We start from the raw sequence: 56,443 nt of genomic DNA, 5'->3' as shown, positions 1-56,443 counted from the left end.
CAACAAGGATCCGTTCGGCGGCGAGCCGATGGCCAGGCTCGCGATCCGCGCTCCCACTGCCACGGACGAGAAGCCGGCCGCGTCCGGCCACGGCGCGGAGAGCAAGCCGGACGCCAAGCACGAGACCAAGGAAGCGCCGAAGCAGGCCGCGCCCGGCGAGCAGAAGACCATCACCATGATCGACGGCTCCACCGGCGCCCGCCACGACGTGGTGATCGGCGCAGGCGATGCTGCCGACAAGGGCGAGGCGGCATCCGGCCCGCCGCCCGTCATGGCCGGGATCAATCCGAAGCTGCTGGAGAAATCACGCTACGGCATGATCCCGGTGGTGGCCGACGGGCTGAGGCCGTTCACCGTCTATGCGGCCGATGCCGACCGTGCCAAGGCTGCCAAGATGCCTGTGGTCGCGATCGTGATCGGCGGCCTCGGCGTCGGCGCCGCAAAAACCACCGATGCCATCATGAAGCTGCCGCCGGCGGTGACGCTGGCCTTCACGCCCTACGGATCCGATCCCGGCAAGCTCGCCGAGCGGGCGCGGACGCAGCGCCACGAGATCTTCCTCCAGATCCCGATGGAGCCCTACGACTTCCCGGACAACGATCCGGGGCCGCAGACGCTGCTGACCTCGCTCAGCCCCGACCAGAACATGGACCGCCTGTACTGGCACCTCAGCCGGATGCAGGGCTATGCCGGCCTCACCAATTTCATGGGCGCCCGCTTCATCGCGACCGAGCCGGCGATGCAGCCGATCATCCGCGAGGCGGCCAAGCGCGGCCTCGGCTTCTTCGACGACGGCTCCTCGCCCCGCAGCATCGCGCCCCAGGCGGCGGCCAACCAGGCCGTGCCGTTCGGCAAGGGCGATATCGCCATCGATGCGGTGCCGACGGCGACCGAGATCGACCGCGCCCTCAACAAGCTGGAATCGACGGCGCGCGAGCGCGGCATCGCCGTCGGCACGGCCTCCGCCCTGCCCGTCTCGATCGAGCGCATCAGCGCCTGGACCAAGACCTTGGGCGACCGAGGTATCCTTTTGGTGCCATTGACAACCGCGATGCTGAAATCAAAATCCAGCTAAATCAACGAATTGGTTCGGCACGGGTCTCGCGGGGCCGGCATGCCTTCCAAAAATGCAGGCAAGAGGTCTGGCGGAATGGCGCGTTACGAGGATCTGCCCTACCGGACCTGTGTCGGTGTGATGCTGATCAATCCAAAGGGACTGGTGTTCATCGGCCGCCGCGCCGGCGGCATCGAGCATGTCGACGACACCCATGTCTGGCAGATGCCGCAAGGCGGGGTCGATCCCGGCGAGGACACCTGGGAGGCGGCCAAGCGCGAGCTCTACGAGGAGACCAGCGTGCGCTCGGTCGAGCGGCTCGGCGAAGTCCCGGACTGGCTCACTTACGACATCCCGCGCACGGTCGCCGGGCGCGCCTGGAAAGGCCGCTACCGCGGCCAGCGCCAGAAATGGTACGCGGTGCGCTTCACCGGCAAGGACAGCGAGATCAATGTCGCGAATCCCGGCGGCGGCGGCCACAAGGCGGAATTCGTGAGCTGGCGCTGGGAGTCGATGAAGAATCTCCCTGAGCTGATCATCCCGTTCAAGCGCCCGGTCTATGAGCGCGTGGTGCAGGAATTTTCTGCGCTGGCGGAGGGGTAGCGAGCTTCATCCCAGCACTCCGCTCACCCCCGCGAAGAAGGGGGTCCAAACTCTCAGGCAGAAGTTGTGCGGAGGGTAGCGGCCACGGCCTTTCATCCGTCCGCTGCCTGTGGTTATGGATTCCGGGCTCGCGCTCCGCGCGCCCCGGAATGACAAGATGAACAATGAAAAACCCTACCGCCCGAACGTCGGCATCGCGCTGTTCAATCCGGACGGCCATGTGCTGATCGGCCATCGCTTCAAGGGCGACGGGCCCGAGATCATCCTGCCGGGGCTCGACTGGCAGATGCCGCAGGGCGGTGTCGACGAGGGCGAGAATTTGCGCGATGCGGCGCTGCGCGAGCTCTGGGAGGAGACCAACGTCGTCAGCGCCGACTATCTCGGCGAGACCGACTGGTTCACCTATGAATTCCCGCCTTACGATGGACCGCAAACGCATCGCCTCGCAAAGTTTCGCGGCCAGCGCCAGAAATGGTTCGCGCTGCGCTTCACCGGCCGCGACGACGAGATCGATCCGCTGACGCCGCGCAACGGACAGCCTGCCGAGTTCGATGCCTGGCGCTGGGAGCGCCTCGACCGTGTCGCCGACCTCGTGGTGCCGTTCCGCCGCGAGGTCTACCGCGCCGTGGCGCGAGAGTTTGCGCACCTCGCGAGCTGAACTTTCGAAAACAACCCCATGCACAGTAGAGATGGAGTTGAAATCGTTAGGTTATTTTGCCGGCTTGGACGCATAAAGGGGCGCCTCTGCCAGCGCACCAGCCGGGGCCTCATCGCTAATTGATCGGGCCGACCGTGAATGGGCCGATGGCGATGACGTGGCAGTCGCTGTCGCGCTTGGCGCAGTCGGCGAGCGCGGAATTGACGGCGGTCTGCTCGTCGGCGGCTTTGAGGCCGAGGCCGGCGCGGCCGGACGTGCCGACGGCGACGGCGTTCCAGCCCGTGGCGTCACCGAGCTTGCGGACGACCTCGCCGCGCGCTTCGGCCACGATCGAGGAATTGGAGGCGGCGTTGAAGAAGCCGGTGATCCTGAACAGGGTCGGGATCGGCACGACGAAATTATCGTCAACCGCAACGACCATGCAGGGCACGCCGGCGATTGCGCCGCACGATTCCAGCGAGCGCTTCGCCGCGTCGTCGGCTGATGATGCGCCCAGCACCATGAAATATTGCCCGCCCGGACTGAGTGCCACCGAGCGGGACTTCGCCGCCGGCACGAACATGTTCTCGAGCCGGACTTTTTGCGGCTCGCGTACGATCGGAAAATCCTTCGAGGCGAACGGCCGCTCGATCATCGCATCATGCCTGACATAGGGCGGGGGCGGCATCGGCGGCTTGCCGTGCGTGTAAACGATCGTGTTGCCGACGGCGTAGAGCTCGCAGCGCCGGGGCGATTGCGCGGCATCGGCGCGCTTCTGGCACTGTTCGAGTGCCATGTTGCGCGCGGCTTCCTCGCTTGCCTGGTTCAGCGCTGAGCCGGTGAAGCCGCCGACATTGAGCGCGAAGGCCTTGTAGTCGCCGGAGCTCGCATAATCGCCAGCGAGGAAGCTGCGCACGCGCTCGTTGATGAAGGGTACGCTGTCGGCAGCAAGCTTGCCTGTCATCGGCGATGCCGATGGTGACGGCGCAGGCATCGGCGCCATCGCGGCGCCGGCGTTAGACGGAGCCATCGGAGCCATCGGCGCCTTTGCCATTTGGGTCGGCATCGGGCTCGGCGTTGCCGCCGCCGCAGCCGGCGTTGGGCTCGGCGCCGCATTGGCCGTCACGGCCGGCGCCGCGGCACTCGCAGTCTGCTTGAGCTTGGTGTTGTAGAGAAAGCCGGTGACGACGATGGCGACGATCGAGACGACGGCGACCACCAGCGGCCACATCCACACCGGGGCCGCGGCCACCTTGGAAGCCGCCGTCTTCAGCTGCGGCTTGGCATAGCTGCCGTCCTCGCGCCGCATCGCCACCAGATAGGCGTGCACCGGCGTCGGGATGTTCTTGACCTCCTGCGCGCCGATATCGGCGAACTGCACCGACAGCTTGTTGGCGACCTGCTCATGCACCGCGCGGGAGACGCAGATGCCGCCGACCTCGGCGAGGCCCTCCAGGCGCGCGGCGATGTTGACGCCGTCGCCCAACAGATCGCCGTCGCGTTCGACGACGTCGCCGATGGTGATGCCGATGCGGAACGACATCTGCCGGCTCGGCGGATAGGCCATGTTGCGGGTTCGCAAGCTTTCCTGGATGTCGATCGCACAGCGCACCGCATCCACCGCGCTCGGAAACTCCGCGAGCACGGCATCGCCCGCCGTGTTGAAGATGCGTCCGCCGGCCTTGGCGATGAAATCGTCGACGACCTCGCGATAGGAGGCGAGACGCCGCAGCGTTTCCTCTTCGTCTTCCGCGACCAGCCTCGAATACCCGGCAATATCGGCTGCGAAAATCGCTGCGATCTTGCGTTTCATCTGCCACCGGCCCCCGGAACAAATCCGCGGGGCGCAGAATGCCGCCATCTCCGGCGCGGTGCAACAAAGTTTCAGCGCCCGCCACGGTCGTGACGAGCGCTGAACTTGTTCAGGAATTCCTTTGCAGGAATGTCTTACCCGAGCCCCGGAGCGGTGCCCCGGGGCTTAGTGCATAGCCGTGGAGTTGAGCTGGTGCTGGATGCTCTTGAAGTGATCCAGTCGCTCGATGGCCTGATCGAGCTCGCCGCCTTCATGCTCCTTCAGATTCTCTTCCATCTCCGCGATCGTCTCGGCGAACTGGGCGCGGTCCAGCTCGTCCAGCGAGGTCGCGACGTCGGCGAGCACGGTCAGGCCCCTCTCGGACACCTCGGCGAGGCCGCCGAGCACGATGACCTTCTCGTGCCTGCCACCGCTGGTGATGGTGAGGATGCCGGGCCGGATCGCAGCCACGACCGGCGCATGCCCTGCCAGCACGCCGAAGTCACCCTCGACGCCGGGAATGTCGACCTGATCGACCTCGCCCGAGAAGGCGAGCTTTTCCGGAGAGACGAGATCGAAATGGAAGGTGGCCATGAGAAACCTGCGAGTAGCGAGTGGCGAATAGCGAGTGGCGGTCGGGAGCAGCTTGTATTCGCTACTCCCTTCGCCGTTCGCCTCTTAGGCAGCTTCCGCCGCCAGCTTCTTGCCCTTCTCGACGGCTTCTTCGATGGTGCCGACCATGTAGAAGGCCGCTTCCGGCAGGTGGTCGTACTTGCCGTCCACCAGGCCCTTGAAGCCCTTGATGGTGTCGGCGAGGTCGACGAACTTGCCGGGCGAACCCGTGAAGATTTCGGCGACGTGGAACGGCTGCGACAGGAAGCGCTCGATCTTGCGGGCGCGGGCCACCGTCAGCTTGTCCTCTTCCGAAAGCTCGTCCATGCCGAGAATGGCGATGATGTCCTGGAGCGACTTGTAGCGCTGCAGCACCTGCTGGACCTGACGGGCGACGGCGTAGTGCTCCTCGCCGACGACGAGCGGGGAGAGCATGCGCGAGGTCGAGTCGAGCGGGTCCACCGCCGGATAGATGCCCTTTTCCGAGATCGCGCGCGACAGCACCGTGGTGGCGTCCAAGTGCGCGAACGAGGTCGCGGGCGCCGGGTCGGTCAAGTCGTCGGCCGGCACGTAGATCGCCTGCACCGAGGTGATCGAACCCTTCTGCGTCGTGGTGATGCGCTCCTGCAGCGCGCCCATGTCGGTGGCGAGCGTCGGCTGATAACCCACCGCCGAGGGAATGCGGCCGAGCAGCGCCGACACTTCCGACCCCGCTTGCGTGAAGCGGAAGATGTTGTCGACGAAGAACAGCACGTCCTGGCCCTGGTCGCGGAAGTGCTCGGCGACAGTCAGGCCGGTCAGGCCGACGCGGGCGCGGGCGCCCGGCGGCTCGTTCATCTGACCGAACACGAGAGCGCACTTCGACTTCACGCTCGGATCCGGATTGTGCGGATCGGCGTTGACCTTGGACTCGATGAACTCGTGATAGAGGTCGTTGCCCTCGCGGGTACGCTCGCCGACGCCGGCGAACACGGAGTAACCACCGTGCGCCTTCGCGACGTTGTTGATCAGCTCCTGAATCAGCACGGTCTTGCCGACGCCGGCGCCGCCGAACAGGCCGATCTTGCCGCCCTTCGCATACGGAGCGAGCAGATCGACGACCTTGATGCCGGTGACGAGAATTTCGGCTTCGGTCGACTGGTCGGTATAGGTCGGCGCTTCCTGGTGGATGGCGCGGATGCCTTCCGACTTGATCGGGCCGGCCTCGTCGATCGGCTCGCCGATGACGTTCATGATGCGGCCGAGCGTACCGTCACCCACGGGAACCGAGATCGGCTGACCGGTGTCGGTCACTTCCTGGCCGCGCACCAGACCTTCGGTGGCGTCCATCGCGATGGTGCGGACGGTCGATTCGCCGAGATGCTGCGCGACTTCCAGCACCAGGCGGTTGTTGCCGTTCTTGGTCTCCAGCGAGTTGAGAATGGCCGGCAGGTGGCCTTCGAACTGCACGTCGACGACGGCGCCCATGACCTGGGTAACGCGACCGATCTGTGTGGCTGCTGTAGCCATTTACTGTCTCCTTCGATCCGAATTTCGTGTCCGGTCAGACTGCTTCTGCGCCGGAGATGATTTCGATGAGTTCCTTGGTGATCTGAGCCTGACGCGTGCGGTTGTAGACCAGCGTCTGCTTGCGGATCATTTCGCCGGCGTTGCGGGTGGCGTTGTCCATCGCCGACATCTGCGCGCCGTAGAACGAAGCGTTGTTCTCGAGCAGGGCGCGGAAGATCTGCACCGCGAGATTGCGCGGCAACAGGCGCGTGAGGATCTCGTCCTCCTCCGGCTCATATTCGTAGGAGGTCGCGCTGGCGTTCGCACCGCCTTCCTCGACGACCAGCGGGATGATCTGCTGGGCGGTCGGGACCTGTGCGATCACCGACTTGAACTGCGAGTAGAACAGCGTGCAGACGTCGAACTCGCCGTTGTCGAACCGCGCCAGCACCTTCTTGGCGATGTCCTCGGCGTTGACGAAGCCGAGCTGACGCACGCTGCGCAGGTCGAGATGCTCGACGATCTGCTTGTCGAACAGGCGGCGGAGCTGCTCGTAGCCCTTACGGCCGACGCAGAAGAATTTCACTTCCTTGCCCTGCGCAGCCAGCGCCAGAGCGCGTTCGCGGGCGAGACGCACGATAGAGGAGTTGAAAGCGCCGGACAGGCCGCGCTCGCCGGTGCAGACCAACAGCAGGTGAACCTGATCGCGGCCGGTGCCGGCCAGCAGCGCCGGCGCGCCGGGCGAGCCCGCCGCGGCGCTGGCGATGTTGGAGATCACCGCGCTCATCTTTTCGGCATAGGGACGCGCGGCTTCCGCCGCGGTCTGCGCGCGGCGCAGCTTGGAGGCCGCGACCATCTGCATCGCCTTGGTGATCTTTTGCGTCGCCTTGGTGGAGGCGATGCGGACGCGCATGTCTTTAAGTGACGCCATTCTTCGTTCACCCCGGCGGTTCGACTGAAGCGTCGGACCGCTAGCCTGTCCCTACCGCAATGCCCGGCCGGGCGCCGGGCATGCTTCTTATTGATTTGCCTCTCGCGAAGCGGTCATGGCCGGACGATCCGGCCATACTTGCTGTTAAGCGAAGCTCTTCGCAAAGCCTTCGACCACCGACTTCAGCTTGCCGGCGGTGTCGTCGGAGAGGTCGCGGCTGTCGCGGATCGAGTTGAGGATGTCGGCGTGCTTGCCGCGCAGCAGCGAGAGCAGGCCGTCCTCGAACGCGCGCACCTTGTTGAGCGGGAGCGGATCGAGATAGCCGTTGGTGCCGGCCCAGATCACGCAGACCTGCTCTTCCATCTTCAGCGGCGAGAACTGCGGCTGCTTCAGGAGCTCGGTGAGGCGCGAACCGCGGTTGAGCAGGCGCTGGGTCGAGGCGTCGAGGTCGGAGCCGAACTGCGCGAACGCCGCCATTTCGCGGTACTGCGCGAGCTCACCCTTGATCTTGCCGGCGACCTTCTTGGTGGCCTTGGTCTGCGCGGACGAACCCACGCGCGACACCGACAGACCGACGTTCACGGCAGGACGGATGCCCTGGAAGAACAGGTCGGTTTCCAGGAAGATCTGGCCGTCGGTGATCGAGATGACGTTGGTCGGGATGTAGGCCGACACGTCGTTGGCCTGGGTTTCGATGACCGGCAGCGCCGTCAGCGAGCCCGAGCCCTGGTCCTTGTTCAGCTTCGCCGCGCGCTCGAGCAGGCGGGAGTGCAGATAGAACACGTCGCCCGGATAGGCTTCGCGGCCCGGCGGGCGGCGCAGCAGCAGCGACATCTGGCGGTAGGCGACGGCCTGCTTGGACAGGTCGTCATAGATGATGACCGCGTGCATGCCGTTGTCGCGGAAGTACTCGCCCATGGTGCAGCCGGTGAAGGGCGCGATGTACTGCATCGGCGCCGGATCCGAGGCGGTGGCGGCGACGACGATCGAATATTCGAGCGCGCCCTGCTCTTCCAGCACCTTCACGAACTGCGCGACGGTCGAACGCTTCTGACCGACCGCGACGTAGACGCAGTACAGCTTGATGTTCTCGTCCGGCTGCGCGTTGAGCGGCTTCTGGTTCAGGATGGTGTCGAGCGCGATCGCGGTCTTGCCGGTCTGACGGTCGCCGATGATCAGCTCGCGCTGGCCGCGGCCGATCGGGATCAGGGCGTCGATCGCCTTGAGGCCGGTCGCCATCGGCTCGTTCACCGACTTGCGCGGAATGATGCCGGGCGCCTTGACGTCGACGCGCATGCGCTTGTCGGCCTGGATCGGGCCCTTGCCGTCGATCGGATTGCCGAGCGCGTCGACGACGCGGCCGAGCAGACCCTTGCCGACCGGCGCGTCCACGATGGCGCGGGTGCGCTTGACGGTCTGGCCTTCCTTGATTTCGCGGTCGGCACCGAAAATAACGACACCGACGTTGTCGGTCTCGAGGTTCAGCGCCATGCCGCGGGTGCCGTTCTCGAACTCGACCATTTCGCCGGCCTGGACGTTGTCCAGACCGTAGACGCGGGCGATACCGTCGCCGACGGACAGCACCTGTCCGACTTCGGAGACTTCAGCTTCCTGGCCGAAATTCTTGATCTGGTCCTTGAGGATCGCGGAAATTTCCGCGGCGCGGATGTCCATCAGCCTGCCTCTTTCATCGCGTGCTTGATCGAATTGAGTTTGGTGCGAAGCGAACCATCCACCATGCGGCTGCCCAGCTTGACGACGAGGCCACCGATGATCGAGGGATCAATCTTCACGTTCAGCGCGACATCCTTGCCGGTCACCGATTTCAGGGCGACCTTGAGGGCATCGAGATTCTTGTCCGAGAGCGCTTCCGCCACGGTGACGTCGGCCGTCGTCTCGCCCTTGAACTTGGCGACGAGCGCGCGGTAGGCGCGGATGACGTCGGCCACCGCGAACAGGCGGCGGTTGGCCGTCAGCACTTTCAGGAAGTTGGCGGCGATGCCGGCGATGCCCGCCTTGTCCAGCACGGCCGAGAGGGCCCTGGACTGGGCATCGGCCGCGAACACCGGGCTACGGACGAGGCGCTTCAGATCGGCGCTCTCGTTCAGCAGGGCCTCGAATTTGTCGAGATCGGCTTTGACCGCGTCGACCAAATTCTGGTCGCGGGCCAGTTCAAACAAGGCCGTTGCATAACGGCCGGACACACCGGAAACGGACGTATCTTCTGCAGCCACAGACGCGCTCTTTTTGCTGTCAAACTCGCAAGGGAAAAACCGTCGCCACGAAGCGGCGCCTAGCGATCCAAGCCCTTGGAATTCAAGCGGGACTTCGATTTTCGACCAGCACGGGAGGTGCCGGGCTCGTTAAAATCGCGGCTTTGCTAACATAGCAGGCGCGCAGGTGCAACATGACGCCAAATTAAAGGCATGAGGTTCTGTCGCCAGTTCGTCGCAGCCGCGCGACACATCGCGCGCCGAGGGGCGGCCGAGGCGGCGGCGTCCCAGCTCACGGAAATTGGCGCCGGCTTTGCCGCCGCGCCCTCCATTGGTTCCTGCCCCTAGCGCATAGCCGCCATGAACACGGATCGCTGAGGCGTGAATCCGCCCTAGCGAGTTCCACGCGCCGAATACTTATCGAATTCTAAACGCTGGCGGCGATGACTTCGCTCTACAGTATTTGTAAGTAATCGGCAGGTTAATAAATCGTTAAAGCCGAAGATTTCGGAACATCGGCCGAATATCGCGCGACGGTAACAAGATATTTCATGACGACACATACCGGAATTACTGCCCAATTCACGCCTCATTAGGAATCGAAACGCCAACCCGCTCACAAACTGATGGGGGCTCCACTTGCCACAAATGTGGCAATACTAGCTTAGGGACCATTAAATGCTGTCTTTGAAGACGCTGGGCTTTGTGACCCGGCCGCGCACGGCGATTGCTTTCGTCGCCGCAACTCTGATCGTCGGTGGAACTGCCACCGAAGCTTCCGCCAAATCCCGGCATCACCGGCATCACCACCGCCACCACGCCCAGACCGAGGCCAATGCGACCTCCGATTGGCGCAATGCCAATGCGTCGATGACGCCGACCTCCGGCACCGGCCACAGCTTCTCCGGCGTGGCCTCCTATTACGGCAACGAGTCCGGCAGCCGGACCGCCTCGGGCCAGCGCTTCAACCAGAACGCCATGACCGCGGCGCACCGTTCGCTGCCGTTCGGCACCAAGCTGCGCGTCACCCACCGCGGCCAGAGCGTGATCGTCACCATCAACGACCGCGGCCCGTTCATTCGCGGCCGTGTCCTCGACCTCTCCACGGGTGCAGCCCGCGCCATCGGCCTCACCGGTGCCGGCGTCGGCCGCGTCACCGCGGAGGTCGTCTCCTAAAGGCGCGACGAGCCGCCTACCCGCGCACTTTTCATCAGTTTGATGCGCGCATGAAAACAAGCCCGCGGTCTTGGGGGACCGCGGGCTTTTTTACGTCCCGTCATTGCCAGCGCAGCGAAGCAATCCAGAATCTTCCCGCGGAAAGACTCTGGATTGCTTCGTCGCAAGGGCTCCTCGCAATGACGTGGAGAGAGTGGGGAATAGCCACTACAAAAAGCTCTGCGGATCGACGTCCACTTCGAGCTTCAGATTGCCTGTCGGCTTCGGGCAGACCGCGAGCCAGCTGCGCAAATAGTCCGACAGGTCGAAACCGCGCGCCGATTTCACCAGGATGCGGAAGCGGTAGCGGCCCTTGATGACGGCGAGCGGCGCTTCGGCGGGGCCGAGCACGACGACGCGCTCGTCGCGCGGCGCGAGCGCGACGAGCTTGTGGCCAAAGCCTTTGGCGCCCGGGCGGTCGCCGGCGGAGATGATCAGGCTGGCGAGCCGGCCGAACGGCGGATAGAGCGTCTTCTCGCGCAGCTCGATCTCGCTGTCGTAGAAGGCCTCGCGGTCGCAGGCGATCAAGGCCCGCATCACGGGATGATCGGGCTGGTGGGTCTGCAGATAGCCGACGCCGCGGCCCTGCTCGCGGCCGGCGCGGCCGATCACCTGGTTGAGCAATTGCCAGGTCCGCTCCGCCGCGCGCGGATCGCCGTTGGAGAGGCCAAGATCGGCATCGACCACGCCGACCAGATTGAGCCGCGGGAAGTTGTGCCCCTTGGCGACGAGCTGCGTGCCGATGATGATGTCGACGCGGCCCTCTGCGATCTCGGCAAGCTCGCTTCGCATCGTCTCGATCGAGGTGATGAGATCGCTCGACAGCACCATGGTGCGCGCGTCCGGGAACAGCGCGGCCGCCTCCTCCTGCAGGCGCTCGACGCCGGGGCCGACCGCAACCAGCGATTCCTCGGCCGAGCAGTTCGGGCAGATATGCGGGCGCGGCATCGAGAAGCCGCAATGGTGGCAGACCAGGCGCTGGCGAAAGCGGTGATCGACCAGCCAGGCGTCGCAGATGGTGCAGGCGAAGCGATGGCCGCAGGCGCGGCACAAGGTCAGCGGCGCATAACCGCGGCGATTGAGGAAGAGCAGCGCCTGCTCGCGCCGTTCGATCGCGGTTCGGATCTCGCCGGCAAGTCGCGGCGAGATGAAGCGACCACGCGCGGGCGGCTCGCGGCGCAGGTCGATGGCCTCGATATGCGGCATGTGCTGGCCGCCGAAGCGCGAGGGCAGCGCGATGCGCTGATAGCGGTTCTTGCGCGCATTGACCTCGGATTCCACCGACGGCGTGGCGGAGGCCAGCACGACCGGAATTTTCGCGATATGCCCGCGCACCACCGCCATGTCGCGGGCATGGTAATGCACGCCGTCGTCCTGCTTGTAGGCCTGGTCGTGCTCCTCATCGACGACGATGAGGCCGAGATTGGCGTAAGGGAGAAACAGCGCCGAGCGCGCCCCGACCACGACCGGCGCCGAGCCTTCGGAGATCGCGGCCCAATTGCGCGCGCGGGTGCGCGGCGTCAGCTCCGAATGCCATTCGATCGGCCGCACGCCAAAGCGCTGCGCGAAACGGTCGAGGAACTGGCCGGTGAGCGCGATCTCCGGCATCAGGATCAGCGCCTGCTTGCCGCGGCGGACCACCTCGGCGACGGCTTCGAAATAGACCTCGGTCTTGCCTGAGCCGGTGACGCCGTCGAGCAGCGCGACATGGAAGGTGCCGTTGGCCGCAAGCGCGCGCATCGCATCCACACCGGCACGCTGGAGCGGCGAGAAGTCCGGCCGGCCGAATTCCGGATCGGGCGCCGGCGGCGGAGGCGGCGGCGGCATCGGCTCCACCGTGAGCGTACCTTCATCGACGAGGCCGTCGATCACGCCCGAGGAGACACCGGCCTCCCTGGCCGCCTCGGACTTGCCGTGCAGCAGCCGGTCCGACAGCACCGCGATGACGCGCGCCCGCGCCGGCGTCAGACGCTTCGGCGGATCGCCGGTCAGGCGCACGCCGGCGCGCACCCGCTCCGGGCCGAGATTTTCGCCCATGCGCAGGCACATGCGCAGCACCATGCCGCGCGGGCTCAGCGTGTAATTGGCGACCCAGTCCACCACCGAGCGCAGCTCCGGCTTGAGCGGCGGGACGTCGAGTTTCTCGCTGACCTCCTTGAGGCGGTTGTGCAGGCGCGGATCGGGATTGGCATTCTCGCCCCAGACCACGGCCAGCACCTCGCGCGGACCGAGCGGCACACCGACGAGATCGCCCGCCTTCAGCTCCATGCCGCGCGGCACCTTGTAGGAATAGGTCTGGTCGAGCGCGACCGGCACCAGCACGTCGACCATGCGGGTGGCGGGGGCGGTGTTGCTGCGCGACGATTGGTCCATGAGCTGAGAATCGGAACCTTGAGGCCTTGAGGCTAGCGCCGCGCGGCGGCCTTAGCGAACAGTAAACTGGTGTGATGCGATATACTGTGCGGAATCACCACGTCCAGAGCGCATGAGCAAAGCGGCCGCCCCACACATCGAGCTCGCCAGCGCCGATCCCTCGATCGCGCAGGAGATGGCGCGCTGGCTTTCGCATCTCGGCGCCGAGCGGCGGCTGTCGCCGAAGACGCTGGAGGCCTATGGCCGCGATCTGCGGCAGTGCCTGGATTTCCTCAGCAATCATTGGGGCGAGCGCGTCACGCTCAAGCGCTTCGCCGCGCTGGAGGCGACCGACCTGCGCGCCTTCATGGCGATGCGCCGGGCCGACGACATTGCCGGCCGCAGCCTGATGCGTGCGCTGGCGGGCCTGCGCTCGTTCGGACGTTTCCTGGAGCGCGAGGGCAAGGGCAAGGTCGGCGCATTGTCGGCGATCCGCGCGCCGAAGGTGGCGAAGAGCTTGCCAAAACCCCTGCCGATGGCATCCGCCAAGCGTCTTGCCGATGCCGACGAGCGTGCCGGCGAGGAACGGGAGACCTGGATCCTGGCGCGCGATGCCGCGGTGATGGCGCTCTTGTACGGATCGGGGCTGCGCATCTCCGAAGCGCTCTCCCTGAAGCGCCGCGAGGTGCCGCGTCCCGGCGAGGGCGACGTGCTGGTCGTGACCGGCAAGGGCAACAAGACTCGCATGGTGCCGGTGCTGCAAAACGTGCTGGAGCTGGTGCAGGAATACGTTTCGATGTGCCCCTATCCGCTGCCGGCGGAAGGGCCGATCTTCGTCGGCGCACGCGGCGGTCCCTTGAGCCCGCGCATCATCCAGCTCGCGATGGAGCGGCTGCGCGGTGCGCTCGGGCTGCCGGACAGCGCCACGCCGCACGCGCTGCGTCATTCCTTCGCCACGCACCTGCTCTCGCGCGGCGGGGACTTGCGCGCCATCCAGGAATTGCTCGGGCATTCCTCGCTGTCGACGACGCAGGTCTATACTGGCATCGATTCCGAGCGGCTGCTGGAGGTCTATGCCAGCGCGCATCCGCGGCGCTGAGGCACGGCCGTGCGCACCGCACCGCAACGGCAGACAGGCCGTCGACGACCGGTGGAATAGAGCGGATTTCGGTTTACGCGCGTAGGTGGATGGTGCAAAAGACCAATAGGCGGCATGTGCGACCCGCGACTATCGTCTACGGCGTGTGGAAAATGAACAAGACCTCTCCGGGAATGACTGTGGCGGTGCTGGCCGGAATCGCCGTGCTGATGCCGACCAGCGCCTATGCCTATCTGGATCCGGGGAGCGGCGCCTTCGCCGTACAGGCGCTGCTTGCCGGCATTGCCGGCGGCCTGATCGCCATTCGAGCGTACGGAAAGCGGGTGATGGATTTCTTCCGGCGCTCGAAATCGTCGCCGGACGTCGCCACCAGCAGATCCATACTGGACCGCGATGCGTGATCCCGGATCGTTCCGCGATCCCTCAGGCTACGTCTTCACCCATGCTGGCCGAGTTTTTCGCGCGGTCGACGACGAAGCATATCGCAACTTCCTGCTGCTGAAATCGTCGGGCGCCTACGACGCGCTGATGGAAAGAGGATGGATCGTCGCCGCGGAGGAGGCAAGCTCCGACGAGGCGACGCAGACTCTGATCCATGCCGAATCGGATCGACTGAAAGTTCTGGAGCATCCGCGCGTCCCGTTCATCTCCTATCCATATGAATGGCCGTTCGAGTTGCTCAAGCGCGCCGCCCTGCTCCACCTCGATGTCCATCTGCTCGCGCTCGATTTCGGACTGACGCTGTCGGATGCGACCGCGTACAATATTCAGTTCATCGGAATCCGGCCGGTCTTCATCGACATTTCCTCATTCGTGCCGTACCGGGACGGCGACTATTGGGACGGCCACCGGCAGTTCGTCGAGCAGTTCGCGAACCCCTTGCTGATGCGCGCGCTGCTCGGCGTCGCCCACAACGCCTGGTACCGGGGCGCGCTGGAAGGCATTCCGACCGCCGACATGGCCGCGCTGATCGGATGGCCCAAACGGTGGCTCTCCCCGGACGTCCTGACCAACATCACGCTTCCGGACCGTTTTCAGCGACGGGCACGCCGCGAGCCGGATCAGCCCTCACGTCAGCCAAAGCCGCTGCCCAAAGCCGCGCTTCAGATGATGTTGCGCCGGTTGCGGCGCTGGATCTCCAATCTCGCGCCGAAAGACGTCGGACCGACCGAATGGCAGCAATATGAGCGCGGCAATCTTTCGTATTCCGACACCGAGGAAAGCAGGAAGGAGAAATTCGTCAGTTGCTTCGCGCAGAACAATACGCTGGCCTGCGCGTGGGACATCGGTTGCAACACCGGTCGGTATTCGCAAGCGCTTTTGCAAAACCGGGTCCGGTCCGTGATCGGGTTCGACGCCGATCTCAACGCGCTCGACGTTGCGGTGGCGCGTGCAACCGCGGACAATCTGGACTTTCTCCCGCTGTTCAGCGATGCCGCAAATCCAAGCCCCGGTCAGGGCTGGGCGGAAACCGAGCGTTCGGGGCTGCATTCGCGCAGCCGCGCGGACGCCGTCATCGCGCTCGCGATCGTGCACCATCTCGCGATCGGCCGGAACATTCCGCTGCCGTCGGTGCTGGATTGGCTCGTCGGACTGGCACCCCGCGGCGTGATCGAGTTCGTTCCGAAGTCCGACCCGATGATCCAGCGCATGCTGCGATTGAGGCGCGACATCTTCGATGGCTATGACGGCGAGCAATTCGAGCGCGCCTTGACCCGCCATGCAGCGATCGTGCGGCGGCTCGAGCTCACCCCGGGCGGCCGCACGCTGTACGAATTCGCAAGACAGGCCGGTGGAGACTGAAATGCCGCTACGATCCGATGACAGATTCGTCCTGCTCCGCGCGGTCGCGACGGCTGTGCTTCTGTCCACGATGGCCCTCCTCAATTTTTACGCAGCGAACATGAGCGCGCTGGCTGGTCCGTCGCGCGTGTTGCAATACGCGGCCGGCATCATGGCGATCGCGGCGGTTCTCTCGGTGTGTCTCGCCTTGCTGCTGCGCAAGGTCCCGCCATGGCGCATCGTTCTGGCGGTCGGGCTGACGGTCTTCGTCTTCTTCGCTTATCGCGTCGAGTTGGTCGAGTACGAGATGAAGGGCCGCTTCGGCGACTGGGCCGCGATCGCCTGGACCGTGATGGCCATCGCCACCGGCATCGGTGCCCTGATTGTCATCCGCCGACCTGCGCTCGTGACAATCGCACTGGTGGCGTCGTTGGCGTTTGCCGCCCTGCCCGTCACCCGCATCGCGACCGCGCTTGTGAAGGAGCAGCGCGCGCCGCGCCCGGTCCCGGGCGCCGGTGAGCCGGCGATGAAGCTCACGATGTCTCCCAACATCTATTGGATCGTGCTCGATGCCTATCCGAGGCAGGACGTCCTCAAGGAAGATTTTTCATTCGACAACAGCGGCTTCCTCGCCTCGCTCGGCGCGAAGGACTTTACGGTATTTCGCAATGCCCGCTCGAATTTTCCGGCGACGGCCAATTCGATATCGAGCACGGCCAACGCCGACTACACCGTCGAGGGCGAAGGCAAGGACCTCAAGGCTTTCCCGCTGGAGCGGCTATATCCGCTCGTTCGAGGCAAGAACCGGACGGTGGCCCGGCTCACCTCGGCCGGATACAGCTATGTCCATTTTGAAAACGGCTATGACAACCTGACCAAATGCGCGTTCGACGGGCCGCGTTGCCTGCGCGGGAATGTCGGGCTGGACGAGATGGACGTCGCCATTCTCTCCAACACACCGATCATCGACTTGATCATCGGTCGGCGGCAGTCGCCGTTTGCGTGGGGCGGCGTCGATGACCTGACCCGTCTGTTGAATGAGGTCCAGGCGACTCCATCGCCGTTCTTCCTGTACGCACACATCCTGGTCCCGCATATCCCGTTCCGCTTCACGGCGGACTGCGGTTTCCGCTCGGCCGCCCCGGACCTGCAGCGCTGGGACCCGGCGAGCCGCCCGGCCTTCCTCGACCAGCTCCGCTGCACCAACTCTCAGACGCTGACGCTCGTCGACAAGATTGTCACGTCAGATCCCAAGGCGCTGATCATCCTGCAGTCGGATCATGGCACGGACTTCCGCGGCCAGACCAAGCGCTCGCCATCTACCTGGTCGGACGCCGATCTCCACGAGCGCTTCGGCGTTCTGAACGCAATTCGGCTGCCGAAGCAATGCCGCGCGGCCGCTCCAGACGACATCACCTTGATCGACACCTTTCCGCTGGTCTTTGCCTGCCTGACCGGCGGCGCGTTTGAACCGCGTCAACCGCGCTTCTTTGTCACCCCGTATGACGACATGCCCGACTTCGGGGATGCGGTCGAGTTTCCGGCTGAGCGGGTACGGTGAACGACCGATGTGTCGCGGCGCGGCCTGCCCCACGGGCGCAGCCGGCAGACTGACACACTCTCGTCATAGCGCGCGTGCCTCTTGCGCAGGCCGCGCGGTTCGGTCAATCGTTGCGGAACCGACCAAGAGGGGAATCATGAGCGCACATGAAAGCATGGAGCATGCCGAGCACGCCGAACACGCGTCCGGCTCGAACAAGAAGATCGCCCTTCTGATCGCCGTGCTGGCGCTTTTCCTTGCGATCTCGGAGACGCTCGGCAAGGGGGCCCAGACCGAATCGATCAGCAAGAACGTCGAGGCGGCCAATCTCTGGGCGTTCTTCCAGGCCAAGAGCATCCGCCGCACCGTGGTGGTGACCGCGGCCGAGCAGGGCAAGCTGACGCTGGCCGCCGCGGACGAGGCGCAGAAGCCCGCCGTGCAGAAGCAGATCGAGGATTGGACCAAGACCGCGCAGCGCTACCGCTCCGAGCCCGAGACCGGCGAAGGCACCGAGCAGCTTGCGGAGAAGGCCAAGCACGCCGAGCACGACCGCGACGAGGCGACCGCGAAATACCACCATTTCGAGCTGGCCTCGGCCGCCTTCCAGATCGGCATCGTGCTGGCCTCGGCCACCATCATCACCGGCATGTTCGCGCTCGCCTATGTCGGCGGCGTGCTGACGATCGCCGGCCTGATCATGACCGCACTCGGCCTGTGGTGGCCGCATCTGCTGCATTTGCATTGAGGGGAGCGTGTGGCGCGCGCCCGAAACCACACAGACAGTGTCATGCCCCGGCTTGACCGGGGCATCCAGTACGCCGCGGCTTCTCGGTTCAATCACTGACGTCTCTGGAATACTGGATCGCCCGGTCAAGCCGGGCGATGACAGCGAGCGTGTGGTGAACAGCTAGCGCGCCTGGTGCACGCTCTTCCTGAAACGCTGGATCATACGCAACGTGCGGGACGACCAGCCCTCGCCGTCGCCGGCGATCAATTCGCGGATGCGGCGCTTGATCGGGTCGACCAGCGCGGCGGCCTTGGCGCGGATCTTCAGCACCAGCCCGTAGATCCGCTCGAACCAGCGCATCTCCAGAAGCTTGGCGCGCGTGACGTCGAACACGAAGGCGGTGACGCCGACGCCGATGAGCTTCGCGAACACGATCGTGAAGACGGCGCTGGTCCAGTATTCGTGCGCGAGCAGCCACAGGCCGACCAGCTTGAGCGGAAACAGCGGGACGATTGGCACCGCGAACACGATCAGCGTCATGGCCGGCGACAGCGCATCGACGCGATCGGTCAGCCATTGCTTGAAGCGCGCAAGCGGGATGGCTGCGACGACCTTGGCAACGATCGGCTCGAGATGGTCCCACAGCCAGGCTTCGATCAGGAAGACGATCGCAAGCAGGACCCAGACCGGTTGAAGAAGGCGGCGCAGCATGTGTTTCCCGCCCGATTTGGCGCTGGGCGCTTCGCTACATATGGATGGCGCGCTTGCCGACCGCAAGCGCGGCTTCCTTGACGGCCTCCGAGCGGGTCGGATGGGCATGGCAGGTGCGCGCGAGATCTTCCGCACTGCCGCCAAATTCCATGAGAACACACGCTTCATGGATCATTTCGCCGGCTTCGCGGCCGATAATGTGCACGCCGAGCACGCGATCGGTCTTCGCATCTGCGAGAATCTTCACAAAGCCGTCGGTGGTCTGGTTGACCTTGGAGCGGCCGTTGGCGGTAAACGGAAACTTCCCGACCGTATAAGCCGTGCCCGCCTGCTTCAGTTCCTCCTCGGTCTTGCCGACGGAGGACACTTCCGGCGTGGTATACACGACGCCCGGGATCACGTCGTAATTCACGTGGCCGGCCTGGCCGGCGATGATCTCGGCGACCGCGACGCCCTCGTCCTCGGCCTTGTGCGCGAGCATGGGGCCTGCGACGACGTCGCCGATGGCATAGACGCCCTTCAGGCTGGTGGCGAAATGCGGATCGATCTGCACTCGGCCGCGCGCGTCCAGCGCGACGCCGGCTTCCTTGAGGCCGAGACCGTCGGTGTAGGGCACGCGGCCGATGCAGACCAGCACGACGTCGGCTTCGATGGTCTCGGCGGCACCGCCGGAAGCCGGTTCGATTTTCGCGAGCAATGCCTTGCTGTTCACCTCGACGCCGGTCACCTTCGAGCCCAGCTTGAATGCAAATCCCTGCTTTTCAAGGATGCGCTGGAATTGCTTGGCGATCTCACCGTCCATGCCGGGCAGGATGCGGTCGAGAAATTCGACCACCATGACTTCGGATCCGAGCCGGCGCCACACGGAGCCGAGTTCGAGCCCGATCACGCCGGCGCCAATGACCAGCAATCGGCCTGGCACCTTCTCCAGCGACAGCGCGCCGGTCGAGGACACGATGCGCTTCTCGTCGATCTCGATGCCCTTCAGGCGCGCGATGTCGGAGCCGGTGGCGATCACGATGTTCTTGGTCTCGACCACCTGCGACTTGCCGTCGGCGGAGACCTCGACCTTGCCGGTGCCCAGGATCTTGCCGGTGCCCTTGAGCACGTCGATCTTGTTCTTCTTCATCAGGAACTCGACGCCCTTGACGTTGCCGTCGATGCCCTGCTGCTTGAAGTTCATCATCGACGGCAGATCGAGCTTCGGCGCGGAAACGCTCACGCCCATCTTGGCGAAGGAATGCCCGGCTTCCTCGAACATCTCGGAGGCGTGCAGCAGCGCCTTCGACGGCATGCAGCCGACGTTGAGGCAGGTGCCGCCGAGGGTTGCGTTCTTTTCGACCACGGCGACTTTCATGCCGAGCTGGGCCGCGCGCACCGCGCAGACATAACCGCCCGGTCCGGTGCCGATGACGACGAGATCGTAGGTAGCCATGAGAGAAAGTCCCGTAAGGTTAGGCGTGATGAGGATGAGTCCGCGCGGCGCCTCAGCGTCCGCCGGACACATCGAGAATGGCTGAGGTGACGTAGGAGGCCTCGTCCGAGATCAGCCAGACGATGGCATTGGCGATTTCGTCGGCGGTGCCGACGCGCTTCATCGGCACCAGATGGGCCAGACGATGGGCGCGGTCGGGCTCGCCACCGGCGGCGTGGATTTCGGTGTCGATCAGGCCGGGACGGATCGCAGCGACGCGAATGCCCTCGCCCGCGACCTCATAACCGAGGCCGACGGTGAAGGAATCGACCGCGCCCTTGGACGCGGCGTAGTCGACATAGGTGTTGGGTGCGCCGAGACGGGCCGCGACCGAGGACAGGTTGACGATGACGCCGCCCTTGCCGCCGTGCTTGGTCGACATCCGCTTCACCGCCTCGCGCGCGCAGAGGATGGAGCCGGTGACGTTGACGGCCATCACGCGCTGGATGCGCTCGGCCGACATCTCGTCGACGCGCACGCCGCTCTTGCCGACGATGCCGCCATTGTTGACGAGCGCGCCGAGCGTGCCGAACTTGTCGGCCTCCTTGAACAAATTGAGGATGTCGCTTTCCTCGGCGACGTCGCACTTCACAGCGATGGCCTTGCCATTGCTGGCCGCGATCTGCGCGACCACCTCGTCGGCCGCATTCTTGTTGCTGGCATAGCCGACCACGACGCGGAAGCCGCGCGCGGCCGCCGCAAGCGCGGTCGCACGACCGATGCCGCGGCTGCCGCCGGTGATGACAACGACTTTATCCGTCACGCGCGCCTCCATGGTTCGACACGCGCCGTCGCATCAGTCGCGACGGCGCTCGCAACGCATCAGCGATCAGAGATCGAGCACCAGGCGCGCCGGATCTTCCAGGCTCTCCTTGACGCGAACCAGGAAGGTGACGGCTTCCTTGCCGTCGATCACGCGGTGATCGTAGGACAGCGCCAGATACATCATCGGGCGCACCTCGATCTTGCCGCCGACGACCATCGGCCGCTCCTGGATCTTGTGCATGCCGAGAATGCCCGACTGCGGCGCGTTCAGGATCGGGGTCGACATCAGCGAGCCGTAGATGCCGCCGTTGGTGATGGTGAAGGTGCCGCCCTGCATTTCGTCGATCTTGAGCTGGCCGTCACGGGCGCGGCGGCCGAAATCGGCGATGCCCTTCTCGATGTCGGAGATCGACTTGTGGTCGCAGTCGCGCACGACGGGCACGACCAGGCCCTTGTCGGTGCCGACGGCGACGCCGATGTGATAGTAGTTCTTGTAGATCAGGTCGCTGCCGTCGATCTCGGCGTTGACCGCCGGGATGTCCTTCAGCGCCTGCACGACGGCCTTGGTGAAGAAGCCCATGAAGCCGAGCTTGGCGCCGTGCTTCTTCTCGAACGCGTCCTTGTAGTGCGCGCGCAGCGCCATGACGTTGGTCATGTCGACCTCGTTGAAGGTCGTGAGCATGGCCGCGGTGTTCTGCACGTCCTTGAGGCGGCGCGCGATGGTCTGGCGCAGGCGGGTCATCTTGACGCGCTCTTCGCGGGCGGCGTCATCGGCCGGCGACGGGCTGCGGACCTGAACGGCGGCGGCGGGCTGGTTGACCGGGGTCGGCGCCGAGGCGGCACGCTCGATCGCGGCCAGCATGTCGCCCTTGGTGACGCGGCCGTCCTTGCCGGAGCCGGGAACGGTCGAGGCGTCGATGCCGGTCTCGGCAGAGAGCTTACGCACGGACGGCGCGAGCGGCGCGTCGGCCGGCGGTGCCTTCGCGGCAGCGGGCGCCGGCGCGGGAGCAGCGGCGGCAGCCGCGGGCGCAGCAGCCTTGGCCGGCGCGGCGGCGGGCTTGGCCGCGCCGGCACCGTCGGTGATCTGACCGAGCAGCGCGCCCACGGCAACGGTTGCACCATCGGCAGCGATGATCTCGCTCAGCGTGCCGGCGGACGGCGCGGGGACTTCGATGGTGACCTTGTCGGTCTCGAGCTCCACCAAGGGCTCGTCAACGGCGACGGGGTCGCCGGCCTTCTTGAACCAGCGGCCGATGGTGGCCTCGGTGACGGATTCGCCGAGCGTCGGCACACGAATTTCAGTCATGGTCTCTTCCTTAAGGGATCGCCGGTAGCGGTCATGAATTTTACAGGTGTCATCGCCCGCGAAGGCGGGCGATCCAGTACGCCGTGACGACCGTAATGACCACAGGCGGCGCGGAGTACTGGATGCCCCGCCTTCGCGGGGCATGACGACGTGTTAAAACCTTCTCAGCTCAGTGCTTCGTCCAGGAACGCCTTCAGCTGAGCCTGATGCTTGGACATCAAACCCGTTGCGGTCGCGGCGGAGGCAGCGCGGCCGACATAACGCGGACGCCGGCTCACGCCGTTCACCTGGTTCAGCACCCATTCCAGATAGGGCTCGATGAAGTGCCAGGCACCCATGTTGCGGGGCTCTTCCTGGCACCACACCATCTCGGCCTTCTTGAAGCGCGACAGCTCGGCCACCAGCGCCTTCAGCGGCACCGGATAGAGCTGCTCGACGCGCATCAAATAGATGTCGTCGATGCCGCGCTTCTCGCGCTCCTCGTAGAGGTCGTAATAGACCTTGCCGGAGCACAGCACGATGCGGCGGATCTTCTCGTCGGGGACGAGCTTGATCGCCTCGTTCGGCAGCATCTGGGCGTCATCATAGAGGATGCGGTGGAAGGTCGTGCCCTTCGCCAGCTCTTCGAGACGCGACACCGCCCGCTTGTGACGCAGCAGCGACTTCGGCGTCATCATGATCAGCGGCTTGCGGATCTCGCGATGCAGCTGCCGGCGCAGCACGTGGAAGTAGTTCGCCGGCGTGGTCGGGTAGACCACCTGCATGTTGTCTTCCGCGCACATCTGCAAGTACCGCTCGAGGCGCGCCGAGGAGTGCTCCGGACCCTGGCCCTCATAGCCGTGCGGCAAGAGGCAGACGAGGCCGGACATGCGCAGCCATTTGCGCTCGCCCGAGGAGATGAACTGGTCGAACACGACCTGCGCGCCGTTGGCGAAGTCGCCGAACTGGGCTTCCCACAGCGTCAGCGTGTTCGGCTCGGCGAGCGAATAGCCGTATTCGAAGCCGAGCACGGCTTCTTCCGACAGCAGCGAGTTAATGACCTCGTAGTGGCCCTGCTCGTGACCGAGATGGTTGAACGGCGTGTAACGGCTTTCGTCTTCCTGGTCGATCAGGACCGAATGGCGCTGCGAGAAGGTGCCGCGCTCCGAATCCTGTCCGGACAGACGGACGTGATGGTTTTCGTTGAGCAGCGAGCAGAACGCCAGCGCCTCGCCGGTCGCCCAGTCGATGCCGGCGCCGGTGTCGATGGCCTTCGAGCGGTTGTCGAGGAAACGCTGGATGGTGCGGTGAACGCGGAAGCCGTCCGGGACCTTGGTGATCTTGCGGCCGATATCCTTCAGCGTGGCGATGTCGACGCCGGTGACGCCGCGCCGCGCATCCTCTTCCTGGTCGGCGATCTTGAAGCCGGACCACTTGCCGTCGAGCCAGTCGGCCTTGTTCGGCTTGTAGGAGGTGCCGGCCTCGAACTCGGCGTCGAGCCGGGCGCGCCAGTCCGCCTTCAGCTTGTCGACCTCGCCCTCGGTGACGACGCCTTCTGCGATCAGGCGCTTGGAGTAGAGCGTGAGCGTCGAGGGATGGGCCGCGATCCGCTTGTACATCACCGGCTGGGTGAAGGCCGGCTCATCGCCCTCATTGTGGCCGTAGCGGCGGTAGCACCACATGTCGATGACGACGGGCTTGTGGAACTTCTGCCGGAATTCGGTCGCGACCTTGGCTGCGAACACGACGGCTTCCGGATCGTCGCCGTTCACGTGGAAGATCGGCGCGTCGATCATCTTCGCCACATCAGACGGATAGGGCGAGGAGCGCGAGTAGCGCGGATAGGTGGTGAAGCCGATCTGGTTGTTGACGATGAAGTGCACGGAGCCGCCGGTGCGGTAGCCCTTCAGGTCGGACAGGCCGAAGCACTCCGCGACCACACCCTGGCCGGCGAACGCGGCGTCGCCGTGCATCAGAAGCGGCATCACGGAGATGCGCATGTCCGGGGGATCACCGTGCTGGTCCTGCTTGGCGCGGACCTTGCCGAGCACCACGGGATCGACGATCTCGAGATGCGAGGGGTTGGCGGTCAGCGACAGATGGATGCGGTTGCCGTCGAACTCGCGGTCCGAGGAGGCGCCGAGGTGGTACTTGACGTCGCCCGAGCCTTCGACCGCGTCGGGGTTGGCCGACCCGCCCTTGAACTCGTGGAACAGTGCGCGATGGGCCTTGCCCAACACCTGCGTCAGCACGTTGAGGCGGCCGCGATGCGGCATGCCGAGCACGATTTCCTTCACGCCGAGATTGCCGCCGCGCTTGATGATCTGCTCGAGCGCGGGGATCAGGGCTTCGCCGCCGTCGAGGCCGAAGCGCTTGGTGCCGGTGAACTTGGTGTCGCAGAACTTTTCGAAGCCTTCGGCTTCGATCAGCTTCTGCAGGATGGCCCTGCGGCCTTCACGCGTGAACGAGATCTCCTTGTCGGGTCCCTCGATGCGCTCCTGAATCCAAGCCTTCTGCGCGGCGTTGCTGATATGCATGAACTCGACGCCGAGCGTCTGGCAGTAGGTGCGCTCGCAGATCGCGGTGATCTCGCGCAACGTGCCGTATTCGAGACCGAGCACGTGATCGAGGAAGATCTTGCGGTCGAAATCGGCCTCGGTGAAGCCGTAGGTGCGCGGATCGAGCTCTTCGCGGTTGCGCTGGGCTTCGATCCCGAGCGGATCGAGCTTGGCGTGGAAGTGGCCGCGCATGCGGTAGGAGCGGATCAGCATCAGGGCGCGGACGGAGTCGCGCGTGGCCTGAAGCACGTCAGCGGAGGAGATGTCGGCGCCCTTGGTCTGCGCCTTGGCGGCGATCTTGGCACCGACCGCCTTCTCGACTTCGGCCCAGTTGCCGTCGAGGGCGGAGGTCAGGTCATCCTTCGGGGTCAGCGGCCAGTTGTCGCGCTCCCAGGACGGGCCTTCCGCGTTCTTGCTGATGTCAGCAGGCGCGTCGTTCAGGCTCTTGAAGAACTCCTGCCACTCGGCGTCGACCGAGGACGGGTCATTCTGGTAGCGGGCGTAGATTTCGTCGATGTAGGTGGCGTTGGTGCCCTGCAAAAAGGATGACAGGGCAAAGGCTGCGTTCGCGTCCTGGCGAGACATACTTGAGTTCCTGGCGATTTCGGTTCGCGCATAACAAACGGCGCTGGCGCCGAGCTCCCCGACAGGGCTCGACGCGACAGGCACCCTTTACCCTATTTGCTGCGAAACTTCGCCCGGAAAAGCACGAAGAAGTGAATTAGCCTTTCAACTTTTCGGCAAGCGTGTGGCCGAGGCGGGCGGGCGACGGAGACACTGTAATCCCTGCGGATTTCATCGCCTCGGTCTTGGAACCGGCATCGCCCTTGCCGCCCGAGATGATGGCGCCGGCATGGCCCATGCGGCGGCCGGGAGGGGCGGTGACGCCGGCGATGAAGCCGACCATCGGCTTCTTGCGGCCGCGCTTGGCCTCGTCCTTGAGGAACTGGGCGGCGTCCTCCTCGGCGGAACCGCCGATCTCGCCGATCATGATGATCGATTCCGTCTTGGGATCGGCCAGCAGCATCTCCAGCACGTCGATGAACTCGGTGCCCTTGACCGGATCGCCGCCGATGCCGACCGCGGTGGTCTGGCCGAGGCCTTCCTGGGAGGTCTGGAACACGGCTTCATAGGTCAGCGTGCCCGAGCGGGAGACGATGCCGACCGAGCCGGTCTTGAAGATGTTGGCGGGCATGATGCCGATCTTGCACTCGCCGGCGGTCATGACGCCCGGGCAGTTCGGCCCGATCAGGCGCGACTTGGAGCCGAGCAGCGAGCGCTTGACGCGCACCATGTCCACGACCGGAATGCCCTCGGTGATGCAGACGATCAGCGGGACCTCGGCGTCGATCGCTTCGCAGATCGCGTCCGCCGCGCCCGGCGGCGGCACGTAGATCACCGACGCGTCGGCGCCGGTCTTCTCGCGCGCCTCGCGCACGGTGTCGAACACCGGCAGGCCCAGATGCGTCGAGCCGCCTTTGCCCGGCGAGGTGCCGCCGACCATCTTGGTGCCATAGGCGATCGCGGCCTCGGAATGGAAGGTGCCGTTCTTGCCGGTGAAGCCCTGGCAGATGACCTTGGTGTTCTTGTCGATCAGGATGGACATGAGGTCTGCTTTCGCGAAACTAACAGAGTGAGAGGGTCAGTGGATGCGGCGGTAGACGCCGGTGAGGACGTCGGACCAGCCTTCCGCGTCCGGCGAGAACTGAATCTTCAACGAGTAGGAATCCTCATTGATGATCTCGTAGACGTGGCGCGCATTGCCGCGGAGCGAGCCGCGCACCAGCGTCAGGGTCTTGCCGACCCACCCGCCTGAGGCGGGCGAAGGCGGCGTGTAGCCGAGCGAGTCGTACCAGAACAATTTGTAGGTCCGGTCGTCGCGGTCGAAGGTGAAGATGCCGTGGGTGGCGAAGATCTGCTTGCCGTCGCGCATCTGGACCGAGTCCTGGATCAGATAAAATCCGTTGAGGTCCATGCGCGCGACGACGTGAGAGGTGGCCGGCCCGCCCGCGTTCCAGCGCGACGGGAAGACCATCTCCTCACCATCCCATTCGCCGGCGAACGCGGCGAGGCGCGTGTGCTCGGGGAGCGGAGATGATGCGGCGAGATGGTCCTGGGTCATGGCGTTAGCCTCCCTTGACGGCCTTCACGATCTTCTGCGCGGCGTCGTCGAGATTGTCGGCGGGCACCACGTTCAGTCCGGATTCACGGATGATCTTCTTGCCAAGCTCGACGTTGGTGCCTTCGAGGCGGACCACGAGCGGCACGCTGAGGCCGACCTCACGAACCGCAGCGGTGACGCCCTCAGCGATCACGTCGCACTTCATGATGCCGCCGAAGATGTTGACCAGAATGCCCTTCACGTTGGGATCGGCAGTGATGATCTTGAAGGCGGCCGCGACCTTCTCCTTGCTGGCGCTGCCGCCGACGTCGAGGAAGTTCGCCGGCGCCATGCCGTAGAGCTTGATGATGTCCATCGTCGCCATGGCGAGGCCGGCGCCGTTGACCATGCAGCCGATGTTGCCGTCGAGCGTGACGTAGTTGAGGTCGTACTTGGACGCCTCGATTTCCTTGGCGTCTTCCTCGGTCTCGTCGCGCAGCGCGAGCACCTCGGGATGACGGAACAGCGCGTTGTCGTCGAACGACACCTTGGCGTCGAGCACGCGGAGCTGGCCCTGCTTGGTCACGACCAGCGGGTTGATCTCCAGCATCGACATGTCCTTGGCGACGAAGGCGGCGTAGAGCTGCGCGGTGAGCTTCTCGGCCTGCTTGGCGAGATCGCCGGAGAGGTTCAGCGCCTTGGCAACCGTGCGGCCGTGGTGGCCCATGATGCCGGTGGCGGGATCGACCGAGAAGGTGACGATCTTCTCAGGCGTGTTGTGCGCGACGTCCTCGATGTTGACGCCGCCCTCGGTCGAGACGACGAAGGAGACGCGCGAGGTCTCGCGGTCGACCAGGATCGAGAGGTAGAATTCCTTGTCGATGTCCGAGCCGTCCTCGATGTAGAGGCGGTTGACCTGCTTGCCGGCAGGGCCGGTCTGCACGGTCACCAGGGTTGCGCCCAGCATCTGCTTGGCGAACTCGGAGACTTCAGCGGCCGACTTGGCGATGCGGACGCCGCCCTTGTCGCCGGCGCTAGCTTCCTTGAACTTGCCCTTGCCGCGGCCGCCGGCATGGATCTGGCTCTTCACCACCCAGACCGGGCCGGGCAGCGCCTTGGCCGCAGCTTCGGCGTCGCTCGCTTTAAGGACCGGGACGCCCTTGGAGATCGGCACGCCGAACTCGTTCAGCAGCGCTTTGGCCTGATATTCATGGATATTCATATGGTCGCTCCCTGAACCCGCGGGCGGTGACCTCATGGGCCCACCTCAGTCTTGTGGCTGGCATACCATATACCACAGGAACTGCAACCCGGATTCTTTGACTTCGAGATCTCTGGACTAGGGAACCCGCCCCGGCAGTGGGTCCCGGAAGTGAAACCGCCGAAGACCGGGTTTCGATCTTCGGCGGGATGTCGTTTGCGCCTTAGCGGCCGAGAAGATCGGGTGCGATCTTCTTGCAGGCATCCACCAAGCCCTGCACGGCGCCGACCGACTTGTCGAAGGCTTCGCGGTCCTTGCCGGCGAGCTCGATCTCCACCACGCGTTCGACGCCCTTGGAGCCGATCACGACGGGCACGCCGACATACATGTCCTTCACGCTGTACTCGCCGTTGAGATAGGCGGCGCAGGGCAGCACGCGCTTCTTGTCCTTCAGATAGCTCTCGGCCATCGCGATCGCGGAGGCCGCCGGCGCGTAGAAGGCCGAGCCGGTCTTCAGCAAATTGACGATCTCGGCGCCGCCGTTGCGGGTGCGGTCGACGATCTCGTCGAGGCGCGCCTGCGAGGTCCAGCCCATCTTGACGAGGTCGGGCAGCGGGATGCCGGCGACGGTGGAGTACTTCACCAGCGGCACCATGGTGTCGCCGTGGCCGCCGAGCACGAAGGCGGTGACGTCCTCGACCGAGACGTTGAACTCGTCGGCAAGGAAGTAGCGGAAGCGCGCCGAATCCAGCACGCCGGCCATGCCGACGACCTTCTTGTGCGGCAGGCCGGAAGCCTTCTGCAGCGCCCAGACCATGGCGTCGAGCGGGTTGGTGATGCAGATGACGAAGGCATCGGGGGCGTACTTCTTGATGCCGGCACCGACCTGCTCCATGACCTTGAGGTTGATGGAGAGGAGGTCGTCGCGGCTCATGCCGGGCTTGCGCGGCACGCCGGCGGTGACGATGCAGACCTTGGCGTTGTCGAGCGCTTCATAGGAGTTCGCGCCGGTGTAGTGGGCGTCGAAGCCGTCGACCGGCGAGGACTGCGCGATGTCGAGCGCCTTGCCCTGCGGCACGCCTTCGGCGATGTCGAACATCACGACGTCGCCCAGTTCTTTCAGGCCGATGAGGTGAGCCAGCGTTCCGCCGATCTGACCGGAGCCAATCAAAGCAATCTTGTCGCGCGCCATGTGAACCTGTCCTTTAGACACGTAAGGAGGGGAAAACTGAGACGGGTGGTTATCCCTTTCGCCTCCCCCGTTCAAGTCGCCCAATGCCCAATTGTCGGGCTTGCCGCGATTCCGGCCAACACACCGAAGCCGTCATTCCGGGGCGCGACGAAGTCGCGAGCCCGGAATCCATCGGTGGGGCGGAGCGCGCTGAGAAATGGATTCCGGGCTCGCGCTCCGCGCGCCCCGGAATGACGGCGGGAATAGGACTTAAGTCTCCACCAGGCCCTTGGTCGAGCCGCTGGCGGTGGAATCCTTGCGGCCGTGAGGCAGCGCCAGATAGGATTCCGAGCTCATTTCGATCAGGCGCGAGGCGGTCCGCTTGAACTCCATGGCCTCAACACCCTCGGTAGCGAGGTAAAGCGAGATCGGGTTGGCGTCGGCCGAGGCCATCAGCTTCACGGCGTTGTCATAGAGCGTATCGATCAGCGTGATGAAGCGCTTGGCGGCGTTGCGCTGGGAGGAGTCCATCACTGGAATATGGTCGACCAGGATGGTGTGATAGTCGTGCGCCAGCCTGAGGTAGTCGGATGCACCTAACGGCTGCTCGCAGAGGTCTGCGAAGGAGAACCGCGCCACGCCATGCGCCGAGCATGGCACGTGCAGGATGCGCCCCTTGATCGAAATGTCGCGCGGCTTGCATTTGGCATTGCCGGTCATCTTCACCCAGGCGCGGTTGAGCGCGGCGTCGGCATCGCCGTCGGCCGGCGTCAGCCACATCCGCACGCCCTGAAGTTTTTCGAGCCGGAAGTCGGTGCGCGCATCGAGCCGCGCGACGTCCATGTGGTCGGTGATCTGCTTGATGAAGGGCAGGAACAGCGAGCGGTTGAGGCCGCCCTTGTAGAGATCGTCGGGCGCGACGTTGGAGGTCGCAACCACGACGGTGCCGAGCTCGAACAGTTTCGCGAACAGGCGGCCCAGGATCATCGCGTCCGCGATGTCGGTGACGTGGAATTCGTCGAAGCAGAGCAGCCAGCTCTCCTCAAAGATCGCATTGGCGGTCAGCGCGATGACGTCGCCATCGGCGATCTCGCCGCGCGCGATGCTCTGGCGGTAGTCGTAGATGCGCTCGTGCACGTCCGCCATGAACTCGTGGAAATGCGCGCGGCGCTTGTGCTCGACCGATGAGTGCTGGAAGAACAGGTCCATCAGCATGGTCTTGCCGCGGCCGACCTCGCCATGGATGTAGAGCCCGCGCGGTGCCTCGTCCTTGTCACCAGAGCTGAACAGGCGGCTGAGCAGGCCTTGCTTGCGGGCGGGCTTGTAGGTCGAAAGCCGCAGGTCCAGCGCCGCATAGGCCTCGGCGACCTCGGCCTGCGCGGCATCGGGCTCGATCGCGCCGGACGCGATCTCGGCCTGGTAGGCCTCGCGGAATGAGGAGTTTTCGGTGGAGAGCATGGCCCTTTACGGCCAGAGACCGGCGGAAATTGCAAGCCGTGAATTGGTGGACGGGCTATGCGGTTTCGTGTCCCGGACGCGCTGCAGCGTGCAACGCTGCTGCGCAGAGCCGGGACCCACTGTCTCGTTCATCACCACATTTACGTTCATCGCGGAGCACTGGGCCCCGGCTCTGCGGCCGGGGCACGAGAGCGGTGCTATTCACACAGCTCATAGGCGTCCTCGACCACATACGGGCCACCGCCGGTGGAGGCGCGCGAGGAGAACAGCACGAAGCGTTCCGCCATGAACGCCTTGCTCGGGAAGTAGCCGCGGATCGAGAGATAGTCGGCGACGTCGCGGTCGGAAGCGTCGTGCAGCCGCGCGAGCGTGACGTGGGGGATGAACTTGCGTCCCTCGGGGTCGAGGCCGATCCGCTGCATCATGCGCTCGAGCTCGGCCTGCAATTCCATCAGCGGCTTGCTCGGCGCGATGGTGGCGACCACTGCGCGCGGCTTGCGGCCGCCGAAGCTGGTGAGGCCCTGCACCTTCACCTCGAACGGCTTGCGGTCGACGCGAAACAGCATCGATGCGATCTCGTTGGCGGAAGCGCCGTCGATGTCGCCGATGAAGCGCAGGGTGACGTGATAATTTTCGGGATCGATCCAGCGGGCGCCGGGGAGGCCGCCCCTCAAGTTGGAAAGCGACTGGCCGATCTCGGCCGGAATTTCCAGACCCGTGAACAAACGCGGCATCGTTTCGCACTCCCGATGCTTGGGTACAGTTCTCGAAGCGCGAGAACCATATCCAAATAAGAGCCGGCGACGAATCACCGGTACCCTGATTCCTATCGCAGTTGTGTGACTCTGCGAAGCATTGCGCGCCTCACCCCGGTAAAACCCTGGGAATTAGGGTTAGCGTTGCCTGGTTTTCAACGCCGTTGCTCAGCGATCGTGCCAATGAATGCCTCCACCGTGGGCATGATCCTGCCGACGATGATGTCGACGCCCTCAGCGGTCGGATGAATGCCGTCGGCCTGGTTGAGCTTGGCGTCGGCCGCGACGCCCTCGAGGAAGATCGGATAGAGCGGCACGTCGAATGTCTTCGCCAGATCCGGATAAATCGAATTGAAGCGCGCGGCGTATTCGGCGCCGTAATTCGGCGGCGCCAGCATGCCGCAGAGCATGACTGAAATCTTTCGCGCCTTGAGCCGCTGGACGATGTCGGTCAGCGCCGCGCGCGCCACGTCGGGATCGATGCCGCGCAGCGCGTCATTGGCGCCGAGCTCGACGATGACGCCGTCAGTTCCATCGGGCACCGACCAGTCGAGCCGGTCGCGGCCGCCCGAGGTGGTGTCGCCGGACACCCCGGCATTGGTCATGTCGATCTCTATGCCTTTGGCCTGTAAGGCTTTTTGAAGCTTTTGGGGGAACGCCTCCTGGGCCGGAAGGCCGAAGCCGGCGCTCAGGGAATCGCCGAGGACGACAAGCTTGACCGGTTTTGTCGCGCCTGCCCAAGCCGGGTTCGCCATCGTCATGAAGGCGAGCATCAACACGGCTATGTGCATGAACAATCCGTAACGCCTCTCGACCCCGCGTGCGGAGTTGCCATATGACCGGACCATGGACACTCGCATCGACCTCTCTTCGCTCGCCGCTACTGCCGCGGACACCATCGCCATCTCCAACGTCAATCTGTCATTGGGCACGGGCGCGGCACGCGTTCACATCCTCAAGGATATCAGCCTGCGCGTCGCCTCGGGCGAGACGATCGGCCTGATCGGCCCGTCAGGCTCGGGCAAATCCACGCTGCTGATGGTGATGGCGGGGCTGGAGCGTCCTGACAGCGGAGAGGTGGTGGTGAATGGCACGCCTTTCAATGCCCTCGACGAGGACGCGCTGGCGCGCTTCCGCGGCCGCCAGGTCGGCATCGTCTTCCAGTCCTTCCACCTGATCCCGACCATGACGGCGCTGGAGAACGTCGCGGTGCCGCTCGAGCTCGCCGGCAATCCCGACGCCGCCAAGCGCGCGGCAGAGGAGCTGCAATCGGTCGGGCTCGGCGACCGCCTGCATCATTATCCGACGCAGCTCTCCGGCGGCGAGCAGCAGCGCGTCGCGCTTGCCCGCGCGCTGGCACCCGATCCCGCGATCCTCGTCGCTGACGAGCCGACCGGCAATCTCGACGAAGCGACCGGAAAGCAGATCGTCGATCTGCTGTTCACCAAACATGCCGAGCGCGGCATGACCTTGGTGCTGGTGACGCACGATTCCTCGCTCGCACACCGCTGCGACCGCGTCATCCGCCTGCGCTCCGGGCGCATCGACACGCAGTCTGCGCCGGCATGAGCGCCGTGGCCGAACCGTTCGCGAAGCCGAACGCCGTCGCGCTGTCGCTGCGCTACGCCTTGCGCGAATTGCGCGGTGGCCTGCGCGGCTTCTACGTCTTCATCGCCTGCATCGCGCTCGGCGTGATGGCGATTGCCGGCGTCGGCTCGGTGTCCGCCAGCCTGAGCGATGGTCTCGCGCGCGAGGGCCGCACGCTGCTCGGCGGCGACGTCTCGTTCGTGCTGTTCCAGCGCGAGGCCAAGCCGGAAGAGGTCGCGTTCCTGCGCTCGCGCGGCACGCTGTCGACCGCCGCGACCCTGCGCGGCATGGCGCGTTCGGCTGACGGCAAGCTGGCGCTGGTCGAGATGAAGGCGGTCGATAGCACCTATCCGATGCTGGGACAGCTGACGCTGGCGCCGCCCCTGCCGATGGCCGATCTGCTCGCCGAGCGCGACGGCGCGTTCGGCGCCGCCGCCGATCCGACGCTGCTGGCGCGACTTTCTCTCAAGACCGGCGACCGCGTCACCATCGGCGCGGCGACCTTCCAGATCCGCTCGACGGTCGAGGCCGAGCCCGACAAGCTCGCGGGCGGCATCGGCTTCGGGCCGCGCTTTTTGATCAGCGAGGCGGCCTTGCGCGCCACCGGCCTGATCCAGCCCGGCAGCCTGGTGCGCTGGGTCTACCGGGTCAAGCTGCCAGAGGCTGCGAACAACGAGCGCGCCACCGAAGCCTTCATCGCGGATGCGCGCAGCGCCGCGCCGCAAGCCGGCTGGGAGATCCGCAGCCGGTCCAATGCCTCGCCGCAGCTCGAACGCAATATCAGCCGCTTCACGCAGTTCCTGACCCTGGTCGGCCTTGCCGCGCTGCTGGTCGGCGGCGTCGGGGTCGCCAATGCCGTCAAGAGCCACATCGACCGCAAGCTCGAGGTGATCGCCGCCTTCAAGGCCGTCGGCGCCACCGGCCGGGACGTGTTCGGCATCTATTTGGCGCAAGTGGTCCTGCTGGCGGCGATCGGATCCGTGATCGGCCTTGCGCTCGGCGCCGCGATGCCCTTTGCCATCGTCGGCCTGTTCGGCAAGCTGCTGCCGCTGCCGGTGGTGCCGGCCGTGCATGCCGACGAGCTCGCGCTGTCCTTCGTCTACGGCCTCCTCACTGCGCTTGCCTTCGGCCTGTGGCCGCTCGGGCGCGTGCACGACGTGCCGGTGGCCGCGCTGTTCCGCGACACCATCAGCTCCGAATGGCACCGGCCGCGTGCGGGCTATCTCGTGTTCATGGGGGTCGTGATCGCACTGCTCGTCGCGGTCGTGATCGGCCTGTCGTTCGACAAGCGCATCGCCGCGGTGTTCGTGGCCTCCTCCGTCGTCGTGTTCGCCTTGCTGCGCGGCATCGCCGCCCTGCTGATGACGATCGCACGACGCCTGCCGCGGACGCGGCTGCCGATGCTGCGGCTGGCGATCGCCAACATCCACCGGCCGGGCGCGCTGACGCCTTCAGTCGTGCTGTCGCTGGGACTCGGGCTCGCCGTGCTCGTCACCATCACCCAGATCGACGGCAATCTGCGCCGGCAGTTCCTGGCCGCGCTCCCCGACCAGGCACCGTCGTTCTTCTTCATCGACATTCCGAGCGCGCAGGCCGAGCAGTTCGACGCCTATCTGCACCGGATCGCCCCCGGCGCCCGGATCGAGGACGTGCCGATGCTGCGCGGGCGCATCGTCGCCGCGCGCGGGGTGCGCGCCGAGGAGCTCAAGCCCACAACCGATTCCGAATGGGTGCTGCAGAGCGACCGCGGGCTGACCTACACCGCCGAGCTGCCCAAGGGCTCCAAGGTGGTCGAGGGCGAGTGGTGGCGCGCCGATTATTCCGGCCCGCCGCTGGTCTCGATGGAGAAGAAGATCGCCGACGGGCTCGGCCTCAAGCTCGGCGACGAGGTGGTGGTCAACGTGCTCGGCCGCGACATCCCGGCAAAGATCAGCAATTTGCGCACGATCGACTGGCAGGGGCTCGGCATCAATTTCGTCCTGGTGTTCTCGCCCAACGCCTTCAAGGGCGCGCCGCACACCCACATCGCGACGCTGACGGAAGCGGGCGGAAATGCGGCGGGCGACGGCAAGATCATCAAGGAGATCGCCGACGCCTATCCGATGGTGACGAGCGTGCGCGTGCGCGAGGTGATGGAGACGGTCGGCTCGGTCGTGACCAATCTGGCCCTGGCGATCCGCGGCGCCAGCGCCGTGACCCTGATCTCGGCGATCCTGGTGCTGGGCGGGGCGCTCGCCGCCGGCCACCGCCACCGGGTCTATGATGCGGTGATCCTGAAGACCCTGGGCGCGACGCGGCTGCGGCTGCTCGGCGCCTATGCTCTCGAATACCTCCTGATCGGCCTTGCCACCGCGGTATTCGGGGTGATCGCCGGCAGCATCGCGGCGTGGATGATCGTCACGCGGCTGATGACGCTGAGCTTCGTCTGGCAGGCCGGCAGCGCCGCCGGCGTGGTCGCGGCCGCGCTGGTCGTCACCGTCGGGCTCGGCCTTGCCGGCACGCTGCTGGCATTGAACAAAAAGCCCGCGACGGTGTTGCGAAATTTGTGACAAATTGAAGCGGCGGATCGAGCCGGAATCGCCCCGGTTTCCGCGATTAACCACGCTGCTCGTCAGCTCCACGTCAGGATTACCGCCAAGGGCGACATTCGGCCGCGCGTGGAAGGTTGCAGCGAATGTGTTAGTTTCCCACATATCGAATGGGTTCGGGGCCCCGATTGTGAGCCAAAATTTAGTCGGCTGGCAGCGGTCTCCGAGATAGAATTTGACGAACCGGCGGCATGGCGACCCTCATGCCGGACCGGACCAACCAACGGGAATTCGACCATGTCGGACCTAGACCGTAACTACGCTTCTCCTTTCGGCAGGGCCGCCGGGCGTGTCGACGCCGCGACGGTCGATGCCGGCCTGCGCGCCTATATGCTGCGCATCTACAACTACATGAGCATTGGCCTGGCCATCACCGGCCTTGCCGCGCTCGGCGTCTACATGGCCGCCGTGACCGACGTCCCGACGGCGGACGCCGTCCGCGTCGGCAAGCTGTTCCTGACGCCGTTCGGCTACGCCATGTTCGTCAGCCCCCTGAAGTGGCTGTTCATGCTCGCGCCGCTCGCGATGGTGTTCGTGATCTCGGCGGGCATCAACCGCCTGGCCCCCTCGACCGCCCAGATCCTGTTCTGGGTGTTCTCGGCGCTGATGGGCATCTCGCTGTCGTCGATCTTCCTGGTGTTCACCCACACCTCGATCGTGCGGGTGTTCTTCATCACCGCGGCCACCTTCGGTGCGCTGAGCCTCTACGGCTACACCACCAAGCGTGACCTGACCGGGATGGGCTCGTTCCTGTTCATGGGCCTGATCGGCATCATCATCGCCAGCCTGGTGAACCTGTTCCTGGCCAGCTCGATGCTGCAGTTCATCGTCTCGGTGGTCGGCGTGCTGGTGTTCTCGGGCCTCACCGCGTGGGACACCCAGCGGCTCAAGAACGATTACATCTACGGCTATGCCTCGGCCGGCGGTGACATCGCAGAGCGTGCGGCCATCACCGGCGCACTGTCGCTGTACCTGAACTTCATCAACCTGTTCACGCTGCTGCTGCAGCTCCTCGGCCAGCGCGAGTAAACTCCGAGGCGAGAGAACGGACACGAACCCCGGCCGAGAGGCCGGGGTTTTTGTTTGGGGGGTCGCGGGGGCGGCCACAAACACCGTCATTGCGAGCGCAGCGAAGCAATCCAGAGTCCCTCCGCGGATGCATTTCTGGATTGCTTCGCTGCGCTCGCAATGACGCTGCGGAGGCGGCGTAGCCCCCTTCCAGCAGTCGGACGAAGGCTCTATCCTTCCCGCCATGTCCGCACCCGATATCAGGCCCACCACCGAGGCCGACCTTCCCGCCATCACCGCCATCTACCAGCAGGCCGTCCGCGAGGGCACGGCGACGTTCGAGCTGGAGCCGCCTGACCTTACGGAGATGACGCGCCGCTATCGCGCGCTGATCGACGGCGGCTATCCCTACTTCGTCGCCATGCTGGACGGACGCGTGGCCGGCTATGCCTATGCCGGCGCTTACCGGCCGCGGCCGGCCTACCGCTTCACGGTGGAGAACTCGATCTATCTGGATCCCTCCTTCCACCGCCGCGGCGTCGGCTCGCTGTTGCTGGAACGGCTGATCGCCGAATGCGAGACGCGCGGCTTCCGCCAGATGATCGCGGTGATCGGCGATTCCGCCAATGCCGGATCGATCGGCGTGCACACAAGGTGCGGCTTCAAGATGATCGGTACGCATCCCAGCGTCGGGCTGAAATTCGGCCGCTGGCTGGACACGGTGATGATGCAGCGCGACCTCGGCGAGGGCGCGCGCACGGTGCCGGGGAATTAAGCTCGGTTTCGTTAGGGTGGGCAAAGCGCAAGCGTGCCCACCGTTCGCGGCGATCGAGATAGAACGTGGGCACGGCGCGGTGCGCCTTTGCCCACCCTACGGCAGCGTTCGTGCCGCTACACCACCGCCAGCTTGCGATCGATCACCAGCAGCACGCGCTCGAGCTCGTGGCCGCGGCGCAGGATCAGGCCGGTCGCCGAGATCACGCTGTACATGCCTTGCTTGCGCGCGAGGCGCGGGTCCTTCTCGATGCGGTAGATCGGCACTTCCGAGGCACGGCGATAGACCGAGAACACGGCGCGGTCCTTCAGGAAGTCGATGGCATAGTCGCGCCACTCGCCGTCGGCGACCATGCGACCGTAGAGATTGAGAATCCGGTGCAGCTCGAGCCGGTTGAAGGTCACCCGGTTCGGCGGCGCATGCGCCGCGGCGGGACGCGCCGCCGCGCGCTGCTCGCTCGGCTCGGCATCCTCCGACGTCAGACTCATGGGAAGCGCCTCCTCATCGCACGGCTATGACCCGGGTCCGCGAAGACCGTCCCCGGAACCGCGTTCATGACACTTGCATGATTGCGCCAACCGTTCCGCGCCGCAAGGGGCTCAACCGGTCGAATCGACAGTGCGTCTGGGCACACGCAAGGGTGGAACTCCGTCGCGGCAAACCGTCACGGGATCGTTAGCAGGAATCATAGTATCGCCGCTTTTCCGCCAACCGCCCGCCGCCCTGCATTGCGAAAAGACTGGTGTGCGTTGACCCGGTCCTTTCGGTTCCGGATTCCTCAGCCCCCAGCCCCCCGGGGTCGAACAGGATCGGGTCTGTACGCACGACAAGGAGGGCCAACGCAAGTTGGTCCTTTTTTGTTTGTGCCGCGATGTTTCCGGCCACTGTCATTCCGGGGCGCGCCTCTTGGCGCGAACCCGGAATCCATTGCTCAGCTTGCACAATGGATCGATGGATTCTCAGGTGCGCAATTGCGCAGCATAGCTCGCGCTTCGCGCCCCGGAATGGCGAAGCATCAATTGCTGAGACGTTCTGCTTGCTTCAATGCAGCGACGTGTACGCCGCACCCAACATCGGGCCCGGTCGCTCGCGGCTGCCGTCCTGGACGTAGACCACTGCGCCGTCGACGCCGTCGCGCGTGAGATTTTCGATCGGCACCGTCCAGCTCTCCGGACGGCCGGTCCAGTCGCCGACCTTGAGCAGGTTGCGCACCACGTTGTGATAGGTGACCTGCTGTCCGCGATTCTCGCCGCGGGTGATCGCGATCGGCACCGACTTGGCGATCGAGCAGATCCAGACCTCGCCATGCGAGACCGTGGGCTCCTTGCTCGCGGCCACCGACACGTTGATCTGCTTGCCCGAGAGCGACATCGTCACCGGCACGCTCATCACGCCGTTGCCCTTGTCGGTCTTGCCGATCGCGTTCTCGATGCCGGCGCGATCGCTGCCGATGACATGCGTGGAGCCGTTGACCACGACCTGTGGCGTGTAGACCTCGCGGTCGCCGCGCATGCGCGAATAGGCGCGCTGCCGTGCAGAGAAACGCGAATCCGCCAGCGTGTCCTTCCAGCCGAGATAGTCCCAATAATCGATCGGCATGCTCAGCGCGATGACCGAGGGATCCTTGGAGAGATCGCCGATGATCTGGTCGGCGGGCGGGCAGGAGGAGCAGCCCTGCGAGGTGAACAATTCGACGACGGCGCGGGGATCAGCCTCGGCAGGACGAATGACGGCGATGATCGCACATATGCCGAGAGCTCCCGACCAGAGGGCACCGGACCAACGTGGAATCAGATGGGAAGCCGTCATTGTCGTCATGTCGAACGCCGCACACCGTTGCTCTCAGGGGGAAATCTTATCGCCGGATGGTCACCGTAGTCTTACGGGGCGCGGTACATTCATCCATCCGGGCCACCGTCCAAGGGGAGGTATTCCGCCGGGCGGGCCCATCTGAAGCGTACCGCAAACGCGCGAAGGCGGCCTTTGATAGGCCGCCTTCGTTAAGGCTTCTACTCACTTCGCAGTGAGCCATCGTTCACAAATCCGCGCTTACGCCGCGAGCTTGCGCAGCACGTAGTGCAGGATGCCGCCGTTGCGGTAGTAGTCGAGCTCGTCCAGCGTATCGATGCGGCAGAGCAGCGAAACGCGCTGCAGCGAACCGTCGCCGGAGACGATCTCCGCGGTCAGCTTCTGGCGCGGCTTGAGGTCGCCGACGAGGCCACGCAGCGTGACCTTCTCGTCGCCCTTGAGGCCCAGCGACGACCAGGAGGTGCCTTCCTCGAAGGTCAGCGGCAGCACGCCCATGCCGACCAGGTTGGAGCGGTGGATGCGCTCGAAGCTCTGGCAGATCACGGCGCGCACGCCGAGCAGGCGCGTGCCCTTGGCGGCCCAGTCCCGCGAGGAGCCGTTGCCGTATTCGGCGCCGGCGAACACCACCAGCGGCACCTTCTCTTCCTGGTACTTCATCGCGGCGTCGTAGATCGACATCTGCTCGCCGTCGGGCCAGTGCTTGGTCAGGCCGCCCTCGGGGATGTTGCCATCGGCGCCCTTCAGCATGAAGTTCTTGATGCGGATGTTGGCGAAGGTGCCGCGCATCATCACTTCATGGTTGCCGCGGCGCGTGCCGTACTGGTTGAAGTCGGCCGGACGCACCTGGTGCTCGCTGAGATATTTCCCGGCGGGCGAGGTGAGCTTGATCGAGCCGGCCGGCGAGATGTGGTCGGTCGTGATCTTGTCGCCGAACATGGCGAGGATACGCGCCTCGACGATGTCGGTGACCGGCTCCGGCTCCTTCTTCATGCCATCGAAGTAAGGCGGGTTCTGCACATAGGTCGACGACATGTTCCAGCGATAGGTCTCGCTTTCGACCGTCTTGATCTTGCGCCAGTTGGTGTCGCCCTTGAACACGTCGGCGTACTTCTTCTTGAAGATCGACGCGGTCACGAACTTCTTCATGAAGGCGTTGATCTCCTTGGTCGTCGGCCAGATGTCCTTCAGGTACACCGGCTTGCCGTCCTTGCCCTCGCCGAGCGGCTCGGTGGCGAGATTCTTGGTGACGCTGCCGGCGAGCGCATAGGCGACCACCAGCGGCGGCGAGGCCAGGTAGTTCGCCTGCACGTCCGGCGAGACGCGGCCTTCGAAGTTGCGATTGCCGGAGAGCACGGCGGCCGCGACGACGCCGTTGTCGTTGATCGACTTCGAGATCTCCTCGGGCAGCGGACCGGAATTGCCGATGCAAGTGGTGCAGCCGAAGCCGACCAGATTGAAGCCGACCTTGTCGAGATCGGGCTGCAGACCGGAATTGGCGAGATATTCCGCGACGACCTGGCTGCCCGGGGCGAGCGAGGTCTTCACCCACGGCTTGGCCTTGAGGCCCTTGGCGGCCGCATTGCGCGCGAGCAGGCCGGCGCCGATCAGAACGCTCGGGTTCGACGTGTTGGTGCAGGAGGTGATCGCGGCGATCACGACGTCGCCATGGCCGATATCGAAGTTCTTGCCTTCGACCGGGAAGCGCTTGGCCGGCTCCTCGGCCTTCTTGTACTCGCTGGCGAGCGCGAGCGAGAAGCCGTCCGCGACGGTGGGCAGCGCGATGCGGCCTTCGGGACGCTTCGGACCGGCCATCGACGGCACGACGTCGCCGAGATCCAGGGTCAGCGTCTCCGTGAACACGGGGTCGGGCGACTTGGCGGTGCGGAACAGGCCCTGCGCCTTGGCATAGGCCTGGACCAGCGCAACGCGAGCGGAGGCACGGCCGGAGGTCTTGAGGTAATCGAGCGCGGCGGCATCGACCGGGAAGAAGCCGCAGGTCGCGCCGTATTCGGGCGCCATGTTGGCGATCGTCGCCTTGTCGGCGACCGAGAGGTGGTCGAGGCCGGGGCCGAAGAACTCGACGAACTTGCCGACCACGCCAAGCTTGCGCAGCATCTGCGTCACCGTGAGCACGAGGTCGGTCGCGGTGACGCCTTCCTTCAGCGCGCCCTTCAGCTTGAAGCCGACGACATTGGGCAGCAGCATCGACAGCGGCTGGCCGAGCATGCAGGCTTCCGCCTCGATGCCACCGACGCCCCAGCCGAGCACGGCAAGACCGTTGACCATGGTGGTGTGCGAATCCGTGCCGACCAGCGAATCGGGATAGGCGACCTCGAAGGTGCCGGTCTTCTTGCCGACCGTCATCTTCTCCTTCTTGGTCCAGACCGTCTGGGCCAGATATTCGAGGTTGACCTGGTGGCAGATGCCGGTGCCGGGCGGCACGACGGAGAAGTTCGAGAACGCCTTCTGGCCCCACTTCAGGAACTCGTAGCGCTCCTGGTTCTGCTTGTATTCCTCGGTGACGTTCTTGCCGAAGGCCTTGTTGTCGCCGAAGAAGTTCACGATCACGGAGTGGTCGATGACGAGATCGACCGGCACCAGCGGATTGATCTTCTCGGCATCGCCGCCGAGCTTCTGCATCGCGTTGCGCATCGCAGCGAGGTCGACCACCGCGGGCACGCCGGTGAAGTCCTGCATCAAGACGCGCGCCGGGCGGAAGGCGATCTCATGCTCCAGCGACTTCTTGCGCAGCCATTTCGACACCGCGACGATGTCTTCCTTCTTGACCGAGCGGCCGTCCTCGTTGCGCAGCAAATTCTCGAGCAGGACCTTCATCGAATAGGGAAGTTTGGAAATTCCCTTCAGACCATTCTTCTCGGCGGTAGGCAGGCTGTAATAGACATAGGTCTTGGCGCCGACCTTGAGGGTCTTTTTGCATTTGAAGCTGTCGAGCGAGGTCATGTAGGAGATCCCAATTGTTAGTTATACCCGGCAGGGTATTTTAACACCGTCAGCGTATCAGGCTGGGCCGCTTGCAGGGGCAGGTTGAGTTGCTGCATCAAGTAGTTCCGGGCTTATAGAAGCTTTCTAACCGCGCCGCCACAGCCACTATCGTGCTGCAGCAATCCGCGAGCCAAAAATTCCCATGCGCTACCCCAAGATTTCCTGAGGCCCGGCTGTGAGCGGATTGAACCAGGGCGACATGCAGCTGTCCGGTCACGGACTGAGATGCGTGCGCGGCGGACGCGAGGTGTTCGCCGGGCTCGATTTCGCGGCCGTCTCGGGCGAGGCCGTCGCGGTCGTCGGCCGCAATGGATCGGGCAAGACCTCGCTGCTGCGGCTGATCGCGGGCCTGCTCGTTCCCGCCGGCGGGACGATCGCGCTGGACGGGGGCGACGGCGAGCTGACCCTGGCGGAGCAGTGCCACTATCTCGGCCATCGCGATGCCCTGAAGCCGGCGCTGAGCGTTGCCGAAAACCTGACGTTTTGGGCTGATTTTCTTGGAGGCGAGCGTTTCGATGCGGCTGACAGCCTCGCCAAGGTCGGGCTCGACCACGCCACCCATTTGCCCGCCGGATTCCTGTCCGCGGGACAGCGCCGCCGGCTCTCGCTGGCCCGGCTGCTGACCGTCCGCCGCCCGGTCTGGCTTTTGGACGAGCCGACCAATGCGCTGGATGTGGCCGGTCAGGACATGTTTTCCGGATTGATGCGCGAGCACCTGGCTGGCGGCGGCATGATCGTCGCGGCGACGCATGCCCCGCTCGGCGTCGATTCGCGAGAGCTGCGGATCGGGGGGACGGCGTGATGCCGATGCACCCTCAGCTTTCCGAGCGGCTGGGCGCCGTGCTCTCAGCGTGGACGCAGCCGTCGCCGCGGGCTCTCTTGCCTCTCCCGCTTGCGGGAGAGGTCGGCATAGGCGGCCCTTGGCCGCCGTCCCTTGAAAACGCCGATGCTTTGCATCGGCTATGGCGCCGGGTGAGGGTTCTCTCCTCCGGGGGAATCTTCGTTGTCGAGACACGCTCTCCCCAACCCTCCCCCGCAGGCGGGGGAGGGAGCGCACCGCGCTTTGGGCGCGATGGGAGGATCCCATGACCGCCCTCGCCGCCCTGATCCGCCGGGACATCCGCATCGCGCTCCGCGTCGGCGGCGGAGCCTTGATTGGCGTCTTGTTCTTCCTGACCGTGGTGGTGCTGATGCCGTTCGCGGTCGGGCCGGATCTGGCGCTGCTGTCGCGGCTGGGCCCGGCCATTCTCTGGCTCGGCGCGCTGCTGGCGAGCCTGCTGACCCTGGACCGGCTGTTCATGGCCGACCATGAGGACGGCTCGCTGGACCTGATCACGATGAGCCGGACGCCGTTGGAACTCGCCTGCGCCGCCAAGGCGCTGGCGCATTGGCTCGCCGCCGGCCTGCCGCTGATTGTCGCAACCCCCGTGCTCGGCCTGTTGCTCAACCTCGACATGGTCGCCACGGCGGCGGTGGCGCTGACGCTGCTGGCGGGCACCCCGGCGCTGACCTTCACCGGCATGATCGGCGCAGCGCTCGCGGTGACGCTGCATCGCGGCGGGCTGTTGATGGCCGTCCTGGTGCTGCCGCTGTCGATTCCCGTGCTGATTTTCGGCGTTGCGGCCTCTCAGGCGGTGATCGTCGGTCCCATGACCTTCGGCGCGCCGTTCTCGATCTTGTGCGCGCTGTCGCTGGTCAGCCTCGTGATCGGCCCGTTCGCGGCGGCGGCGAGCCTGCGCCATGGTCTCGATTGAGATGGGTCGGACCAACCTTGACCCCGATCAACTTTCGCCACGGACTTTCGTGCTGATTGCCTGAGCGGCCCCCGGTGATTATCAGGATACCATGACGCTGATCGACCTCGCCAACCCCACGCGGTTCCTCGCGCTGACAGCGCGGGTGTTGCCGTGGCTGGCGGCCGCGACAATCATCCTGCTCACGATCGGTCTTTATCAGGCCGCCTACGCGCCGGACGACTATCAGCAGGGCGCGACCGTGAAGATCATGTTCATCCACGTGCCCAATGCCTGGCTGTCGATGTTCGTGTGGGGCGTGATGAGCATCGCATCATTGGGCACGCTGGTGTGGCGGCATCCGCTCGCCGACGTCGCCGCCAAGGCCGCAGCGCCCATCGGCGCTTCCTTCACCTTCCTCGCGCTGCTCACGGGCTCGCTCTGGGGCCGGCCGATGTGGGGCACCTATTGGGAATGGGACGCGCGGCTGACCTCGGTGCTGATCCTGTTCCTGATGTATCTCGGCCTGATGGCGCTGTGGCGCGCGGTCGACGATCCCTCGCGCGCGGCGCGCGCCGCTGCGGTGCTGACGCTGGTCGGCGCGATCAACCTGCCGATCATCAAGTTCTCGGTCGATTGGTGGAACACGCTGCACCAGCCCGCGTCGGTGATGCGCATGGGCGGCTCGGCGCTGGACAAATCGTTCCTGATTCCGCTGCTGGTGATGGCGATCGCCTTCACGCTGCTGTTCGTCACGCTACACCTGGCCGCGATGCGCAACGAGATCTTGCGCCGCCGTGTCCGCTCGCTGCAGATGATGCAGGCCAGTCGCGTAGCGTTTTCGAGCGAGGTGGCCGCCGGCTCGCGTGAAGACAATGCGTCGAAAGAAGCTGGGGCTGCATGACGATGTCGCTCGGTCCCTACGCCTCCTTCATCGTGACCTCTTATGCCGCTGCCGCCCTCGTGATCGTGATCCTGATCGGCTGGGTCATGCTCGATTATCGCAGCCAGACGCAGCGCCTGCGCGAGCTGGAGCAGCGCGGCATCACCCGTCGTTCGGGCCGCAGCGCGACGGAGCCGCGATGAGCGATCAACCTGCCTCCGCTCCGCCGCAGCGGCGCACCTTCCTGGTGGTGCTGCCGCTGATCGCCTTCATCGGCCTTGCGCTTCTGTTCTGGTTCCGGCTCGGCAGCGGCGATCCCTCGCGGATTCCCTCCGCGCTGATCGGCCGCCCCGCGCCGCAGACCGTGCTGCCGCCGATCGAGGGGTTGCAGGGCAACGGCACGCAGGTGCCGGGGCTCGATCCCGCCGCCTTCAAGGGCAAGGTCAGCCTCGTCAATGTCTGGGCGTCCTGGTGCGTGCCGTGCCACGACGAAGCGCCGCTCCTGACCGAGCTCGCCAAGGACAAGCGCTTCCAGCTCGTCGGCATCAACTACAAGGACGCCGCCGACAATGCGCGGCGCTTCCTCGGCCGCTACGGCAACCCGTTCGGCCATGTCGGCGTGGACGCCAACGGCCGCGCCTCGATCGAATGGGGCGTCTACGGCGTGCCGGAGACGTTCGTCGTCGGGCGCGAGGGCACCATCGTCTACAAGCTGGTCGGGCCGATCACGCCGGACAATCTGCGGACGGTGTTGATGCCGCAGATGGAGAAGGCGCTGAAGGCGGGGTCTTAGCCAAGACCGTCATTGCGAGGAGCCCGCGACAAAATTGCGAAGCAATTTTGCGCTGGTGCGACGAAGCAATCCAGAGTCCCTCCGCAGAGGCATTCTGGATTGCTTCGCGTCGCTCGCAATGACGAGCGGAGAGACCGTCACCCCTTGCTCACATCCCCCGCCTCGGCCTCGCTTCTCTCCAGCGAGACCGGCGCGAGGTGATAGCGCTTGGTCAGCGGCATCTGGGCGATGGCGAAGATCATCGTGATCGGGGTGACGCCGAACACCTTGAAGTTCACCCAGAAATCCGTGCTCTGGGTGCGCCAGACGATCTCGTTCAGCACCGCCATGCCGGCGAAGAACAGCGCCCAGCGCAAGGTGAGGATGCGCCAGCCCTGCGGGGTCAGGTTGAACACCTGATCGAACATCACGGCGATGAAGGAGCGGCCGAACAACAGGCCGCCGCCGAGGATCGCGGCGAACAGGCCGTAGATGATGGTCGGCTTGACCTTGATGAAGGTCTCATCATGCAGCACCAGCGTCAGGGTGCCGAACACCAGCACGATCACGCCCGTGACGATCGCCATGATCGGGATGTGGCGCGTCACCATGTAGGAGGCGGCCATCGCCGCCACGATCGCGACCATGAAGGCGCCGGTCGCGGCGAACAGATTGAATTTCGCGTTGACGAAAAAGAATACGAGCAGCGGACCGAGCTCGGTCGCGAGCTTGAACAGCGGATGCGGCTGGGTCTTGTCCATTCTCTCTTCCGTCTCTCCCATCCTTCGAGACGACCGCTTCGCGGTCTCCTCAGGATGAGGACCTATTATGTGGCACGACCTCATCCTGAGGAGCCGCGCAAGCGGCGTCTCGAAGGATGAAGCTATTCAATTCCGGCGATGGCGCGGGCGAAGTCGCGCGCGGTGAAGGGCGCGAGATCGTCGACGCCTTCGCCGACGCCGATGAAGTGCACCGGCAGCTTGAATTTCTCGGCGAGCGCCACCAGGATGCCGCCGCGCGCGGTGCCGTCGAGCTTGGTCATCACGAGGCCGGTGACCCCGGCGGTGCGATGGAAGGCCTCGACCTGCGACAGCGCATTCTGGCCGACGGTCGCATCCAGCACCAGCAGCACGGCATGCGGCGCAGTGTCATCCACCTTGCGGATCACGCGCACGACTTTCTCGAGCTCGTTCATCAGCTCGGCCTTGTTCTGTAAGCGGCCGGCAGTGTCAATCAGCAGCACGTCGATGCCCTGCTCCTTCGCCGCGGTGAGCGCGTTGAAGGCAAGGCTCGCCGAATCCGAGCCCTGCGCGCCCGCGATGACCGGCGTCTTGGTCCGCTCGCCCCAGACCTTGAGCTGCTCGATGGCCGCGGCGCGAAACGTATCGCCGGCGGCCAGCATCACCTTGCGGCCTTCGGAGGCGAATTTCTGCGAGAGCTTTCCGATGGTGGTGGTCTTGCCGGAGCCGTTGACGCCGACGACGAGAATGACGAACGGTTTTTTGGCCGCATCGATCACGAGCGGCTTTGCCACCGGCGACAGCACCTTCTCGACCTCGGCCGCGACGACGTCCTTGACCTCGTCCGCCGAGATCGCCTTGTCGTAGCGCCCCGTGCCGACCGCGTCCGCGATCCGCACCGCGACTGACGTGCCGAGGTCGGCGCGCAGCAGCACGTCCTCGATGTCGTCGAGCATGGCGCGGTCGAGCTTGCGCTTGGTGACGAGGTCGGCGACCGCGGTCCCGAGCGAGGACGAGGTGCGCTTCAGCCCGTTGGACAGGCGGCGCCACCAGCTCAGCTTGGGGGGATCTGACGTGGTATCGTTCATGATGGCGTGTTAGCCGTTCCGGCCCGTAAACGAAAGCCTTGACCGAAAGTCCTGCAATTGCTCGATGTTCCCCAATTGACCGCCGATGAGATCCTGGCCCGCGTGCTCCATCGCGACGGGCTGATGCTGGTCATCGACAAGCCGGCCGGCCTGCCGGTGCATCGCGGCCCCAAGGGTGGCCCCAATCTGGAGGATTCCTTCGACGCGCTGCGTTTCGGCCTGCCGCGGCCGCCGGTGCTGGCCCACCGGCTGGACAAGGACACCTCGGGTTGCCTCGTGCTCGGCCGCCACCGCAAGGCGACGGCATCGCTGGGCCTTTTGTTCAAGCACGGCAAGATCGGCAAGACCTACTGGACCGTGGTCGAAGGCGGCCCTGCCGAAGACGAGGGCATCATCGACATGCCGCTCGGCCGGCTCAATGCCGAACGCGGCTGGTGGCAGAAGCCGGATCCCGACGGCCAGAAGGCCATCACCAACTGGAAGGTGTTGGGTCGGGGCGACGGTTTCGCCTGGCTTGCCATGGAACCCGTGACCGGCCGCACCCATCAATTGCGCGTGCATTCGTCGGCGACCGGATGGCCGATCTTCGGCGACAACATTTACGGCAACGGCCCGCGCTTCGGCGAGCCGCGCCTGCACCTGCATTCGCGCGAGATCGTGGTGCCGATCTCCCGGAACAAGGAGCCGATCCGCGTGGTGGCGCCGGCCCCGCTCCACATGCATGAGAAGCTCCGGGCCTGCGGGTGGAATGGGGAATAGGTGTCGACCCTCATGGTGAGGAGGCGCGCTAGCGCCGCCTCGAACCATGAAAGGCCCGCATCTCGCCCGCGGCCATCCTTCGAGACGCCCGCTTTGCGGGCTCCTCAGGATGAGGAGCGGAGCCGTGCCCGGCTACCGCGCCATGGTTTACGAAACGTTCAGGGCTCACCTCTAATGATAACGGTTGCTTAGAAAAAGCTTCCGTAACCGCTCAGGACGAGCCGCGCGTGATGACCAAGGCCGGGCTATCGATCATCGACGAGGTCGAATCCGCACTTCGGATCGGCTCGCCGGAAAAGGGCCTGGCGACGGCCCGCCGCGTCACCGAGCTGTTCCTCTCCTCCGCCGGCAATTTCGACGACGAGCAGATCGCGCTGTTCGACGACGTGCTCGAGCGCCTGATCGGCACGATCGAGCTGCGCGCCATCGCCGATGTGGCAGCACGCGTCGCCCTGGCCGAGATCAGCGCGCAGCTGGCGCCGATCGCGCAGGCGCCGCCGTCGGTGATCCGCCGCCTCGCCAACAATGACGAGATCCGCATCGCCGGCCCCGTGCTGCAGGAATCCGCGCGGCTCGACGACGGCGAGCTGGTGAAGATCGCATCGAGCAAGGGCGAGCCGCATCTGCTCGCGGTCGCCGGCCGCTGGTGGCTGAAGGAGATCGTCACCGACGCGCTGCTGGCGCGCCGCTATCCCAGCGTCAGCCGGCGGCTCGCCGCCAATCCCGGCGCGCGCGTCTCCGGAAAAGGGTTTGCCATCATCGTCGGCCAGGCCGAAAGCGATCCGGAGCTCGCGGTCGGCGTCGGGGTCCGCGTCGATTTGCCGTCGGAGCTGCGCCGCCAATTGCTGCGCTCGGCGACCGATGCCGTGCGCACCCGCCTGTTGTCGCGCGCTCCGCCGCATCTGTTCGAGGAGATCCAGAGCGCCATCGCCGCCGTCACCGTCGGCGTCGAGCGCGAGATGTCGGGTGTCCGCGATTTCGAGGGTGCCAAGCGCGCGATCGGGTATCTCAAGGCCACCGGCCAGCTCGACGAGGCGACATTGTTCGGATTCGCCAGACAGCGGCGCTATGAGGAGACGGTGGCGGCCCTGGCGGCATTGTCCGGATCGACCGTCGAGGTGATTCGTCCGCTGATGCAGAGTCTCCGCGAGGACGGCCTGCTGGTGCCGTGCAAGGCCGCGCAGCTCAGCTGGGAGACGACCATGGCCGTGCTCGAATGCCGTTTCGCGACAGGCGCAATGAAGCCGGCGGACATCGCCAGGGCGCAGGGACACTACGCGAGAATGACGGCGGAGAATGCCAAGCGGACGCTGCGGTTCTGGCAGGTAAGGGCGTCGTAGGTTTTCCCTCTCCCCTTGCGGGAGAGGGTGGCTCGCCGCGATAGCGGCGAGACGGGTGAGGGGTCTCTCTCCGCGCATGACCTCTCAATGTGAGTGCGCGGATACAACCCCTCATCCGGCGCTTCGCGCCACCTTCTCCCGCAAGGGGAGAAGGGAAGAGACAACGGCTTATGTGGTGAGCCGCTCGCCGTCAACGCCGGCAATCAATCGTGGCACGATGCTTCCGACCTGCTCGCCCGCAATCGCCACCGGCAGATAATGCTCCGTGCGGCCCTGCTCCGCGCTCTCGATCAGCACCTCGCGCGTTGCGCCGATCTCGGCTTGCAGCCGTTGTCGCAGCGCCGCCTCCCCCGCCGCACGCAACCGCTTCGCGCGTGCCTTGATCTCAGGCCCCGCCACCTGTGGCATCCGTGCGGCCGGCGTGCCGGGCCGCGGCGAATAGGGGAAGACGTGCAGGAAGGTCAGGCCGCATTCTTCGACGAGGTCGAGCGAGCGCGAGAACATCTCCTCGGTCTCGGTCGGGAAGCCTGCGATGATGTCGGCGCCGAAGACGACATCGGGGCGCAGACGGCGCACCTGCGCGCAGAATGCAATCGCATCCTGCCGCGAATGCCGCCGCTTCATGCGCTTCAGGATCATGTCGTCGCCTGACTGCAGCGACAGATGCAGATGCGGCATCAGCCGCGCATCCTCGGCGATGGCATCGAGCAGGTCGTCATCCGCCTCGATCGAATCGATCGAGGAGACGCGCAGGCGCTTCAGCTCGGGCACATGGCGCAGGATCTGCTTGGTCAGCATGCCGAGCTTCGGCGCACCGGGCAGGTCGGTGCCGTAGCTGGTGAGATCGACGCCGGTCAGCACGATCTCGGCATGGCCGCGCTCGACCAGCGTGCGCACCTGATCGACCACCGCGCCCATCGGCACCGAGCGCGAATTGCCGCGCCCGAACGGGATGACGCAGAAGGTGCAGCGATGGTCGCAGCCGTTCTGCACCTGCACGAACACGCGCGGCAGGCCGCTCGCAAAACCATCGACGAGATGCGGCGCCATTTCCTTGACGGCCATGATGTCGCTGACGGCGATCTTCTCGCCGGCGCCGAGATCGAACGCATCGCGTGTCTTCCGCCACGCTTCGCCACGCATCTTGTCGTCATTGCCGACGACACGATCGACCTCGGCCATGTCGGCAAACATCGCAGCCTGGATCTGCGCCGCGCAGCCGGTGACCACGATGCGCGCCTCGGGGCGCTCGCGCTTCAGCTTGCGGATCGATTGGCGCGCCTGCGCCACCGCCTCGTTGGTGACGGCGCAGCTGTTGATGACAATTGTGTCGGAAAGCCCCGCGGCTTCCGCTTTGCCGCGAATCACCTCGGCCTCGAAGGCGTTGAGGCGGCAGCCGAAGGTGACGATGTCGACGGCCATCAGGCGACCGGCGCGAACAGCGCCGGATCGAAGGTGCCCTCATATTCGAAGGTCGCCGTGCCAGTCATCAGCACGTGATCGTCGCGCTCGCGCCATTCGATGCCGAGCTTGCCGCCGGGCAATGTGATCTCGACCTTGCGCTCGGCGCGCTTCAGCCGCGCCGCGGCGACGGCCGTGGCACAGGCCGCCGACCCGCAGGCCTTGGTCAGGCCGGCACCGCGCTCCCAGGTGCGGATCGTGATGTGCTCGCGATCGACGATATGAGCGAGCGTGATGTTGGCGCGCTCGGGGAAGATCGGATGGTTTTCCAAGAGCGGACCGAAGCGGCCGAGATCGTAGGCGTTGACGTCGTCGACCCAGAACACGGCGTGCGGATTTCCCATGCTCACCACTGAAGGCGAATGCAGGATCGGATGGTCGATCGGCCCGATCTGCAATTCGATGTAGCGGGTGTCGCGAAACTCTTCCGCCAGCGGAATGTCCTGCCAGCCGAATTTCGGCGCGCCCATGTCAACAGTGTAGAGATCGGGCGCCGGGCCCTGCCAGGCATTGAGCAGGCCAGCAGCCGTCTCGAACGTTGCCGTGGTCTGGCCGGTCTTCTCGAAGACGCGGCGCACGACGCAGCGCATGCCGTTGCCGCAGGCGCCGGCCTCCGAGCCGTCATTGTTGTAGATGCTGATGAAGGCCTCGGTGCCGTCGAGCCGCGGCCTCGAGAGCACCATGAGCTGGTCGTAAGCCACGCCGCCCTGCGCGGACGCCACGGCGCGGGCGTCGTCGGGGGTGACCTTGGCCGTCGAATCGCGCAAGTCGACAACGACGATCTCGTTGCCGATGCCGTTCATCTTGGCAAATGCGTGGTTGGCCAGCGCGCTCATGAAAATTCCCGAATTTCGCCTGCCTTATATGGCGATCCTTGCCGGCTTGGCCAGTAATTTGCCACCCGGGTCGGGACATGAGCCATGACGCATCTGTCATGGGACGAATTCGGCGCTCGCGTGTTAGAACGGCGCGGTTCGCGCGAACCGGGACGCGCGGCCGGGTTAAGGCCTTGGTGGGTAAGGCCTTGATGAATTCAGGCCCCGACGAAGCGGGGCCTTGGGGAGAACAGAATGACTAGTTTCCGTCGCCTCGCTTTGGCTGCGCTGATCCCGGCTGCGGCCTTGTCGCTTGGGCTGTCAGGGGCTCTGGCGCAGACGCCGAGCCCCGCACCGGCGGCATCGGCAAGTCCCTCGCCGGCCCCGTCGGCTTCGCCCGCTCCGGCTGCAAGTGCCTCGCCCGCCCCAGCGGCAACACCCTCGCCTGCGGCGAGCGCCTCACCCGCTCCTGCAGCATCGCCAGCACCCGCCGCCAGCGCCTCGCCCAGCCCGCCCCCGGCCGCCGCCGCGACGCCTGCCCCGGTTCAGACCGCCGATCCCTTCGGCCTCGAGACCACGCTCGAATCCAAGAAGGTCGTCATGGTCAAGGGCACCGCCAATTGGGACTCGGCCTTCGACACGCTGATCGATGCCTTCAAGGCGCTGAACGCGCTGCTCGACAAGCAAGGCATCAAGCCGTCAGGCAATTCGATGATCGTCTACACCTCGACCGACGACACCGGCTTCACCTTCCTCGCCGAGATCCCGGTCGAGCAGGACCCGAAGAACCTGCCCAAGGACATGAGCGTGGGCAGATCGCCTGAAGGCAAGGCGCTGAAATTCGTCCATCGCGGCTCCTACGACAACATGGACAACACCTATGAGGCGATCACCAACCACCTCGACGACAAGAGGCTGGAAGCCAAGGACACCTTCATCGAGGAGTACCTCACCGATCCGCTCAAGACCGCTGAGGACAAGCTCGTGATCAACGTTTTCGTACCGCTGAAGTGAGACTGATGAAAAAGCCTGCCCTACTCGCCGCCGTTCTTGCCACCACGCTGCTGGCCATGCCGGCGCGCGCCGACGATTTTCCCTCCGCGATCTCGGTGAGCGGCGAAGCCTCGGTGTCCGCGGCGCCCGATCTCGCGCAAATCGATGCCGGCGTCGCCAGCGACGCCAAGACCGCGAAGGAAGCCTCCGATGCCAACAACGCGGCGATGGGCAAGGTGCTGCTGGCGCTGAAGAGCGCAGGCATCGCCGAGAAGGATTACCAGACCTCGCGGCTGTCGCTGCAGCCGCAATACGGCCAGAATAAATCCACCGGGGCATCGCCCGTGGTCGGCTTCCGCGCGAGCAACCGTGTCACCGTGAAGATCCGCGACGTGACCAAGGTGGCCGGCATCATCGACACGCTGGTCAGCGCCGGCGCCAACGACATCGGCAACATCTCCTTCGAGGTGACGCAGGCATCGAAGCTGCTCGACGATGCGCGCGAGCAGGCGGTGACCGACGCGCGCCGCAAGGCCGAGATCTACGCCAAGGCCACCGGCGTTACGTTGGGCGCGCCGCTCAGCGTCACCGAGGGCGGCGGCCCGGTGCCGCTGTTCAAGGGCCGCATGGCGACAGCTCCGATGGCGGCGCCTGCGGCCGTTGCACCGGGCGAGGAAACGCTGACGGTGACGGTGAATGTGAGCTGGGCGATCAAGGCGGGGCAGTAGCCTCTTTCGTAAGAGGCACGGCGCAAAACCTGATCAATCATTCACGCTGATATCAGTAAAAAGGAACCCCGCCGGCGTCTTGGTAAAGACGAAGATGAGTTCGCCGCAGAAGACGAAGTAACTGTCGTTCTTATAGTCATCGCGATCGTAGACGGCCTTGCCGCGCTGGATACACGCGCGATTTTTCGCGGTGAACGAGGTCCGATAGGTCTTGGCGGCAAATTGCGCGGCGTCGCGAATTGCGTTGTCGTTCATGAACGGTAATCGTGTCATAGCGGCGACGGCGGCGGGATCGTTTGCCTTCAGCGCCGCGCGAAACTTCTCGATGAAGCCATCGAATTCCTTCTGCAAGGCAGGAGAAGCAACGGCATTCTTCGCCTGGGCGACGGCTGGAGCAAGGCTCACGAGAGCGGTTGCAAGCGCAATTCTCAGCAAAAATCCCACAGGCCGGCTCCATCCATTGATCGATCAAGGTCTTCCGACCGAAAGAAATCCATGGTGTTTTGTTGCGTCATGGGCCTTCTGGTTCAACGGCGCAGCGCCGCACGAACTTGTCGCCATGGGAGCAAAGCGGAGATTGCTTTCGTCGCATCACGCCGCCGGGGTTATGGATACACGACCTAAATCTCCACCACCTGCCCCGGCATCATCGCCACGAACCGCTCCTGCGGGATCTTCGCCGCATCCAGCGCGTCCACCAGCGCTTTCGCCGGCGCGTCGATCGCTTCGTCCGTCAGCTGGAACGTGCCGTGATGATGCCCGAGCGCTTGCTCGGCGCCGCAATCGGCCAGCGCCTTCACGGCATCTTCCGGGTTCATGTGCTGGTCGCGCATGAACCAGCGCGGCTCGTAGGCGCCGATCGGGAGGATCGCCAGGCGCAGCTTGCCGTGCTTCTCGGCGACGCGGCGGAAATGCCGGCCGTCGCCGTAACCGGAATCGCAAACCACGTAGATCTTCCCGGCCGGCGTCTCCAGGACAAAGCTCGCCCAAAGCGCCTTGTTGCGGTCGAACAGGCCGCGCGCGGTCCAGTGCCGGGTCGGCACCAGATGCACCGCGACGCCTTCGCCGAGCTCGACCCGGTCGTGCCAGTCGAACGCTTCCGCCTTGATGGTGGGATCGGTGCTGCGCATCGTGACGTCGTTGCCGAGCGGGGTGACCACGCGCGGCGCGAAATTCTTGGTGAGCCGCGACAGCGTCGCGATGTCGAGATGGTCGTAGTGGCCGTGCGAAACCAGCACGACGTCGATCTTCGGCAGCTTCTCGAAGGCGATGCCTGGGTCGTTGTGCCGCTTCGGCCCGGCCCAGGCGACCGGCGAGACTCGCTCCGACCAGACCGGATCGACTAGGATGTTGAGGCCGCCGACCTGGATCAGCCAGCTGGCGTGGCCGACGAAGGAGAGCCGCACCTTATCGCCATCGACACGCGCCGGCGGGGTGTCGGCATGGGGGCTGGGCACCCAATCCGGCCAGGTCGCCCGCCGCCGCTTGCCGCTGAACTGCCAGCGCAGCACCTCGCGCAGCGATTTCGGCGGCGATCCGTCCGGATCGAAGAAGGTCAGGCCGTCGAAATGGTCGGAGGCGGGACCGTCATAGGTTTTCATGCGGGACATCCAGAGCGAGGGGACGCCGACCAGCGCGCCGGCTCCGGCAAGCAATCCGAAAAGGCGGCGGCGGGTGATCGGCACGGCGGGCTTCTAGGAATGGTCGGAAGGGTAAGACATCACCGCCTATATGGGCGGGGCTGGCGGAAAAGGAACCCGCGACAAAAGGATCACGTTTTCAAAACCTTGCCTTACCAAGGGCGAGCCGGCACCCTAACTTTCCTTGACTTTTGAGCGGGAGCGGCGTTTAACCCCGCCACTTTCTCGGAAAGGCTTTCTTTTCGACCCGCCGACCGGCCTTAGGACCGGAGGTCAACGCCCGACAGCGCTGTGCGCCCTCGGGCGCAAAGGTGTTTGGACTTACTTCTCCCTCGCCCCGCTCTTGCGGGGAGAGGGTCGGGGTGAGGGGCTCTCTCCGCGCATGGTGCGCGTCGATGGTCCCGTACCCCCTCACCCGCCGCGAAGAGCGCGGCGACCTCTCCCCGCAGGCGGGGAGAGGTAAAAGAGGACAACGGCATTGTTCGACAATCTGTCGGAACGGCTTGGTGGCATTCTCGATCGTCTGACGGGGCGCGGTGCGCTGACCGAAAAGGACGTCGACGCCGCGATGCGCGAGGTGCGCCGCGCACTGCTGGAGGCCGACGTCGCGCTCGAAGTGGTGCGCAGCTTCACCGAGCGCGTGCGCGAGCAGGCGATCGGCGCCACCGTCGTCAAGTCGGTCACCCCCGGCCAGATGGTGGTCAAGATCGTCCATGACGAGCTGATCAACACGCTCGGTAGCGAAGGTCAGACCATCGACGTCAATTCCGTGCCGCCGGTGCCGATCATGATGGTCGGCCTGCAAGGCTCCGGTAAGACCACCACCACCGCAAAGCTCGCCCGCCGCCTGGTCCAGCGCGACAAGCGCAAGGTGCTGATGGCCTCGCTCGACGTCTACCGTCCGGCGGCGATGGAGCAGCTGGCCGTGCTCGGCCGCGACCTCGACATTCCGACGCTGCCGATCGTGGCCGGCCAGCAGCCGCCGCAAATTGCAAAACGCGCGCTGGAAGCCGGCAAGCTCGGCGGCTACGACATCGTGCTGCTCGACACCGCCGGCCGCACCACGCTCGACGAAGAGATGATGGCGGAAGCGGCTGCGATCAAAGCGGCGGCCAACCCGCACGAAGTGCTGCTGGTCGCCGACAGCCTCACCGGCCAGGACGCAGTGAATCTGGCGCGCTCGTTCGATCAGCGCGT

Annotated in this window: 51 protein-coding genes (2 of these 51 only partly in view); 23 read left to right on the top strand and 28 right to left on the bottom strand. The window is 65.3% G+C overall.

Annotated features, from left to right (window positions below):
- The 3 genes from ACNJYD_RS02110 to ACNJYD_RS02100 form a co-directional block, all read left to right on the top strand.
- Positions 1-1,075: the 3' portion of a divergent polysaccharide deacetylase family protein gene (locus ACNJYD_RS02110; RefSeq protein WP_439365183.1), read on the top strand. The gene continues 149 nt to the left of window position 1, outside the view; only the last 1,075 of its 1,224 coding nucleotides appear in the window; the start codon falls outside the window, past its left edge; the stop codon is at positions 1,073-1,075.
- 75 nt (positions 1,076-1,150) lie between these two features.
- Complete coding sequence (locus tag ACNJYD_RS02105) at positions 1,151-1,657, top strand: RNA pyrophosphohydrolase (protein WP_172788820.1); 507 nt, start codon at positions 1,151-1,153, stop codon at positions 1,655-1,657.
- Between the two features lie 157 nt (positions 1,658-1,814).
- Positions 1,815-2,315, top strand: coding sequence for an RNA pyrophosphohydrolase (locus ACNJYD_RS02100; RefSeq protein WP_439365182.1), 501 nt, complete (start codon positions 1,815-1,817; stop codon positions 2,313-2,315).
- A 115-nt stretch (positions 2,316-2,430) separates the two neighbouring features.
- On the opposite strand, the gene ACNJYD_RS02095 is transcribed toward ACNJYD_RS02100, so the two are convergent.
- The 6 genes from ACNJYD_RS02095 to ACNJYD_RS02070 form a co-directional block, all read right to left on the bottom strand.
- The gene (locus ACNJYD_RS02095) at positions 2,431-4,107 is read right to left on the bottom strand and encodes an adenylate/guanylate cyclase domain-containing protein (RefSeq protein WP_439365181.1); all 1,677 of its coding nucleotides are present in this window, start codon (positions 4,105-4,107) and stop codon (positions 2,431-2,433) included.
- 165 nt (positions 4,108-4,272) lie between these two features.
- Entirely contained in the window at positions 4,273-4,680 is a 408-nt protein-coding gene (locus tag ACNJYD_RS02090; RefSeq protein WP_172788823.1) for a F0F1 ATP synthase subunit epsilon, read from the bottom strand.
- Between the two features lie 84 nt (positions 4,681-4,764).
- The gene (gene atpD / locus ACNJYD_RS02085) at positions 4,765-6,207 is read right to left on the bottom strand and encodes a F0F1 ATP synthase subunit beta (protein ID WP_172788824.1); all 1,443 of its coding nucleotides are present in this window, start codon (positions 6,205-6,207) and stop codon (positions 4,765-4,767) included.
- Between the two features lie 34 nt (positions 6,208-6,241).
- The gene (locus ACNJYD_RS02080) at positions 6,242-7,117 is read right to left on the bottom strand and encodes a F0F1 ATP synthase subunit gamma (RefSeq protein WP_172788825.1); all 876 of its coding nucleotides are present in this window, start codon (positions 7,115-7,117) and stop codon (positions 6,242-6,244) included.
- Between the two features lie 144 nt (positions 7,118-7,261).
- Positions 7,262-8,791: a F0F1 ATP synthase subunit alpha gene (gene atpA / locus ACNJYD_RS02075; RefSeq protein WP_172788826.1), complete on the bottom strand. Its 1,530-nt coding sequence runs from the start codon at positions 8,789-8,791 to the stop codon at positions 7,262-7,264.
- On the bottom strand, positions 8,791-9,351 hold the full coding sequence (locus ACNJYD_RS02070; protein WP_172788827.1) for a F0F1 ATP synthase subunit delta: 561 nt from the start codon (positions 9,349-9,351) through the stop codon (positions 8,791-8,793). The genes atpA and ACNJYD_RS02070 overlap by 1 nt, the downstream gene beginning before the upstream one ends.
- Positions 9,352-10,008: 657 nt before the next feature.
- Here ACNJYD_RS02070 and ACNJYD_RS02065 point away from each other — a divergent pair.
- Complete coding sequence (locus ACNJYD_RS02065) at positions 10,009-10,506, top strand: septal ring lytic transglycosylase RlpA family protein (protein ID WP_172788828.1); 498 nt, start codon at positions 10,009-10,011, stop codon at positions 10,504-10,506.
- 207 nt (positions 10,507-10,713) lie between these two features.
- Here ACNJYD_RS02065 and ACNJYD_RS02060 read toward each other — a convergent pair whose 3' ends face one another.
- Positions 10,714-12,918: a primosomal protein N' gene (locus ACNJYD_RS02060; protein WP_212257651.1), complete on the bottom strand. Its 2,205-nt coding sequence runs from the start codon at positions 12,916-12,918 to the stop codon at positions 10,714-10,716.
- Between the two features lie 112 nt (positions 12,919-13,030).
- Between ACNJYD_RS02060 and ACNJYD_RS02055 the strand changes: the two genes are divergently transcribed.
- The 5 genes from ACNJYD_RS02055 (at position 13,031) to ACNJYD_RS02035 (ending at position 18,063) form a co-directional block, all read left to right on the top strand.
- Positions 13,031-13,996 carry a tyrosine recombinase XerC gene (locus ACNJYD_RS02055; protein WP_212257652.1) on the top strand — a complete coding sequence of 322 codons (966 nt, stop codon included), beginning with the start codon at positions 13,031-13,033 and terminating at the stop codon, positions 13,994-13,996.
- Positions 13,997-14,148: 152 nt separating this feature from the next.
- Complete coding sequence (locus ACNJYD_RS02050) at positions 14,149-14,397, top strand: hypothetical protein (RefSeq protein WP_246571395.1); 249 nt, start codon at positions 14,149-14,151, stop codon at positions 14,395-14,397.
- A complete protein-coding gene (locus ACNJYD_RS02045) occupies positions 14,390-15,799 on the top strand; it encodes a class I SAM-dependent methyltransferase (protein WP_212257653.1) in 1,410 nt (469 codons plus the stop codon). The genes ACNJYD_RS02050 and ACNJYD_RS02045 overlap by 8 nt, the downstream gene beginning before the upstream one ends.
- 1 nt (position 15,800) lies before the next feature.
- The gene (locus ACNJYD_RS02040) at positions 15,801-17,339 is read left to right on the top strand and encodes a sulfatase-like hydrolase/transferase (RefSeq protein ID WP_439365180.1); all 1,539 of its coding nucleotides are present in this window, start codon (positions 15,801-15,803) and stop codon (positions 17,337-17,339) included.
- Between the two features lie 136 nt (positions 17,340-17,475).
- Positions 17,476-18,063 (top strand): DUF4337 domain-containing protein, encoded by a 588-nt coding sequence (locus ACNJYD_RS02035; protein WP_172788832.1) that lies wholly within the window; start codon positions 17,476-17,478, stop codon positions 18,061-18,063.
- A gap of 162 nt (positions 18,064-18,225) precedes the next feature.
- Here the strand turns inward: ACNJYD_RS02035 and ACNJYD_RS02030 are convergent, their stop codons facing one another.
- The 12 genes from ACNJYD_RS02030 to ACNJYD_RS01975 all read right to left on the bottom strand — a co-directional run bounded on the left by ACNJYD_RS02030 (position 18,226) and on the right by ACNJYD_RS01975 (position 32,315).
- Positions 18,226-18,756: a hypothetical protein gene (locus tag ACNJYD_RS02030; RefSeq protein WP_439365179.1), complete on the bottom strand. Its 531-nt coding sequence runs from the start codon at positions 18,754-18,756 to the stop codon at positions 18,226-18,228.
- Between the two features lie 34 nt (positions 18,757-18,790).
- A complete protein-coding gene (lpdA, locus tag ACNJYD_RS02025) occupies positions 18,791-20,191 on the bottom strand; it encodes a dihydrolipoyl dehydrogenase (protein ID WP_172788834.1) in 1,401 nt (466 codons plus the stop codon).
- 52 nt (positions 20,192-20,243) lie between these two features.
- Entirely contained in the window at positions 20,244-21,005 is a 762-nt protein-coding gene (locus ACNJYD_RS02020) for an SDR family oxidoreductase (protein ID WP_260381592.1), read from the bottom strand.
- A 54-nt stretch (positions 21,006-21,059) separates the two neighbouring features.
- Entirely contained in the window at positions 21,060-22,301 is a 1,242-nt protein-coding gene (gene odhB / locus ACNJYD_RS02015; protein ID WP_172788836.1) for a 2-oxoglutarate dehydrogenase complex dihydrolipoyllysine-residue succinyltransferase, read from the bottom strand.
- A 164-nt stretch (positions 22,302-22,465) separates the two neighbouring features.
- Complete coding sequence (locus ACNJYD_RS02010) at positions 22,466-25,423, bottom strand: 2-oxoglutarate dehydrogenase E1 component (RefSeq protein WP_260381591.1); 2,958 nt, start codon at positions 25,421-25,423, stop codon at positions 22,466-22,468.
- Between the two features lie 136 nt (positions 25,424-25,559).
- On the bottom strand, positions 25,560-26,444 hold the full coding sequence (gene sucD, locus ACNJYD_RS02005; RefSeq protein ID WP_172788838.1) for a succinate--CoA ligase subunit alpha: 885 nt from the start codon (positions 26,442-26,444) through the stop codon (positions 25,560-25,562).
- 36 nt (positions 26,445-26,480) lie between these two features.
- Entirely contained in the window at positions 26,481-26,960 is a 480-nt protein-coding gene (locus ACNJYD_RS02000; RefSeq protein WP_172788839.1) for a DUF1579 family protein, read from the bottom strand.
- Between the two features lie 4 nt (positions 26,961-26,964).
- Positions 26,965-28,161: an ADP-forming succinate--CoA ligase subunit beta gene (gene sucC, locus ACNJYD_RS01995; protein ID WP_172788840.1), complete on the bottom strand. Its 1,197-nt coding sequence runs from the start codon at positions 28,159-28,161 to the stop codon at positions 26,965-26,967.
- A 202-nt stretch (positions 28,162-28,363) separates the two neighbouring features.
- Positions 28,364-29,332 carry a malate dehydrogenase gene (gene mdh, locus ACNJYD_RS01990; protein WP_027572983.1) on the bottom strand — a complete coding sequence of 323 codons (969 nt, stop codon included), beginning with the start codon at positions 29,330-29,332 and terminating at the stop codon, positions 28,364-28,366.
- Between the two features lie 249 nt (positions 29,333-29,581).
- A complete protein-coding gene (zapE, locus tag ACNJYD_RS01985) occupies positions 29,582-30,769 on the bottom strand; it encodes a cell division protein ZapE (RefSeq protein ID WP_439365178.1) in 1,188 nt (395 codons plus the stop codon).
- A gap of 197 nt (positions 30,770-30,966) precedes the next feature.
- Positions 30,967-31,503: an RNA 2',3'-cyclic phosphodiesterase gene (thpR, locus tag ACNJYD_RS01980; protein WP_172788842.1), complete on the bottom strand. Its 537-nt coding sequence runs from the start codon at positions 31,501-31,503 to the stop codon at positions 30,967-30,969.
- A gap of 176 nt (positions 31,504-31,679) precedes the next feature.
- Entirely contained in the window at positions 31,680-32,315 is a 636-nt protein-coding gene (locus ACNJYD_RS01975) for an arylesterase (RefSeq protein WP_439365177.1), read from the bottom strand.
- A gap of 55 nt (positions 32,316-32,370) precedes the next feature.
- Between ACNJYD_RS01975 and ACNJYD_RS01970 the strand changes: the two genes are divergently transcribed.
- The 4 genes from ACNJYD_RS01970 to ACNJYD_RS01955 all read left to right on the top strand — a co-directional run bounded on the left by ACNJYD_RS01970 (position 32,371) and on the right by ACNJYD_RS01955 (position 37,482).
- Entirely contained in the window at positions 32,371-33,093 is a 723-nt protein-coding gene (locus tag ACNJYD_RS01970) for an ABC transporter ATP-binding protein (protein WP_260381587.1), read from the top strand.
- On the top strand, positions 33,090-35,660 hold the full coding sequence (locus tag ACNJYD_RS01965; protein ID WP_439365176.1) for an ABC transporter permease: 2,571 nt from the start codon (positions 33,090-33,092) through the stop codon (positions 35,658-35,660). Before ACNJYD_RS01970 ends, ACNJYD_RS01965 begins: the two co-directional genes overlap by 4 nt.
- Positions 35,661-35,936: 276 nt before the next feature.
- On the top strand, positions 35,937-36,728 hold the full coding sequence (locus tag ACNJYD_RS01960) for a Bax inhibitor-1/YccA family protein (RefSeq protein WP_172788845.1): 792 nt from the start codon (positions 35,937-35,939) through the stop codon (positions 36,726-36,728).
- A 223-nt stretch (positions 36,729-36,951) separates the two neighbouring features.
- Complete coding sequence (locus ACNJYD_RS01955; protein ID WP_439365175.1) at positions 36,952-37,482, top strand: GNAT family N-acetyltransferase; 531 nt, start codon at positions 36,952-36,954, stop codon at positions 37,480-37,482.
- Between the two features lie 116 nt (positions 37,483-37,598).
- Here ACNJYD_RS01955 and ACNJYD_RS01950 read toward each other — a convergent pair whose 3' ends face one another.
- The 3 genes from ACNJYD_RS01950 to acnA form a co-directional block, all read right to left on the bottom strand.
- Complete coding sequence (locus ACNJYD_RS01950; RefSeq protein WP_172788847.1) at positions 37,599-37,970, bottom strand: DUF2794 domain-containing protein; 372 nt, start codon at positions 37,968-37,970, stop codon at positions 37,599-37,601.
- A 553-nt stretch (positions 37,971-38,523) separates the two neighbouring features.
- Entirely contained in the window at positions 38,524-39,300 is a 777-nt protein-coding gene (locus ACNJYD_RS01945; RefSeq protein ID WP_172788848.1) for a DUF1223 domain-containing protein, read from the bottom strand.
- A gap of 231 nt (positions 39,301-39,531) precedes the next feature.
- The gene (gene acnA / locus ACNJYD_RS01940; RefSeq protein WP_172788849.1) at positions 39,532-42,252 is read right to left on the bottom strand and encodes an aconitate hydratase AcnA; all 2,721 of its coding nucleotides are present in this window, start codon (positions 42,250-42,252) and stop codon (positions 39,532-39,534) included.
- A gap of 241 nt (positions 42,253-42,493) precedes the next feature.
- On the opposite strand from acnA, the gene ccmA reads away from it, so the two are divergent.
- From ccmA to ACNJYD_RS01915, 5 genes are all read left to right on the top strand, one after another.
- Positions 42,494-43,096 carry a heme ABC exporter ATP-binding protein CcmA gene (gene ccmA / locus ACNJYD_RS01935; protein WP_439367566.1) on the top strand — a complete coding sequence of 201 codons (603 nt, stop codon included), beginning with the start codon at positions 42,494-42,496 and terminating at the stop codon, positions 43,094-43,096.
- Between the two features lie 283 nt (positions 43,097-43,379).
- On the top strand, positions 43,380-44,048 hold the full coding sequence (gene ccmB / locus ACNJYD_RS01930) for a heme exporter protein CcmB (RefSeq protein ID WP_172789706.1): 669 nt from the start codon (positions 43,380-43,382) through the stop codon (positions 44,046-44,048).
- A gap of 91 nt (positions 44,049-44,139) precedes the next feature.
- Positions 44,140-44,931 carry a heme ABC transporter permease gene (locus tag ACNJYD_RS01925; protein ID WP_439365174.1) on the top strand — a complete coding sequence of 264 codons (792 nt, stop codon included), beginning with the start codon at positions 44,140-44,142 and terminating at the stop codon, positions 44,929-44,931.
- Positions 44,928-45,113 (top strand): heme exporter protein CcmD, encoded by a 186-nt coding sequence (gene ccmD / locus ACNJYD_RS01920; protein WP_212257668.1) that lies wholly within the window; start codon positions 44,928-44,930, stop codon positions 45,111-45,113. The genes ACNJYD_RS01925 and ccmD overlap by 4 nt, the downstream gene beginning before the upstream one ends.
- On the top strand, positions 45,110-45,703 hold the full coding sequence (locus ACNJYD_RS01915) for a DsbE family thiol:disulfide interchange protein (protein WP_439365173.1): 594 nt from the start codon (positions 45,110-45,112) through the stop codon (positions 45,701-45,703). The genes ccmD and ACNJYD_RS01915 overlap by 4 nt, the downstream gene beginning before the upstream one ends.
- Before the next feature lie 137 nt (positions 45,704-45,840).
- Here the strand turns inward: ACNJYD_RS01915 and ACNJYD_RS01910 are convergent, their stop codons facing one another.
- Together ACNJYD_RS01910 and ftsY are read right to left on the bottom strand one after the other, a co-directional pair.
- Entirely contained in the window at positions 45,841-46,443 is a 603-nt protein-coding gene (locus ACNJYD_RS01910) for a septation protein A (protein ID WP_172789710.1), read from the bottom strand.
- A gap of 122 nt (positions 46,444-46,565) precedes the next feature.
- Positions 46,566-47,510 (bottom strand): signal recognition particle-docking protein FtsY, encoded by a 945-nt coding sequence (ftsY, locus tag ACNJYD_RS01905; protein WP_439365172.1) that lies wholly within the window; start codon positions 47,508-47,510, stop codon positions 46,566-46,568.
- 57 nt (positions 47,511-47,567) lie between these two features.
- Here ftsY and ACNJYD_RS01900 point away from each other — a divergent pair, with 57 nt between their 5' ends.
- Both ACNJYD_RS01900 and ACNJYD_RS01895 read left to right on the top strand, forming a co-directional pair.
- Positions 47,568-48,269, top strand: coding sequence for an RluA family pseudouridine synthase (locus ACNJYD_RS01900; protein WP_439365171.1), 702 nt, complete (start codon positions 47,568-47,570; stop codon positions 48,267-48,269).
- Positions 48,270-48,499: 230 nt separating this feature from the next.
- Positions 48,500-49,609, top strand: a complete 1,110-nt coding sequence (locus ACNJYD_RS01895; protein WP_439367565.1) for a DUF2336 domain-containing protein — start codon at positions 48,500-48,502, stop codon at positions 49,607-49,609.
- 168 nt (positions 49,610-49,777) lie between these two features.
- Here the strand turns inward: ACNJYD_RS01895 and mtaB are convergent, their stop codons facing one another.
- On the bottom strand, positions 49,778-51,031 hold the full coding sequence (gene mtaB, locus ACNJYD_RS01890; protein WP_439365170.1) for a tRNA (N(6)-L-threonylcarbamoyladenosine(37)-C(2))-methylthiotransferase MtaB: 1,254 nt from the start codon (positions 51,029-51,031) through the stop codon (positions 49,778-49,780).
- A complete protein-coding gene (gene dapF, locus ACNJYD_RS01885; RefSeq protein ID WP_439365169.1) occupies positions 51,031-51,906 on the bottom strand; it encodes a diaminopimelate epimerase in 876 nt (291 codons plus the stop codon). Before dapF ends, mtaB begins: the two co-directional genes overlap by 1 nt.
- 234 nt (positions 51,907-52,140) lie before the next feature.
- On the opposite strand from dapF, the gene ACNJYD_RS01880 reads away from it, so the two are divergent.
- Both ACNJYD_RS01880 and ACNJYD_RS01875 read left to right on the top strand, forming a co-directional pair.
- Positions 52,141-52,899 (top strand): GyrI-like domain-containing protein, encoded by a 759-nt coding sequence (locus ACNJYD_RS01880; protein ID WP_439365168.1) that lies wholly within the window; start codon positions 52,141-52,143, stop codon positions 52,897-52,899.
- A 5-nt stretch (positions 52,900-52,904) separates the two neighbouring features.
- Entirely contained in the window at positions 52,905-53,606 is a 702-nt protein-coding gene (locus ACNJYD_RS01875) for an SIMPL domain-containing protein (protein WP_260381579.1), read from the top strand.
- Between the two features lie 33 nt (positions 53,607-53,639).
- On the opposite strand, the gene ACNJYD_RS01870 is transcribed toward ACNJYD_RS01875, so the two are convergent.
- Positions 53,640-54,050 carry a hypothetical protein gene (locus ACNJYD_RS01870; RefSeq protein WP_260381578.1) on the bottom strand — a complete coding sequence of 137 codons (411 nt, stop codon included), beginning with the start codon at positions 54,048-54,050 and terminating at the stop codon, positions 53,640-53,642.
- Between the two features lie 176 nt (positions 54,051-54,226).
- Positions 54,227-55,291, bottom strand: a complete 1,065-nt coding sequence (locus ACNJYD_RS01865) for an MBL fold metallo-hydrolase (protein WP_439365167.1) — start codon at positions 55,289-55,291, stop codon at positions 54,227-54,229.
- 433 nt (positions 55,292-55,724) lie between these two features.
- Between ACNJYD_RS01865 and ffh the strand changes: the two genes are divergently transcribed.
- Positions 55,725-56,443, top strand: the start of a protein-coding gene (gene ffh / locus ACNJYD_RS01860; protein WP_439365166.1) for a signal recognition particle protein. The gene runs 838 nt beyond the window's last position; only the first 719 of its 1,557 coding nucleotides appear in the window; it begins with the start codon at positions 55,725-55,727; its stop codon lies beyond the right edge, outside the window.

The organism is Bradyrhizobium sp. SPXBL-02, from assembly GCF_051853065.1.
GTDB lineage: Bacteria > Pseudomonadota > Alphaproteobacteria > Rhizobiales > Xanthobacteraceae > Bradyrhizobium.
The sequence above is the reverse complement of the archived record's forward strand: the minus strand, read 5'-3'. Positions and strand labels throughout refer to the sequence as shown.

Bases quoted from the DNA above. Each gene is read 5' to 3' on its own strand.
- ACNJYD_RS02105 (WP_172788820.1), top strand. From the start codon at position 1,151: ATGGCGCGTTACGAGGATCTGCCCTACCGGACCTGTGTCGGTGTGATG.
- ACNJYD_RS02100 (WP_439365182.1), top strand. From the start codon at position 1,815: ATGAACAATGAAAAACCCTACCGCCCGAACGTCGGCATCGCGCTGTTC.
- ACNJYD_RS02095 (WP_439365181.1), bottom strand. From the start codon at position 4,107: ATGAAACGCAAGATCGCAGCGATTTTCGCAGCCGATATTGCCGGGTAT.
- ACNJYD_RS02090 (WP_172788823.1), bottom strand. From the start codon at position 4,680: ATGGCCACCTTCCATTTCGATCTCGTCTCTCCGGAAAAGCTCGCCTTC.
- atpD (WP_172788824.1), bottom strand. From the start codon at position 6,207: ATGGCTACAGCAGCCACACAGATCGGTCGCGTTACCCAGGTCATGGGC.
- ACNJYD_RS02080 (WP_172788825.1), bottom strand. From the start codon at position 7,117: ATGGCGTCACTTAAAGACATGCGCGTCCGCATCGCCTCCACCAAGGCG.
- atpA (WP_172788826.1), bottom strand. From the start codon at position 8,791: ATGGACATCCGCGCCGCGGAAATTTCCGCGATCCTCAAGGACCAGATC.
- ACNJYD_RS02065 (WP_172788828.1), top strand. From the start codon at position 10,009: ATGCTGTCTTTGAAGACGCTGGGCTTTGTGACCCGGCCGCGCACGGCG.
- ACNJYD_RS02060 (WP_212257651.1), bottom strand. From the start codon at position 12,918: ATGGACCAATCGTCGCGCAGCAACACCGCCCCCGCCACCCGCATGGTC.
- ACNJYD_RS02055 (WP_212257652.1), top strand. From the start codon at position 13,031: ATGAGCAAAGCGGCCGCCCCACACATCGAGCTCGCCAGCGCCGATCCC.
- ACNJYD_RS02050 (WP_246571395.1), top strand. From the start codon at position 14,149: ATGAACAAGACCTCTCCGGGAATGACTGTGGCGGTGCTGGCCGGAATC.
- ACNJYD_RS02045 (WP_212257653.1), top strand. From the start codon at position 14,390: ATGCGTGATCCCGGATCGTTCCGCGATCCCTCAGGCTACGTCTTCACC.
- ACNJYD_RS02040 (WP_439365180.1), top strand. From the start codon at position 15,801: ATGCCGCTACGATCCGATGACAGATTCGTCCTGCTCCGCGCGGTCGCG.
- ACNJYD_RS02035 (WP_172788832.1), top strand. From the start codon at position 17,476: ATGAGCGCACATGAAAGCATGGAGCATGCCGAGCACGCCGAACACGCG.
- ACNJYD_RS02030 (WP_439365179.1), bottom strand. From the start codon at position 18,756: ATGCTGCGCCGCCTTCTTCAACCGGTCTGGGTCCTGCTTGCGATCGTC.
- lpdA (WP_172788834.1), bottom strand. From the start codon at position 20,191: ATGGCTACCTACGATCTCGTCGTCATCGGCACCGGACCGGGCGGTTAT.
- ACNJYD_RS02020 (WP_260381592.1), bottom strand. From the start codon at position 21,005: ATGGAGGCGCGCGTGACGGATAAAGTCGTTGTCATCACCGGCGGCAGC.
- odhB (WP_172788836.1), bottom strand. From the start codon at position 22,301: ATGACTGAAATTCGTGTGCCGACGCTCGGCGAATCCGTCACCGAGGCC.
- ACNJYD_RS02010 (WP_260381591.1), bottom strand. From the start codon at position 25,423: ATGTCTCGCCAGGACGCGAACGCAGCCTTTGCCCTGTCATCCTTTTTG.
- sucD (WP_172788838.1), bottom strand. From the start codon at position 26,444: ATGTCCATCCTGATCGACAAGAACACCAAGGTCATCTGCCAGGGCTTC.
- ACNJYD_RS02000 (WP_172788839.1), bottom strand. From the start codon at position 26,960: ATGACCCAGGACCATCTCGCCGCATCATCTCCGCTCCCCGAGCACACG.
- sucC (WP_172788840.1), bottom strand. From the start codon at position 28,161: ATGAATATCCATGAATATCAGGCCAAAGCGCTGCTGAACGAGTTCGGC.
- mdh (WP_027572983.1), bottom strand. From the start codon at position 29,332: ATGGCGCGCGACAAGATTGCTTTGATTGGCTCCGGTCAGATCGGCGGA.
- zapE (WP_439365178.1), bottom strand. From the start codon at position 30,769: ATGCTCTCCACCGAAAACTCCTCATTCCGCGAGGCCTACCAGGCCGAG.
- thpR (WP_172788842.1), bottom strand. From the start codon at position 31,503: ATGCCGCGTTTGTTCACGGGTCTGGAAATTCCGGCCGAGATCGGCCAG.
- ACNJYD_RS01975 (WP_439365177.1), bottom strand. From the start codon at position 32,315: ATGCACATAGCCGTGTTGATGCTCGCCTTCATGACGATGGCGAACCCG.
- ACNJYD_RS01970 (WP_260381587.1), top strand. From the start codon at position 32,371: ATGGACACTCGCATCGACCTCTCTTCGCTCGCCGCTACTGCCGCGGAC.
- ACNJYD_RS01965 (WP_439365176.1), top strand. From the start codon at position 33,090: ATGAGCGCCGTGGCCGAACCGTTCGCGAAGCCGAACGCCGTCGCGCTG.
- ACNJYD_RS01960 (WP_172788845.1), top strand. From the start codon at position 35,937: ATGTCGGACCTAGACCGTAACTACGCTTCTCCTTTCGGCAGGGCCGCC.
- ACNJYD_RS01955 (WP_439365175.1), top strand. From the start codon at position 36,952: ATGTCCGCACCCGATATCAGGCCCACCACCGAGGCCGACCTTCCCGCC.
- ACNJYD_RS01950 (WP_172788847.1), bottom strand. From the start codon at position 37,970: ATGAGTCTGACGTCGGAGGATGCCGAGCCGAGCGAGCAGCGCGCGGCG.
- ACNJYD_RS01945 (WP_172788848.1), bottom strand. From the start codon at position 39,300: ATGACGACAATGACGGCTTCCCATCTGATTCCACGTTGGTCCGGTGCC.
- acnA (WP_172788849.1), bottom strand. From the start codon at position 42,252: ATGACCTCGCTCGACAGCTTCAAATGCAAAAAGACCCTCAAGGTCGGC.
- ccmA (WP_439367566.1), top strand. From the start codon at position 42,494: ATGCAGCTGTCCGGTCACGGACTGAGATGCGTGCGCGGCGGACGCGAG.
- ccmB (WP_172789706.1), top strand. From the start codon at position 43,380: ATGACCGCCCTCGCCGCCCTGATCCGCCGGGACATCCGCATCGCGCTC.
- ACNJYD_RS01925 (WP_439365174.1), top strand. From the start codon at position 44,140: ATGACGCTGATCGACCTCGCCAACCCCACGCGGTTCCTCGCGCTGACA.
- ccmD (WP_212257668.1), top strand. From the start codon at position 44,928: ATGACGATGTCGCTCGGTCCCTACGCCTCCTTCATCGTGACCTCTTAT.
- ACNJYD_RS01915 (WP_439365173.1), top strand. From the start codon at position 45,110: ATGAGCGATCAACCTGCCTCCGCTCCGCCGCAGCGGCGCACCTTCCTG.
- ACNJYD_RS01910 (WP_172789710.1), bottom strand. From the start codon at position 46,443: ATGGACAAGACCCAGCCGCATCCGCTGTTCAAGCTCGCGACCGAGCTC.
- ftsY (WP_439365172.1), bottom strand. From the start codon at position 47,510: ATGAACGATACCACGTCAGATCCCCCCAAGCTGAGCTGGTGGCGCCGC.
- ACNJYD_RS01895 (WP_439367565.1), top strand. From the start codon at position 48,500: ATGACCAAGGCCGGGCTATCGATCATCGACGAGGTCGAATCCGCACTT.
- mtaB (WP_439365170.1), bottom strand. From the start codon at position 51,031: ATGGCCGTCGACATCGTCACCTTCGGCTGCCGCCTCAACGCCTTCGAG.
- dapF (WP_439365169.1), bottom strand. From the start codon at position 51,906: ATGAGCGCGCTGGCCAACCACGCATTTGCCAAGATGAACGGCATCGGC.
- ACNJYD_RS01880 (WP_439365168.1), top strand. From the start codon at position 52,141: ATGACTAGTTTCCGTCGCCTCGCTTTGGCTGCGCTGATCCCGGCTGCG.
- ACNJYD_RS01875 (WP_260381579.1), top strand. From the start codon at position 52,905: ATGAAAAAGCCTGCCCTACTCGCCGCCGTTCTTGCCACCACGCTGCTG.